Source organism: Streptomyces sp. NRRL S-1813 (assembly GCF_000719605.1).
In the GTDB taxonomy this organism is placed as follows: Bacteria; Actinomycetota; Actinomycetes; order Streptomycetales; family Streptomycetaceae; genus Streptomyces; species Streptomyces decoyicus.
In genome coordinates this window covers 56613-98007 of sequence record NZ_JOHB01000028.1, presented here as the reverse complement: position 1 = coordinate 98007, position 41395 = coordinate 56613, and the positions used below count along the sequence as shown (strand labels likewise).

At 73.3% G+C, this 41395-nt stretch carries 29 protein-coding genes (1 of these 29 running past the window's edge); 5 read left to right on the top strand and 24 right to left on the bottom strand.

The genetic code is table 11. The features are described 5' to 3' along the window. The 7 genes from IF67_RS0130060 to IF67_RS0130030 form a co-directional block, all read right to left on the bottom strand. Positions 1-3348, bottom strand: a 3348-nt coding sequence (locus IF67_RS0130060) for a type I polyketide synthase (protein ID WP_158713183.1), incomplete at its 3' end; no start/stop codon positions are given. Next, a complete protein-coding gene (locus IF67_RS0130055) occupies positions 3341-10684 on the bottom strand; it encodes a type I polyketide synthase (protein WP_030990982.1) in 7344 nt (2447 codons plus the stop codon). The genes IF67_RS0130060 and IF67_RS0130055, both read right to left, overlap by 8 nt. A 237-nt stretch (positions 10685-10921) precedes the next feature. Then, entirely contained in the window at positions 10922-11965 is a 1044-nt protein-coding gene (locus tag IF67_RS0130050; RefSeq protein ID WP_030990980.1) for a 2-hydroxyacid dehydrogenase, read from the bottom strand. Between the two features lie 46 nt (positions 11966-12011). Beyond that, entirely contained in the window at positions 12012-12638 is a 627-nt protein-coding gene (locus tag IF67_RS0130045; protein WP_030990978.1) for a histidine phosphatase family protein, read from the bottom strand. Next, on the bottom strand, positions 12635-14149 hold the full coding sequence (locus IF67_RS0130040) for an FGGY-family carbohydrate kinase (protein WP_199812800.1): 1515 nt from the start codon (positions 14147-14149) through the stop codon (positions 12635-12637). Before IF67_RS0130040 ends, IF67_RS0130045 begins: the two co-directional genes overlap by 4 nt. After that, positions 14142-15713 (bottom strand): FGGY-family carbohydrate kinase, encoded by a 1572-nt coding sequence (locus IF67_RS0130035; protein WP_030990975.1) that lies wholly within the window; start codon positions 15711-15713, stop codon positions 14142-14144. Before IF67_RS0130035 ends, IF67_RS0130040 begins: the two co-directional genes overlap by 8 nt. 13 nt (positions 15714-15726) lie before the next feature. Next, complete coding sequence (locus IF67_RS0130030) at positions 15727-17052, bottom strand: MFS transporter (RefSeq protein WP_037840027.1); 1326 nt, start codon at positions 17050-17052, stop codon at positions 15727-15729. Positions 17053-17326: 274 nt separating this feature from the next. Between IF67_RS0130030 and IF67_RS0130025 the strand changes: the two genes are divergently transcribed. Next, positions 17327-18109, top strand: coding sequence for a DeoR/GlpR family DNA-binding transcription regulator (locus IF67_RS0130025; protein WP_030990972.1), 783 nt, complete (start codon positions 17327-17329; stop codon positions 18107-18109). 9 nt (positions 18110-18118) lie between these two features. Here IF67_RS0130025 and IF67_RS0130020 read toward each other — a convergent pair whose 3' ends face one another. Next, positions 18119-18556 (bottom strand): SRPBCC family protein, encoded by a 438-nt coding sequence (locus tag IF67_RS0130020; RefSeq protein ID WP_030990970.1) that lies wholly within the window; start codon positions 18554-18556, stop codon positions 18119-18121. A gap of 71 nt (positions 18557-18627) precedes the next feature. Continuing rightward, on the bottom strand, positions 18628-19404 hold the full coding sequence (locus IF67_RS0130015; protein WP_030990968.1) for an SDR family oxidoreductase: 777 nt from the start codon (positions 19402-19404) through the stop codon (positions 18628-18630). Between the two features lie 211 nt (positions 19405-19615). Between IF67_RS0130015 and IF67_RS0130010 the strand changes: the two genes are divergently transcribed. Continuing rightward, on the top strand, positions 19616-20248 hold the full coding sequence (locus tag IF67_RS0130010; RefSeq protein ID WP_051818720.1) for a TetR/AcrR family transcriptional regulator: 633 nt from the start codon (positions 19616-19618) through the stop codon (positions 20246-20248). Positions 20249-20475: 227 nt separating this feature from the next. After that, positions 20476-23313, top strand: a complete 2838-nt coding sequence (locus IF67_RS0130005) for a M48 family metalloprotease (protein WP_051818718.1) — start codon at positions 20476-20478, stop codon at positions 23311-23313. Between the two features lie 147 nt (positions 23314-23460). Here IF67_RS0130005 and IF67_RS0130000 read toward each other — a convergent pair whose 3' ends face one another. The 11 genes from IF67_RS0130000 to IF67_RS0129950 form a co-directional block, all read right to left on the bottom strand. Further along, positions 23461-24180 (bottom strand): hypothetical protein, encoded by a 720-nt coding sequence (locus tag IF67_RS0130000; protein ID WP_030990963.1) that lies wholly within the window; start codon positions 24178-24180, stop codon positions 23461-23463. After that, on the bottom strand, positions 24177-25322 hold the full coding sequence (locus IF67_RS0129995) for an NAD(P)/FAD-dependent oxidoreductase (protein ID WP_030990962.1): 1146 nt from the start codon (positions 25320-25322) through the stop codon (positions 24177-24179). Before IF67_RS0129995 ends, IF67_RS0130000 begins: the two co-directional genes overlap by 4 nt. After that, positions 25319-27340 carry a LodA/GoxA family CTQ-dependent oxidase gene (locus tag IF67_RS0129990; RefSeq protein WP_030990961.1) on the bottom strand — a complete coding sequence of 674 codons (2022 nt, stop codon included), beginning with the start codon at positions 27338-27340 and terminating at the stop codon, positions 25319-25321. Before IF67_RS0129990 ends, IF67_RS0129995 begins: the two co-directional genes overlap by 4 nt. A gap of 288 nt (positions 27341-27628) precedes the next feature. After that, the gene (locus IF67_RS0129985) at positions 27629-28837 is read right to left on the bottom strand and encodes an acyl-CoA dehydrogenase family protein (RefSeq protein WP_030990960.1); all 1209 of its coding nucleotides are present in this window, start codon (positions 28835-28837) and stop codon (positions 27629-27631) included. Then, positions 28834-29799, bottom strand: a complete 966-nt coding sequence (locus IF67_RS0129980; RefSeq protein WP_030990959.1) for a 3-hydroxyacyl-CoA dehydrogenase NAD-binding domain-containing protein — start codon at positions 29797-29799, stop codon at positions 28834-28836. The genes IF67_RS0129985 and IF67_RS0129980 overlap by 4 nt, the downstream gene beginning before the upstream one ends. 27 nt (positions 29800-29826) lie before the next feature. Further along, the gene (locus IF67_RS0129975; protein WP_030990958.1) at positions 29827-30564 is read right to left on the bottom strand and encodes an acetoacetate decarboxylase; all 738 of its coding nucleotides are present in this window, start codon (positions 30562-30564) and stop codon (positions 29827-29829) included. A 12-nt stretch (positions 30565-30576) separates the two neighbouring features. Further along, a complete protein-coding gene (locus IF67_RS0129970; RefSeq protein ID WP_051818716.1) occupies positions 30577-31389 on the bottom strand; it encodes a crotonase/enoyl-CoA hydratase family protein in 813 nt (270 codons plus the stop codon). Positions 31390-31448: 59 nt separating this feature from the next. After that, entirely contained in the window at positions 31449-32618 is a 1170-nt protein-coding gene (locus tag IF67_RS0129965; protein ID WP_030990956.1) for a CaiB/BaiF CoA transferase family protein, read from the bottom strand. Positions 32619-32765: 147 nt separating this feature from the next. Continuing rightward, positions 32766-33671, bottom strand: coding sequence for a LysR family transcriptional regulator (locus IF67_RS0129960; RefSeq protein WP_234341424.1), 906 nt, complete (start codon positions 33669-33671; stop codon positions 32766-32768). 69 nt (positions 33672-33740) lie between these two features. Further along, positions 33741-34217: an acyl-CoA thioesterase gene (locus IF67_RS0129955; RefSeq protein WP_051818714.1), complete on the bottom strand. Its 477-nt coding sequence runs from the start codon at positions 34215-34217 to the stop codon at positions 33741-33743. Between the two features lie 108 nt (positions 34218-34325). Then, a complete protein-coding gene (locus tag IF67_RS0129950; protein ID WP_030990950.1) occupies positions 34326-35555 on the bottom strand; it encodes a S1 family peptidase in 1230 nt (409 codons plus the stop codon). A 103-nt stretch (positions 35556-35658) separates the two neighbouring features. Here IF67_RS0129950 and IF67_RS0129945 point away from each other — a divergent pair, with 103 nt between their 5' ends. After that, on the top strand, positions 35659-36201 hold the full coding sequence (locus tag IF67_RS0129945; protein WP_107050324.1) for a cell wall hydrolase: 543 nt from the start codon (positions 35659-35661) through the stop codon (positions 36199-36201). Positions 36202-36294: 93 nt separating this feature from the next. On the opposite strand, the gene IF67_RS0129940 is transcribed toward IF67_RS0129945, so the two are convergent. Further along, the gene (locus tag IF67_RS0129940; protein ID WP_030990944.1) at positions 36295-37671 is read right to left on the bottom strand and encodes a hypothetical protein; all 1377 of its coding nucleotides are present in this window, start codon (positions 37669-37671) and stop codon (positions 36295-36297) included. Between the two features lie 203 nt (positions 37672-37874). On the opposite strand from IF67_RS0129940, the gene IF67_RS0129935 reads away from it, so the two are divergent. Continuing rightward, a complete protein-coding gene (locus IF67_RS0129935) occupies positions 37875-38444 on the top strand; it encodes a hypothetical protein (RefSeq protein ID WP_234341420.1) in 570 nt (189 codons plus the stop codon). A gap of 83 nt (positions 38445-38527) precedes the next feature. On the opposite strand, the gene IF67_RS0129930 is transcribed toward IF67_RS0129935, so the two are convergent. The 3 genes in view from IF67_RS0129930 to IF67_RS0129920 are tightly spaced (each overlapping or abutting the next) and all read right to left on the bottom strand, a layout consistent with a single transcriptional unit that may run on beyond the window. Continuing rightward, entirely contained in the window at positions 38528-39688 is a 1161-nt protein-coding gene (locus IF67_RS0129930; RefSeq protein ID WP_030990940.1) for an acyl-CoA dehydrogenase family protein, read from the bottom strand. Then, entirely contained in the window at positions 39685-40869 is a 1185-nt protein-coding gene (locus tag IF67_RS0129925; RefSeq protein WP_030990939.1) for an acyl-CoA dehydrogenase family protein, read from the bottom strand. The genes IF67_RS0129930 and IF67_RS0129925 overlap by 4 nt, the downstream gene beginning before the upstream one ends. Continuing rightward, positions 40866-41395: the 3' portion of an NADPH:quinone oxidoreductase family protein gene (locus IF67_RS0129920; protein WP_030990936.1), read on the bottom strand. It continues 469 nt past the right edge of the window; 530 of the gene's 999 nt are visible here — the last part of the coding sequence; the start codon falls outside the window, past its right edge; the stop codon is at positions 40866-40868. The genes IF67_RS0129925 and IF67_RS0129920 overlap by 4 nt, the downstream gene beginning before the upstream one ends.

The window sequence follows — 41395 nt, the reverse complement described above, 5'->3', positions numbered from 1 at the left end:
GACGAGGGCGGGGGCGGGGGCGGAGGGCTGCCGGGCGGGTGCCGTGGCGACCGTGTGGGTTGCGGCCCGGGTTTCGGCGAGGAGGGCGTCGAGGGCCTGCCGGACGGGTTCCGCGACCGGCGGCCAGGGGTGCGGCAGCGCTCCCCCGCCCCCTCCCCCTTCGGGGGAGGGGGAGGAGGGTGGGTTCGGGGGTGGGGGTGGGCCCGCGGGCGCGAAAAGCCCGGTGTCCGGCGCCGTGCCGCCGAGGCGGACCAACGGCGAGCCGAGGTCGAGCCGGACCGACGCGCCGGCTCCTGACGGGGCACCGGCTCCTGACGGGGCAGCGGGTCCTGACGGGGCAGCGGGTCCTGACGGGGCGGCGGCGGCTGATGGGGCTGCGGCTCCTGCCTGGGCTGGGGCGTGGTCCGCGACGGCGGGGGCCACGGCGCTGTCGGCGACAACCGGGGCGGCACCGTGATCCCCGACAGCCGGGTCCACTGCGTGATCCGCGGCGGCCGCGGCGGCCGCCGCGGGCGTGGTGTCCGCGACAGCCAGGGGGGCCCCGGCCGGCGGCTCCAGCCGCTCCCAGCGCGGGCGCAGCCCCTCGGCCCACAGAGCAGCCGACAGCCGGCGCAGTTGCGCCCTTCCGTCGCGGCGGGAGTCGGCCGCCGCGACGGCGAGATGGTCCTCCCCGTGGAGGGTGTCGGCGACGAAGCCCGTCAGGCTGCCGGCGCCGATCTGGACGAAGGCGCGTACGCCCGTCTCGTACAGCCGTCTGGTCAGTTGCTGGAAGCGGACCGGTTCCAGGAGGTGCCGCAGCACCAACTGGCGTATCTCTACGGGCTCTTGGGGGAAGGCGGCGATGGTCGTGGCCGACCATACGGGGAGGCGTGGGTCCCGCAGCGGCAACGCGTCGAAGGCGGCCCCGACCTGGCCGAGGTAGGGCGCCCACATCGGCGTGTGGAAGCCGGAGCGGAAGGGCATCTCCTGGGCCCGTACACCCTGCCGGGCGAGTCTGCTCACGGCCTCGGCCAGCTGCTCGGGAGCTCCGCAGATCACCGACTGGTGCGGGCAGTTGTCGTGGCTGACCGCGACCCGCTCCAGGCCTTCCAGCACCGCGGCCGCCTGTGCGGCGCCGCAGCCCAGTGCCGCGTAGACCAGGTCGGGTACGGCGAGGGAGCCGGGCCGCAGCGAATCGAGGAAGGTGTCCACGGCCCGGTGCGGATACATCCCGGCGACCACCATGGCGGTCCATTCCCCGAGGCTGTGGCCGGTCAACAGGTCGGGGACGATGCCCAGTTCGGTCAGGGCGCGGGCGAGCAGCCGGCCGACGGCCAAGGAGTCGACGGCTCGTGCGACCAGGCCGCTGCCGCCGGAGACCGTGGGGCGGGGCAGGGACAACCGGTCGGCGATGTCGTCCACGCGCGGCGGCGGCTCCGCCTCCAGCCCCGGGAACACGAAGGCCAGCCGCGCTCCCGTCTCCCGGGCGTACGGCCCGAAGAAGGGGCTCGGGGTGAACCACACCTCGCCGCGCCCCCGCCACGGCAGTCCGCGCGCCAGGATCTTGGCGGCCAGGGCGCGGCGCTGCGGGGTGGGGTCGAGCAGGGCGAGGCGGCAGGGGCCGTCGTCGACGGGCAGGCCCCTATCCGCGCCCGTGCCCCCCTCCGCCACGTTCCGTAATTTTTCGGCGAGTGCGCCGGGAGAGTCCGCGGTGAGGAGTACGGTGCGCTCCGGTTCCACCGTGCGCGCCGTCGGCTTCAGTACGGCCGTCCGCTCCGGTACCGCCGTGCGCGGCGTCCGGTCCGGTACCGCCGTGCGCGGCGTCCGCTCCGGTTCCGCCGCCCGCAACGGTTCCGCCGTCCGCTCCCCTTCCGCCGTCCGCAGCGGGGAGTTCCGGGGCACGGGCGGCGCGTCGGCACGCTGCCGTCCCGGGGCTTCCTCCAGGATCACGTGGGCGTTGATTCCGCCGAAGCCGAAGGCATTGACACCGGCCCGCAGGGGTGCCCGTCCGGCGTCCCAGGGCTCGGCCTCGGTGACCGGGCGCATCCGGGTCCGTGCCAGGCCCTCGTGCGGCTCGTCCAGGTGCAGGGTCGGCGGCAGGGTCCGGTGGTGGACGGCGAGCGCGGCCTTGATCAGTCCGGCGATGCCGGCGGCCTGCATGGTGTGCCCGAGCATCGACTTCACCGAGCCCAGGCCGACCGGTGACCGACCCGCGCCGGGCGGCCCGAACACCCGGGCCAGGGTGTCCAGTTCGGCACCGTCGCCGACCGGGGTTCCGGTCCCGTGCGCCTCCAGCAGGCCGAGTGCCGTGGGGTGTTCCGGGTCGAGGCCGGCGCTGCCCCAGGCCTGCTCCAGCGCCCGGATCTGCCCCTCCGTCCGGGGGTTCATCAGACTCGACGCACGCCCGTCCCCCGCCACTCCCGCCCCGCGGAGGACCGCATAGACCCGGTCCCCGTCGCGTTCGGCGTCGGCCAGGCGTTTGAGGAGGACGACGCCGGTGCCTTCGGAGAGCAGGGTGCCGTCGGCCCGGCGGTCGAAGGGGCGGATGCTCTGGGAGGGGCTGAGGGCGCGCAGCTGGGTGAAGACGCTCCACAGGGTGGCGATATGGCAGTGGTGCACGGCTCCGGCCGCAACGAGGTCGCAGCGTCCGGCGGCCAGCAGATCGACGGCCTGCGCCACGGCCAGCAGCGAGGAGGCGCAGGCCGCATCGAGGGTGTAGGCGGGGCCGCGGAAGTCCAGCCGGTTGGCGGTCCGGGCGGCGGTGAAGCTGGGCACCAGGCCGATGGACGCCTCCGGCTGTTCGGGGCCCAGGCTCGCCTGGAACGCCTCCCTGATGGCGGTGATCTTCGACTCCCCCCATTCCGGGACGAGTTCGCGCAGCGTGACGGCGAGCTGGTGGGCCGTACGGACCCGCTGGTCGAGCCGGGCGGTGGCGACGCCCATGAAGCCGCCGCGGCCGAGGATGACGCCGATACGGGAGCGGTCGGCGGGCAGCCGCTCCTGGCCGCCCGCGTCGGCGATGGCGTCGGCGATCGCGCGCAGGGCGAGCAGTTGGTCGGGCTCGGCTCCCGGGACGGCGCTGGGCATGATGCCGAAGCGGGTGGGGTCGAAGGCGGCCGGCTCGTCCAGGAAGCCGCCCCGCCGGCAGTAGAAGCGGTCGCTGCGGGCGGGGCCTTCGGCGCCGTGCGGGTCGTAGTAGATCTCCGGGTCCCAGCGGCCCGGCGGCACGTCGGTGATGCAGTCCGTGCCGGCCAGCAGGTTGCGCCAGTACGCGGCGAGATCACCGGCGCCGGGGAAGACCGCCCCCATGCCGACGATCGCCGCGTCCGTGGGCCGTGGACCGGGCCGCCGGGCACCGGGCTCACTCATCGCCCGCCTCCGCGCCCGCCTCCGCCGCCAGGACGACCTGGGCCGAGGTGCCATGGGCCAGTTCGTCCAGGAAGGCGGCGACCGCGGCATCGGGGTCCAGGAGCGGGATGCCGCGGCGGGCGTAGGCGCGCTCCAGCTCCGGGGTGACCATGCCGCCGGCGTCGGCCGCCCACGGCCCCCAGTCCACGGCGAGGACACGGCAGGCCGTACGCGCCGACCAGGCTCTGGCGAGGGTGTCCAGGGCGTCGTTGGCGGCGGCGTAGTCGGCCTGGCCGCGGTTGCCGAAGACCCCGGCGACGCTGCCGAAGAGGGCGAGGAAGCCCGTGTCGTCACCGGCTGCCGACAGGAGATGACGGGCCCCGTCGACCTTGCCGGCGAAGACCCGGGCGAAGGAGGCCGGGTCCTTGTCCCGCAGCAGCTTGTCCTCCAGGGTGCCCGCGCCGTGCACGATCCCGTCGAGACGGCCGTGCCGGTCCCGGATGTCCTGCGCCACGGCACGGACGGCGGCCGCGTCGGTGACATCGGCCGCGTGGTAGCGCACGGAGGCGGCGAGCGGTTCCAGGGCGGCGAGCGTGCCGGTGATCTCACGGCGGGCCAGGACCCGGGTGGCCGCCGCCTCGATCTCGGCCGGTCTGCGCAGCCCTTGGGCGATGAGCGCGGCGCGCAGCGCGATGCGGTCGTGGGCGTGCGCGAGCGCCGGGTCCTCGGGGCCCCCCTCCAGGGGTGTGCGCCCGAGGAGTTCGATATGGCAGCCGTGGGCGCGGGCCAGGGCGTGGGCCGTGCGGGCGGTGATACCGCGCGCGCCGCCCGTCAGCAGCACCACGGAGCCGGCACCGAGCGGCGGCCGGCCGGCGGCGGTGAGGTCGCGGGGCAGTGGTGTGGGGACGGTGCGCAGGGTGGTGCGGGTGCCGTTGGTGCGGCCGACGACGACCGGTTCGCCGGGTGCGCAGAGTTCGGCGAGCAGGTGGGCGGCGATGCGTTCGGGGCGGTCCTTGGGGTCGATGTCCACGGCGCGTATGAGGACCTCGGGGTATTCGAGGGCGGCCGTACGGGCGAATCCGCGCAGCCCGGCGCCGGGCAGCGGGTCGGGAGCCTCCTCGGTGGCGTCGTGGCCGAAGGTGCCGCCCGCCGCGGTGGCCAGCAGCAGCCACCGCGCTCCGCCGGTGAGGGCGGCACGCAGCCCCGCGTACTGTCCGGGCAGTACCGCACCGCGGCCCGCCCGCAGGGCACTGAGGTCCACCAGCCCGCCCGCCCCGTCGGCCGCGGCCTCGGCCAGCCGCTCGGCGGGGACGGTACGCACCCGTGCGCCATGGCTCTCCAGGAGGGCCGCGAGCGCGAGCGCCACCCCCTGCCCGTCCTCCACGACCGTGAAGTCGCTGCCCGCCACCACCTCGGCGGGCGGCCGGCTCGCGGGCGGGCCGAGGGGGGTGACCTGGACCAGGTGGCGGGTGGGGGGCTGCGGTACGGGGGCGGGGCCCGCGGCGCCCGCGGCGGGCGGGTGGACGGTGGCGGGCGGCGCGGGAAAGGACGGCGCGGGCTGCACCAGGACGGCCGGTGCGGAGTCGGGGGTGGCGGGGGCCGGTTCGGGCGGGAAGGCGGCGGGATCCGGTGCGGACCCGCGTAAGGAGAGGGCTGGTGCGGACGCCGACAAGGCCAGGTCCGGTGCGGACCCGGACAAGGCCAGGCCCGGTGCGGGCTCGGCCGAGGAAGGGGCCTTTGGTGCGGGCTCGGCGTGGGCGGCGGCGATCCAGTCGACGATGCCGCTGATGGTCTTGACCCGGGCCAGCTGCTCCACCGCCGACTCCATGGCGCCGTCGGCGTCCTGCGGCAGTCCGATCCGGTCGGCCAGTGCGCCGATGATCTCCACGCGCTTGATGGAGTCCACCGAGAGATCGGCTTCCAGGTCCAGCCCGGCGTCGAGCATCTCGCGCGGATAGCCGGTGCGGGTGTGGATGATCTCCCGTACGGCGTCGAGGAGTTCGTCGGAGCTCAGCTGCTTCGCCTCGATGACGGGCGCCGGCGCGAGGGCGGCTTCGGCGACTTCGGCGGGGGCCCCGGCACCGCCCGCCAGGGGCGCCGTGTACAACGGGGCGGCCGGAGCGACGGGCGCCGTCCGGCCGGCCGCGGTAGCCTCCCCCAAGTACCTCAGCACGACGTCCCGTTGGGCGACGACCAGCTCTCGTGAGACCCGCAGGTACTCCAGCACCGCATCCTGCCGGGCCGCGTCACCGGGTGCAGTACCGGAGGCGGTGCCGGATGCGGTGCCGGATGCGGTGCCGCCTGTGGGCGCCGTCCCCTCATCGCCCCGCCGGGTGTCCACGCGTCGCGCCGGGCGCAGCCCGCCCGGCAGGAAGGCGCCGTCGGCGGTGCGCACCAGGTGCCCGTCCACCAGCCATCCCGGGCGGCGCGGAGCCGTGGCGGGCAGGAGCGCCGTACGCCCGCGGAACAGGGCCTCCGGATCGATCGGGACCCCGGCCGCGGCGAGCCGGGCCAGGACGTGCGGCAGCCGGGCCAGTCCGGGCTCGCCCGGCACGTCCAACGCCACGGCGGTGTGCGGCCGTCCGCCCAGGATGTGCCCGACCAGGCCGGTGAGCACCCGGCCGGGTCCGGCCTCCACGAAGGTGCGCACCCCGGCGGCGTACATGTCCTCGATCTGCTCCACGAAGCGCACCGGTGCGGCGACCTGGTCCGCCAGGGTGACGCGTACCGCACAGGCGTCGCGCTCGTAGGGGCGCGCGGTGGCGCCGGACCAGACCGGGAAGGCGGGCGCGGACACCTGTGCCGCGGACAGTTCGGCGGCGAGCTCGTCGCGGGCGGCGGCGAGTTGCGGGCTGTGGAAGGCGCAGGCGACCGGCAGGCGCCTCGCCTGCACCCCGGCGCTGAGCAGCGCCGCCACGGCCGCGTCCACGGCGTCCGTGGGCCCCGAGATCACGCTCTGTTCGGGCGCATTGTGATTGGCGACGACGACCCCGGCGCCCTGCGCCAGATCCCGAACCCGCTCCGGGGTGGCCACGACGGCGGCCATCGCCCCGGGGTCGTCCCCGGCCGCCCCGAGGATCGCCTCGCCGCGGCGGGCACTGAGCCGGAGCAGCGTCCCGGTGTCGTAGGCACCCGCGGCCCACAGTGCGGTCAGCTCGCCGTAGGAGTGCCCCGCCGTGCAGTCGGGGCGCACGCCGAGCGTGGTGAGCAGCCGGTGTGCGGCGGCGGAGGCGAGGCCGAGCGCCGGCTGGGCGACGCGGGTGTCGGTGAGGGCGGCCTGCTGGGCGGCCCGCCCCTCGGCGGTGAAGGCTGTGGGCGGGAACATGGCCGCGACCCACTCCGGATCGGCGTCGTCCAGCAGGCCGCGCAGCGCGGGGAAGGCGAGGAACAACTCGCCTAGCATTCCGGGCCGTTGACTCCCCTGGCCGGGGAAGAGGAAGGAGACCGGTCCGGGGTCGGCGTCCGGCCGGCGCGGATACACGCCCTCGACGGCGTCGAACCGGCGGGCGGCCGCCAGCTTGACGGCGAGATCGTCGAGGTCGTCGGCCACGACACAGAGCTGGACAGGACCCGGTGCCGCGGCGGTCTCGGCGGCCAGGTCGCGCAGCGGCCAGGGCCGTCCGGCGGCGTCGTTGTCCGCCAGCCGCGCGGCGAGGCGCTCCATGGCCCGTTCGGCGGCGGGGCGGTCGGCCCCTCGGAAACAGAAGAGCTCGGCGGGCCAGTGCGTCAGGGCGTGGGCGGGCTCGGGAGCGCCGTCGTAACCGGCGAGCACGGCGTGGTAGTTGGTGCCGCCGAAACCGAAGGCGCTCACCCCGGCGATGCGCCGCCCCACGGGGACCGGCCAGGGCCGTGCGTGCCCGGCGTCGAAGCGGAACGGGCCGGTGTCCGGTCCGGTGTCCGGTCCGGTGTCGGCAGCCGGCCGGGTCAGATGCAGGGTCGGCGGCCGTACGCCCGTGTGCACGGCGTGTGCGGCCTTGATGAGCCCGGCCAGGCCGGCCGCGCATTTGGTATGCCCGATCTGCGACTTGACCGAGCCCAGTGTGCAGCTGCCCGGTGCGGCTCCCGCGTCCTCGAACAGTGCGGTGAGGACGCCGAGTTCGGCGGTGTCACCGACGACCGTTCCGGTGCCGTGGGCTTCGAGCAGTCCGACCTGCGCGGGACTGATCCCGGCGCGTCGGTAGGCGCGTTCCAGGGCGCGCCGCTGGCCTTCGGGCCGCGGTGCGATCAGCCCGAGGGAGCGTCCGTCGCTGGAGGTGCCGACCGCCTTGATGACCGCGTAGACCCGGTCGCCGTCGCGCTCGGCGTCCGTGAGCCGCTTGAGGACCAGTGCGCCCACGCCCTCCCCGAGCGCGATGCCGTCGGCCGCCGCGTCGAAGGGGCGGCAGCGGCCGGTGGGCGACAGGGCGCGTACGGACGCGAACATCAGATAGTCGTTGATGCCGTTGTGCACATCGGCGCCGCCGCACAGCGCCATATCGCTGTCGTGGTCGCGCAGTTGGCGGCAGGCCAGGTCGAGCGCGGCGAGCGAGGAGGCGCAGGCGGCATCGACGGTGCAGTTGGCGCCGCCCAGGTCGAGCCGGCTCGCGATGCGCCCGGCGATGACGTTGGCGAGCACGCCGGGGAAGGAGTCCTCGGTCAGGCGGGGCAGTTCGGCGTCGAGGCCGGGCGGCAGCTCTCCCAGGTAGGCCGGGTGCAGCGTGCGCAGGCCGTAGGCGCCCGCCAGTTCGGCGCCCGCCTCGGCACCGAAGACGACGCTGGTGCGGGTGCGGTCGAAGTCGCGGTCGGCGTATCCGGCGTCCGCCAGCGCTTTGGCGGCCGCTTCCAGGGCGAGGAGCTGCACGGGCTCGATGCCGGTGAGGGAGGCCGGGGGGATGCCGTGGGCGAGCGCGTCGAACGGGATGGCGGGCAGGAAGCCGCCCCAGCGCGACGGGGTGCGTTCGCCCGCCCGCGCGGGGTCCGGGTCGTGGTACGTACCGGTGTCCCAGCGCTCGGCGGGGACCTCGGTGACGGAGTCGACGCCGGCGACGACATTGGACCAGAAGCGGGCGGTGTCGGCCGCGCCGGGATAGAAACACGCCATGCCGACGATGGCGATGTCCAGCGGCTCCGCGTCCCGCTGCGGTTGCCCGTCGGGGGTCCGGAACTGTTCCGCCCGCGCCGTGAGCTGTGCGGTGGCCCCCTCGGTGACGTCGGTGTGCAGCGCGGCGACGGTGGTGGGGGCGCTGCGGGCGGTGGCGGCCTGGCCCAGCATGTACAGGCCTTCCCGGCGCTGTTCCGGCTCCCCCACCGGCGCGGGCGGCCCGCCGTCCGTATGGCGCAGGCCCTTGCTCGCCAGGCGCAGCCGTCCGAGGTTGCGGCGCTCCAGTTCCTCCCACCGGGCGCGCGGGTCGGTGCCCTGCACGGCGAGGCGCTGTTCGGCCGCCGCGAACTCCTCGGCGTAGGCCGTCTCGGCGCAGCGTGTGGCATGGCCCGGTGCGGTCCGCAGCAGTACGGTCCGGTCGCAGGCCAGCGCGGTGCCCTGGAAGCCGGGGAGTACGGCGCCGGTGGCCACGGCCTCCTGGGTGAACAGGTATGCGGTGCCCATCAGGACGCCGATACGGGCGCCGAGCTCGGTGAGCGGGGCCGCGGCGGCTGCCGCCATGGCGGCGGAGCGGGCGTCGTGGATGCCGCCCGCGAAGAGCAGGTCCAGGTCCTCGGCCGTCCCGCCGTGCGTCCGGGCGTGGGCGGTCAGCCGCTCGATCTGCTCCTCCCACAGCGGGAAGCTGGCCCGGGGGCCGATGTGACCACCGCACTCCTGCCCTTCGAAGACGAATCTCCGGGCGCCTTCGGCGAGGTAGCGCTCCAGCAGCCCCGGTGCCGGGACATGGAGGTAGGTCCGTGTCCCGGCCGCTTCGAGGGGTGCGGCCTGGGCGGGCCGGCCACCGGCGATGAGGGCGTACTCGGGGGCGAACTCGGCGACCGCGGCGAGTTGTTCGCGCCGGAGTTCGGTCGGTGCGAAGCCGAGCAGTCCCACGCCCCACGGGCGCTCGCCCAGCCGCTCGGCGGTCTCGGCCAGCAGCCGGCGCACCTGCCCGCCATCCATGACGGCGAGCGCGAGGAAGGGCAGTCCGCCCTCGGCGGCCACGGCGGCGGCGAAGGCGGACTCGTCGCTGACCCGGGTCATCGGCCCCTGGGCCACGGGGAGATGGCGGGATCCGGGGCGCGGGGCGAGCGGCCGGGTGCGTGCCGCCGCGGCGAGGTGCTCCGCGAGACCGGTCCGTACCGCCTGCACGATGCCACCGGTGGTGCGGTGCCGCGCGGCGAGCCGGGCGGCGAACGCACCGTCCTGGCCGACGGGGAGCAGCTGGGTGTGCAGGTCGCGGGCGCCGAGGAGCGCGGCGACGCGGGCCGGGCCGGTGTTCTCCCCGGTGGCCCCGGCGCCGGTCTCCGCGGCGCCGGCGGCCGCGGGTGTGGTGAGGTCCGGGCGGGTGAGGACCCGGTGGCCCGCGACGAGCGTGGTCTCGCTGCCGTCCATGGCCCGGATCGCGGCGGCGACCGCCAGGGGCAGCCGGGCCTCGCCCTCGGTGGTCAGCGCGAGCTGGGAGTCGAGCAGCACTCCGGCCGCGCCACCCGCGACGGCCGCGGCGGCGGTGTGCGGGCCGATGCCCCCGGCGGCGAGCACGGGGATCGTCACAGCCGGGTCGGCCAGTACGCGCTGCAACAGGACGCAGGTGGTGAGTTCGCCCACCCGGCCGCCCGACTCATGGCCCCGGGCGACGAGCGCGGTGGCTCCGGCGGCACACGCCGCAGCGGCCTCCTCGGGGGTGGTGATCTCGGCCCATACGCGGCGCCGCCCGCCGCCGGCCCAGTCGTCCGGCCCGGGGACCGCGCTCTGCCCGGGGACCGCGCTCGGTCCGGTGGCGGCGTGCGTGACGGCGTGCGGCACGGCGGTGTACGACCGTGGGTCGGCGAGCAGCACGGTGTCGACCTCGTCGGGCAGGTCGGCGGGCGTGAGCGGACATCCCACCGGCACCCGCACTCCGTGGCGCAATCGTCCGGTCCTGGCGAGCGCGGCGCGCGCGGCGTCGGCGTCCCGGCCGAGGTCCAGCAGACCGAGCGCGCCCGCGCGTTCGGCCGCCACGACGATCCGCTCGCCCGGCTCCTCGAAGGGCGAGAGCGCGACGACGAGGTCACGGCCCGCGGTCCCAGGGCCGGCGGGCCCGTCGGGGGCGGGACCGGGCCGAGCGGCCCCGGCGGTCTGCCCGGCAGGGGCAGCCCCGGGACGAGACGGACCGCCGGGAGAGGAGGCAGGAGGGCGGGAACCGGGGTCGCCGGGCCCGGAAAGGGGGTTGCCGGGGAGAGGGGGCCAGGGGGCCACGGGCGCTCCTTCTGCTGGGGGCGGACACGCTTTACCACTGCCACCTGCGGTAACCAGCGGTAGGACATGCCCTGGCCCGCTGATACCGCGTTGCATGGTGGAGCCACCCCCGTGCACTGTCAACGCACGCGTACCAGGCGGTAGTTGATTTCGCCAAGGTCACGAAGGTGGTCTTCCACCTCCGCCACCTCCCCGGCACCTGGGCCGACGCCGCCCCGACGACCTACTCTTGACGCCTCAACTGGCCGGAAATACACCTGGGTTGGCACAGTTGACCAGTGGCTCCCCGCGCAGATAGCGGCCGGCCTCCGCGGCGACGATCCGTGCCGCCTTGTGCGCGACTTCCTGGCTGCCGCCCGCGATGTGCGGGGTGAGCACGACGCCGGGGGCGGTCAGCAGCCGGGAGCCCGCGGGCAGCGGCTCCTCGGAGAAGACATCGAAGCCGGCGCCGGACAGCTGCCCGGATTCCAGGGCGTCGCAGACCGCGTCGTAGTCGAGGAGCGCACCGCGGGCGCAGTTGACCAGGACCGCACCACGGGGCATCGCGGCGATCTGCTTGCGCCCGATCATGCCCGTGGTCTCCTCGGTGACCCGGGCGTGCAGGGAGACGATGCGGGAGCGGGTCAGCAGTTCGTCGAGGGAGACCTGTTCGGCGAGGCCGGCCAGCACCTCGGGGCGGACGTAGGGGTCGTGGACGAGGACCTGGGCGCCCATGACGGCGAGGACCTTGGCGACCCGGCTGCCGATGGCTCCGAAGCCGATCAGCCCGACGGTGGCGCCTTCGATCTCGATGCCGCAGTTGTCGTAGTCGTAGTAGTCGCCGCGCCAGACGCCCCGGCGCAGATCGGTGTGGGTGTCGCCGACGCCGCGGGCGGCGGCCAGCATCAGGGTGAGGGTGTGCTCCGCGGTGGCCGTGGCGTTGCGGCCGGGGGCGTAGCAGACCGCGACGCCGTGCCGGGTGGCGGCCTCGACGTTGGCGTTGACCGGACCGCCGCGGCTGGTGCAGAACAGCTTCAGATCGGGGCAGTGGGCGAGGATCCGCTCGGTGAGCGGGCCGTGCTCGGTGAGACAGATCTCGACGCCTTGGAGGGCCGCGATCATCTCGTCCTCGCTGCCGGAGGCCTCGATGACCTCGGCGACCGGCCCGAAGGGGGTGTGCGGCCAGTCGAATTGGATCTCGCGTACGTCCAGCGGGGCGTCCCCGGCGGCCGCCCGCACGGCCCGGGTGAACAGGACCGGGCGGATGAAGTGGTTGCCGGCGGCGAGGACGGTGGTGCTCATGAGGGGCTTCTCCTGAGAGGCGGGTGCGGTGCGGGCGGCCGTACGGTCAGTGGAGGGCGGGGGCCCGGTTCAGGGCCGGGGTGTTGAAGCTGAGCAGCGCGGTCCGCCCGTCCTCGATGCGGATCTCGGTGAGGGCGCCGTTGTGCACCTGGGGGAAGACCCGGCGGTAGTCGGCGAGCGGGATGCCCAGCAGATGGCAGAGCAGGACCCGGACGAGGGTGGAGTGCGCGACGACCAGGATCCGGCCGTGCGGCTGCTCGTGGGCGAGGTCGGCGAGGCAGTCGGCGGCGCGCGCGGCGGCGCGGCGCGGGTCTTCCCCGTCGGGCAGATGGTTGTCGACCGGGTCGGCGAGGAAGGCGGCCAGCCGCTCCGGGAAGCGGTGGCGCATCTCGTCCCTGGTCAGGCCCTCGCCCTGGCCGAAGTCGAGTTCGTAGAGCCGCTCGTCGGTGCGTGCGGTGAGGCCGCAGGCCTCGGCGGCGGGGGCGGCGGTGAGCCGGGCACGGGAGAGCGGGGAGCTGGCGACGGCGGTGAGGCCGGCGGTGGCGGCCCAGGTGGCGAGGGCGGCGGCCTGCTCGCGGCCGTGGTCGGTGAGGGGCACATCGGTGCGGCCGGCGTAGCGGTTCTCCGCATGCCAGACGGTCTCGCCATGGCGTACGAGGATGAAGTCGGTCACGGTGCTGCCCTCCTGCGGGCGTGGTCGGCCACGGCCTGGTCGAGCCAGCCACGGCGGGTGAGTTCGTCGACGAAACGGAGGTGGACGGGGAGGTAGCGGGCGGTGCGGGCCGGTGCGGGCCGGATCTCGCGCTCGATGCGGACCATGGCGGCGGCCGCTTCCCGGAGGCCGGCACCGGAGGAGGTGGCGGCGAGGACGGCCATGCCGAGGGCGGCCTCGGCCTGCTCCGGCAGCAGTACGGAACGTCCCAGGACATCGGCGCGCAGTTGGCACCAGTAGGCGTTGCGGGCGCCGCCGCCGGTGAGGGTGAGCGGCCCGTCGACGGGCGCGCCGAGTTGGTCGAGATAGTCGAAGCAGAGCCGTTCGAGGCAGGCGACGCCGAGGAGGTAGGCGTGGAATTCGGCGGCGCGGGTGGGGACCTGGCCGAGGACGAAGGGTGTGGCGTCGGGGGCGCGGAAGGGGAAGCGTTCGCCGCCGGTGGAGACCAGGGGGTAGGCGACCGCGTCCGGGTCCAGGGCCGCGGCCCGGGCGGTGAGCGCGTCCAGGTCCTCGCCGGGGAAGTGCCGGGGGAGGACGCCGGCGCCGCTGCTGGAGGCACCGCCCGGCAACCAGTTGTCACCCGGTCCGCGGTGGCAGTAGACGACGCCTGCCGGGTCGCGGACCAGGTGCGGGCTGCTGCCCTTGAGGACGAGGGTGGTGCCGAGCACCGAGTTCCAGGCGCCCGGTGCGAGTGCCCCGGCACCGATCTGTGCGGCGCAGCCGTCAGTCATCCCGGCGACGATGGCGGTCCCTTCGGGGATGCCGGTGGCCTCGGCGGCAGCGGCACAGACGGTGCCGAGCGGGCTGCCGGGACGCACCACATCGGGCAACAGTCCCTCGGGCACGCCGAGTTCGTCCATGACCTTCTGGGGCCAGCGTTCCTCGACGAGGTGGTAGCCGGTCTTGAGGGCGTGGCTGGCGTCGGCGGCGACCTGGCGGCCCGCCAGCCGCCAGGTCACCAGGTCGACCTGGTGCAGCAGCCGGACGCCGGACCGGCGCGCGGAGGCGTTCTTCAGCAGGGAGACGAGTTTCGGCAGCGCCCAGGAGGGCTGCATGCTGCGGTAGCCCAGTTCCTGCCAGACCGCCTCTCCGGCGGCGTTGACGGCCGCGGCCTCGGCGGTGGCGCGCCCGTCGTCGTACATCAGGCCGGGGGTGAGCGGGGTGCCGTGTGCGTCGGCGAGCAGGATCGTGCCGGAGGTGCCGTCGATGGCCAGTCCGCGGATCCGCCGGGTGTCGACGCCGCCGAGGGCCTCCCGGCACGCGGCGGCCAGCGCGCTCCACCACTCCTCGGGGTCCTGCTCGTGCCGGTTGCCGTCGCGTCGGCCGGTCAGCGGACGGGCGGCGGTGGCCAGGACCTGACCGGTGCCGTCGACGGCGACGCAGCGCGCGCTCTGGGTGCCGAGGTCGAGGCCCAGCCAGATGCCGTGGAGGCCGGGGGCGGGGGCGCCGCCGTCGGGGCGCGGGTCAGACACGGGGACCTCCAGGGGTGGTGCCGGCGGGGTGGCCGGTGGTTTCGGTCGGCCGGCCGGGGGCCTCGGGGCGGCGGGCGCTCCCCCGCCAGACCGCGCCGCCCCGCCAGCCCGCCTCCCGGGCACGGGCCCGCCACCCGAGGAAGTCCTCGTACAGCGCGGCATAGAACTCCGCGCGTTCCGGTTCGGGCTCCCAACTGCGCTGCATCCGGACGTACTTGGCCGCGGCGCTGTGCATGCTGGTCTCGGCGCCGGTGCGGACCAGGCCGGTGAGGAAGGCGCCCTTGGCGCCGAGTTCGGTGTCGCCGGAGCGGGCGGTGGGCACCCCCGTGGCATCGGCGATCAGCGCACACCAGGCATCGCTGTTGGCGCCGCCGCCGCACAGCCGCAGCTCGCTGACGTCCGTACGGGCGGCGGCCAGCGAGTCCCGCAGAACCAGCGAGAGTCCGTCGAAGACGGCGCGCGCCAGATCGGCGGGCGTGTGCTCCAGGGACAGGCCCCAGAAGGAGCCGCGGGCGCCCGGGTCGAGGAAGGGGGCCCGCTCACCGGCCGGGGAGAGGTACGGCAGGAACATCAGCCCGCGGGCGCCCGGCTCCGACTCGAAGGCCAGCTGCGCCAGCTCCGGCGGTCCGGGCAGATGGAGCAGCCGGGCGGCCCAGCCGAGGACCTCGGCGCCGTTGAGGGTGGGGAAGGCGCGCAGCACCCGCTCACGTCCCCGGTAGGCGATGTGGACGCCGGACGGTTCGCCCCCGGTGTCGATGTCGGTACGGACGATCTCGGTGCACAGTGTGGTCCCGAGGATGCTGCACGCCTGGCCGGGGTTGACGACGCCGACACCGCGGGCGGTGGCGGCGATGTCATAGGGGGACATCACGACCGGGAGCCCGGCCGGCAGCCCCAGTTCGCCCGCCGCCGCGCCGGTGATCTCGGCGATCCGCTGCGACTCCCCCAGGACGGTGGGCAGCAGCCGCTCGTACGCGCCGAGGCCGAACAGATCGAGGATGTACGGGTCGTACGTGCCGGTGGCGTGGTCGAGGAATGGGGCCGAGGCATCGGATTCATCGCTGGCGCGCACGCCGGTGAAGCGCAGGAAGAGCCAGCCGGCGGCGGTGAGCGAGGTGGCGGAGCGGGCCAGCCGGTCCGGGTCGTTCGCGGCGAGCCAGGCGAAGAGGGCATTGGGCATCCCTGCGCAGGTCAGCGAGCCGTTGCGGCGGAAGGCCGCCTCCAGGACGCCGTCGCGCTGCCAGCCGGTGAGCAGGTCCCCGGCCCGGCCGTCGGACCACAGGATGGCGGGTCCGGTGGGCCGTCCGCGGTCGTCGACGAGCCAGGCGCCGTCGCCCTGGGCGGTGAAGGACACCAGCCAGACCGGGTCGGACAGTCCGTCGAGGACGGTGCGGACGGTGTGGACGACGGCGTCCCAGACGGCGTCCATGTCCTGTTCCGCCCAGCCGGGGTGCGGGCGCAGGACCTCGGTGGCCCGGCGGGCGACGGCGATCTCGGTGCCGCGGTCGTCGAAGACGACGGACTTGATCACCGTGGTGCCGACGTCGATGGTCAGTACGGACATCAGTGGAGTCCTCTCACGCCGGTGCCGAGGCGGCGCCGGCAGCGGTGCCCTCGGGGGCGTCGCCGCGCTGTGCTGCGGCGTCCTGCGCGTCCGCCGTGCCCGGCTCGTCCGGCAGCTTCAGGAAGTGGGCGAGCACGCAGCTCACCGCGTACATCCCCGCGAAGATCCAGACCACCCCTTCGACGCCGAGCGGTCCGACGAAGGCCGCGACGACGGCGGGGCCGACGAAGGTGCTGGCTCCCGCTCCCAGGTTGAGGGCGGCCAGCGCCTGCCCCTGGTGCTTCGGCTCCAGAGTGGGCACCAGCGCCGACAGGGGTACATAACCTGCCAGCGTAGCGCCGTAGAAGGCGGCGACCAGGAGGGCGAGCGGGAAGTTCGGGCCCGCGGCGTCCGGGACGTAGAAGAGCAGCAGAGTGCTGAGCGTGCAGCCGGCGCCGCCGAACCAGGCGATGGTGCGGCGCCAGCCGAAGCGGTCGCCGAGCACGCCGAACAGCAGGTTGGCGAAGATATTGGTCGCGAACATCGCGCTGAGCAGATGCAGCCATTGGGTGAGGCTGAAGCCGACGGTCCTGGTGAAGTGGATCGGCATGATCACGAAGAAGCCGAACTGCGAGGCGGTGTTGATCACCCGGACGACCGAGCCGACCCCGACCCGGGGGTTGCGCCACAGGATCGTGATGCTGCCGACCAGCGTGGCCACCGGCCCCTCCCCCGTACCGCGGGGCCGCCGTGCGCCGTGGTCGTCACGGACCAGCAGCAGGGCGATCAGCCCGCCCGCGGCCACCAGTACCAGCGCGGCCCACAGCGTGGCGTAGGAACCGATCTGCGGGATGAGCCCGCCGGCGACCAGCGAGCCGAGCGTGGGCAGGCCGCCCGTGAAGGCGAACCAGAACCACCCCATCGCCGTACCGAGCCGGGCGCGCGGTGTCACCCCGGCGACCCAGACGAGGAACCCGTAGGCGAACAGCGGATACCCCAGGCCGCGCAGCCCGTAGGCGAGCATCATCAGCGGATAGCTGGTGAGGGGGATGGCGGCGAGGAGGAAGAACAGCTGGAAGGCGGCCCAGATGGCCAGGCCGGTCCACATGACACGGCGCGGGCCCCACAGGTCGGACAGCACCCCGGAGAGCCAGGCGGCGAGGCCGGCCGCGATCCCGTAGACGGTGAACAGCAGCGCGACCCGGGACTCCGAGATGCCCTGGTCGATGAGGTACGGCGAGAGATAGCCGGACTCGACTCCGTCTCCGATCATGAAGAGGAGGAGTCCGAGGTATCCCCAGGCGAGGGTCGGCGGGATACCCAGGCGTGTGATCAGCGAACGCGGAGGAGAGTTCGTCATCGAATCTCCCTTTCTGCGGCGGCGGGGCAGGAGGGGTGGACGCAGTGATGGAACCGCCGGGCGGAAACGGGCGTCAATGGCCGCCGGAATCTTCGCATCGGGGCCGCGACCTGCCATGTTGTGTCGTACCGGAACCGCATGTGGACGCCGCTGCCGCCGCGCGCGCCATGTGAAATCCATGCGAACATAACGCGGCGAATTCACGCGGCCGATCCCCGCGACGTGGCCGTCTCACCACGCCGGGCGGCCGCACGGGGACCGGAAGGAGCGAGCGATGGACCGGGTCGAGGCCCAGGAGGAGCGGCGGCGCCGCATGCGCGACACCGTCATCGCCCGCGGCTTCGTGCGCACCGCGGACCTCGCCGACGAGTTCGGCATCAGCCTGATGACCGCGCACCGCGATCTGGACGCCCTTCAGGCACAGGGCTGGCTGCGCAAGGTGCGCGGCGGCGCGACGGGGCTGCCGTCGGCGCAGTTCCACGGCAGTGTCGCGGAGCGGATGGCCACCATGGCGCAGACCAAGCAGCAGCTGGCACGGGCCGCCGCCACGCTGCTGGTCCCCGGGCAGACGGTGCTGCTCGACGACTCCACGACCTGTCTGCTGCTGGCGCACCAGGTCGCCGAACACACCCCGCTGACGGTGATCACCAACTCCCTGCCGGCCATCACCACCCTCGCCAAGGAGCCCGGCGTCTCGCTGATCACGCTGGGCGGTGTGTACTTCCCGGCGTACGACGCGTTCATGGGCCCGCACACCGCGGACGCGGTACGGGCCTTTCGCGCCGATGTGCTGTTCATGTCCACCACGGCCGTCACCAACGGCCGCTGCTACCACACCTCACCGGAGACCGTGCAGGTCAAGCGGGCCATGATGGAAAGCGCCGGCCGCCGCGTCCTGGTCGCCGACCACACCAAGTTCGCCAAGGGGGGCCTCTACGCACTGGCCCCGCTGACCGACTTCGACCTGCTGATCGTCGACGACGGGCTGGCGGCGGAGCAGGTACGGGAGGTCCGGGCGGCCGGCACCGAGGTGTTGGTGGTGCCGGCCCGGGGCTAGGGAATGTCCTCAGTCCGGGAGGGCGAAGCGTTCTTTGAGGGCGTCCAGGCCGGTGGTGTAGATGATGTCGCCGAAGTGCTTCTCGATCTCGGGGACAAGTGCGTCGGCGGCCTCGTACGTCGCGGCCCAGCGGATCTCGGCACCCGTCTCGTGCGGGTGCACGGACAGCGTGGAGACGTAGTCGGACACGGGGACGGCGGATTCATGGAGGGTGTAACGGAGCATCCGGCGCGCGTCGTCCTTCTCCAGGAGCTTTTCCCGGATGACCACTTGGCCGTCGACGGAGAACGCCTGTACCGCACCGGGCGTCTCGGGATCGGCGCCGTCCTCGATCACCGACGGCGGGAGCAGGGGATGCCAGTCGGCGAGGCCGCCGAACGTGCCGATGATCTGCCAGACGGCATCGGGGGCGGCGGTGACGACGGTGGTACGGGTGAGCGTGTGCACGGACGGACCTGCGATGACTGGGGACGGCGACGACTGCGGGGTGCCCCTGATCGGCCGCTTCCTCCCACGGCTCACCATGTGCCGTCGCCTCGCAGTACGGCGTCGGCGCCGCCGTCGATGAAGACGACCTGGCCGGTGACCAGTTCGTTCTCGGGAGAGGTGAGCCAGGTCAGGAGGGGAGCGATCTGTGCCGGCCGGGCATGGCCGTGAAGCGGCATGGGGACGGTCGCGTCGACGATCTTGCGCACGTCGGGACTGGCCAGCATGGGTTCCGTCATGGGGGTGACGACGGTTCCGGGGGCGATGGCGTTGAGGGGGATACCGGCGCCTGCCCAGTCGGCGGTCACGGCGGTACGGCGTATCCACCGTGCGAGGGCGGCCTTGGCCGAGCCGTAGATCGCATAGCCCTCTCCCCGGTCGACCGCTGCCTGGGCGGCGGCCAGCGCCGCTTCCTCGTCACCGGCGAGCGCCGCGTCGGCGATGGCCGTGTCGTGCGGATGGACGGAGGCGACCGAGGCGATGACGACGGCGCGCGGGTCCGTGCCGGCGGCCAGCAGGGGGCGCAGCCCCGCCAAGGTGGCGACCGCGCCGAAGTAGTTGACGCTGACGGCGCGCGGCGCGAACCCGGCGAGGCCGGCGCCCGCGATCACGGCATCGAGCCGTCCACCGCTCAACTCGTCCGCGCGCTGGACCAGATGGGCCCGGCCATCGGGGGTGGCGAGGTCCGCGACGATATCGGCGTCCTTGAGGTCGGCGCCGATGACCGTGTGCCCCTGCTCCTTCAGGCGGGTGGCGGTGGCCTTGCCGATGCCGGAGGCAGCTCCGGTGATGAGGTAGGTGCGGGACATGGTCGGCTCCTTCGCTGACGCTGGACGTTCACCGGTCACTGATCACCGCGCGTCGGCAGGGATGGCACGACAGCACGGGCACGGCCGATGGATCGACCGCTGAACGAACGGCTCCTGATCAGTCGTTGATCAACATACGGTTTTTTGGCGCAACGTGCCATCAATTCTCTGTGAGAATGAGAGCCAAGGCGACGCACGGCAAGGAGCACACATGGCGGCAGCGCGGGGCCGACCGTCCCTGACGGAACACCGGCGCCTCCAGACTCGGCTGGAGATCGCGGAGGCCGCGGCGGCCCTGTTCGCCGACCGCGGTTACGACACGACGACGGTCGAGGACATCGCCTCGGCCGCGGGCATCTCGCTGCGCACCTTCTACCGCTACTGCCCGGCGAAAGAGGACGCCCTCACTCCCCTCTTCGCCTCCAGCGTCGGCCAGCTCGTGGCCGTCCTCGCGGAACATCCGGCCGACGAACCGCTCAGCGCCGCCATCGAGGCGTCCTTCGGGACGGCGACGGCCGAGCGGCGCCTGGAGGACGCCGCGCGGGCCCGTCGGCTGGTCCGGGTCCTGGGGAGCGTCCCCGTCCTGAAGATGCGCTGGCTCGCGGCCGGGCGGGAGATGCAGGAACGGCTCGCGCCCGCGCTCGCGGCCCGCGTGGGCGCCCCTCCCGACAGCCTCGAAGTGCGTCTGCTGACCACCGCGGTGCTGGACGCGTTCACCGTCACCATGGAGCACTGGGCCTGGCAGGACGATCCCGAGGAACTCGTCGACCTGATGCGCCGCGCGCTGGCGTTCCTGCGGCTCGACGAGCTCCAGGCGAAGCCCGGGCCGTCCGTCGACACGTAGATCTCCGCACATGAGTGCATCCGCCCCAACTACATTGATTCCGTGGGACGTTGTAGTCGTGAACACGACGCGGAGGCGATGCCGGTGAGTGTGGACGTACGGGATGTGGTGTCCGACGTGACGAGAGGTGCGTCCTGAGCGCCGGCAGCGCACCACCCTCCCGGGATGGTGCCCCGCCCACCCCGGGCGGGACCGAGCCCCGCAGGATCGACCCGCGGGTCCTGCCGATGGGCACCACCCTGCGCTTCGCCGTCCTGGTGCTCGTGATGGTGGTGGCGACCATCGGGATGGTCAACTCGATGTTCGCGCTGGCTCCTTGGGACGACAAGGAGATCCTGTGCAAGTTCGCGGCGGGCTTCGACCCGAACCTCCGGATGGCGGACTCGATGCGGCTCGACATCCGAGGGCTGCGCGAACTCAAGGACTGTGCCCCCGCCGGCGCCATGGTCAAGAACCTGCCCGGCATCGTCGGCGCCGGGCTGGTACTGCTGTCGGCCGCCGCGCTCTACGCCTGGCTGCCGCGTTGGAAGTCCCGGCGCGGCCGGGTGATCACCCTCGACGAGGCGGCCCCCGACGGGGAGTTGCGGGCCGAGCTGATGCGCCTCGTGGCCACGGCACGGCTGCGTACCGTACCGGCCTTCGTGGTGGACCCCGACTCCTTCGACGCCGGTGCCGTGGTGTTCGGCCGGGCCGGGCGGCACACGGTCTGTCTGCACGCCGGGCTGGTGGCCGCGTGGCGCGGCAATGCCGACGCCCGGGCCGGATTCCACGCCGTCGTGCTGCACGAGCTGGCCCATCTCCGCAACCGGGACGTCGACCTCGCCTATGCCGTCACGGCGCTGTGGCGGGTCTTTCTGGCACTGGTCGTCGTGCCGTTCACGGTGCTGTACGGGGGCAGCTTCGTCGCGGCGCAGTTCTTCGGCGCCTTCTACGGGGGCGACGCGGTGTTCTGGCCCGCCGGGCGGGCCGGTGTGCTGCGGGCCCTGGCGAGCGCGCTGTTCATGGTGCTCCTCGTGGTGCTGGCCCGGGCCGACACCCTGCGTCACCGTGAGTTGTACGCCGACGCGGACGCCGTCGCCCTGGGAGCGCAGCGCCAGATCTGGGACGGTGCCCGGGACCGCGGCCCCCTCGTCGCCGTCCCGACGTTCCTTCACACGGCACGGAGCCGGGTGGCCGCGCTGTGGAGCACCCACCCCTCCTGGGCCGTCCGCAGACGGTCCCTGGCCGATCCGGCAGCGCTGTTCTCCCTGGGCACGGAGCAGATGTTCCTGGTCGGCTGGGCCGCCCTCGTCTCCGCCCACACCCTGTCCGGCCTGTGGGGCACCACGGCCGCGACCTGGGCCACCGCCCTGCCCACCGCGGTACTCGTCACCCTCGCGGTCTGGCGGTCGCTCGCCTACGCCGGGCATCACGGTCTGCGCCGCCCGGACGGTCTGCGTCCGGGGCTCGCACTGGGGCTCGGTCTGGCCTGCGGTGAGCTGATGACCGGCATCACCAGCGGCGCCGGATGGCTGCCCGAGCACCCCGAGATCCTGCTGGCGCTCCTGGCCGGTGCCGTGCTGTTCACGCTGTGGACCGTGGCCTGTGCGCGGCTGCGGCTGCGGACGCTGGGCGGCGCCTCGTTGCGCAGGGCGATCTGGCCGTCCCTGCTCGCCTGCTGCCTGCTGGCCGCGGCCGGTGTGAACTGGTGGCTGCGGTTCGGCTTTCTGTACCTGGCGGGAGACATCCTCACCGGGGCCGGCCTGCAACAGCAGATGATCCGGTCGTTTCCCGGACCGTGGAGCGAACACACCACGGAGCTCGACTGGTTCACCGCCACCATGCCGCAGGCCGCGATGCTGGGCACGAGCGTGCTGTTCGCCGGCGCGACGATGGTGCTGTGGGCCTTTCCCCTGGCCCTGTGGCTGCGGCGGACCCGGGTCCACGGCCCGGCCGCCGGGCTGCGGTCGGCCGTGACGGCCGGACTCCTCGGCGGCGTCGTCTGTCTGGCGGGGCTGGTCGGCGTCATGGCCCATATGCACACCTGGCAGCCGCCGCTCGGAGCGTCCAACGGCACCTTCTCGATGCTGTACCTGTGGTGGGCGGCCACCGCGATCTGGGCGGGGGTGGCGCTGACCGGTGCGGTGGTTGCGGTCACCTCCCGGTACCGGTGGCTGCCGCGTGCGCTCGTGGCCGCGGGGGTGGCCCAGTCCGTGGCGCTGGTGGGGAAGTTCGCGCTCGGTGCCGTGGACGGTTGTCTGGGGCCGCTGCGGACCCTGGCCCACACCTGCCACTGGGTGCCCGGCCCGAGCTGGCTGATCACCCAGCCTCTGGCCGGCCTGGTGCTGCCTTCCGTCCTCGGCGCCGCACTGGTGGCCGTGGCCGCCAGAGGCGCGGCGGCCGCACTGCGCCTGCGGGCCCCGGCGCGACAGCCCCGGCCCGCCCCGAACGCCCCGTCGGCCGCCGCGCGCCCCTCCCGCACGCGCTCCTTGGTCACGCTGGGCGGCCTGGCGCTGCTGATCGCCGTCGCGGCAGTCGGTCCGGTGGCGATCGCCGGTCAGCGGCGCGCGGCGGCGCAGACGTCGTCCGCCGTGACACCACCGCCGCCGCCCAAGGCATCCGAACGGATCCGGACCCTGCAACTGCTGGCGTGGTACACGCTGAGCGGGAAGCGCGATATCCGACAACTGAGCGCGCATTACGGCGACTTCCGCAAGCAACTCGACGGCATGGTGCAAGCGGCGAAGTCCCGCCCGCATGAACTGGTCCGCTTCGACTCGCACCGGCTCCGCAGGACCTGCGCCGCGCTCACCACGGACGCGACCACCGCGCGCCGCCTTCCGATCCCGGACCGCGACCTCCAGGACGCCTGGTCGTCCTGGCTCAGTGCGACCCTCGACGCAAGCCGCAACTGTGTGAGGCTGGTGGACAGCAACCGCAACAGCCCGCAGGAGAACGACACCATGCTCAAGGGACTCGTCCAGGGCTACACCCGGTCGGCCACGGCCGTCGGCCCGGTCGTCCGACAGGTCGAGGCCGCCACCCGCCTCTGGCCCCAGTGGGCGCACACCGACAAGGGCCGCTAGGGGGACCTTTCGGATCGTTGCCCGAGCGAGGTACCGGGCAACGCCCCTCTCCTTCGGGCCCTGCCGCCCCGGTGCCGGACGGCCCGGGTCGCGACGCCGTGTCACGGCCCGGGCCGGGGATGCGGAACGAAGGTGTGCCGCGGCAGGTCAGTTGTTGAGGCTGGTGTGGTTCCACCAGCCCTGGCGGCCCACGGTGAAGTCGACCGTCGGGCCGTTCCCGTCGATCCTGCCCTGGTACTGCTGCCCCTTCTTCAGCGGGCTCTCGACCAGCCTGTCGTGGGCGTCCTGGACCGAGTCGATGACGAGGGCCGGGACCTTCTTGACCGTCGCCGCGTCGATGGGCTTCGCGGTGGTGACGGTGACGGCCTCGTCCCAGTTCGGGCGCTCGGCGAGCTGGTGGGCCACGTGGATCTCGTCCCCTTCGCCGAACATCAGGTACGTGAGGTACTCGGGGTAGGGCAGCTGTCCGAGCTTGCGGAAGGAGAGGACGTCCTCCCTCTTGCACTCCACCGGGGTCTCGGTCGTCGTCATCTGCTGGAAGTCGCGGCTGCCGTCCGGCTTCACGACGACCCGCTCCAGATGGACGCTGAACTCCTTGCCCTGCTGTAGCTCGGGGAGTTCGAAGTGGTGCGGACAGCGCAGGGAGTAGAAGACCCGCTCGTTCTCGTGCTGCGCCAGGTCCTTCAGGTACATCTCCCGCAGCGCGCCGTTGTCCTTGAGGGTGAAGGTGAACACCGCCTGGTAGTTGTGGCCGGACTGGGGGTTGTACAGCGCCAGGTGGTAGAAGAACAGCTTCTTCTTGCCCAGCAGCAGGAACCGGTGGATGTGCTGGCCCTCGGCGTGCTCGGGTCCGGTGGTGGGGGTCATGAGGGGGTCTCGCCTTTCGTCAGAGGGGGGTGGGGGCGGATGGTCCGCTGTCGCCGGGCCCAGAAGGGGCGGTCGGCCCAGCGGGTTTCCTGGGCGTGCACGGCGCGGTGGCCGTGCTGGTAGGCGGTGCGGGCGGTGGCGACCTGCGCCGCGTAGACGGCCTGCGCCGCCCGGTCGCCGTGCAGCCGGGCGTCGACCGCCCGGCCTGCGCTCAGCCCGGTGTAGAGGGCGGTGAGGATGCCCTGGGAGCTGAGCGGGTCGAAGGCGGCCGCCGCGTCTCCGGCGGCCGTCCAGCCGTCGCCGTGCACCCGGTCCAGATGTGCGCTGTGCGCGGGGGCGCGGCGGGGTGGCCGCAGGGTGGTGAGGCCGTGCGGGCGGGCCCGGTGGGAGACGTGCCGGGTGGCCAGCAGCCGGTCGTGGAACCGCTCGGCTCCGTGTGCGGCCACGGGCAGGTCGGGATCGGTGAAGTAGGCGACCAGGCGGTGCCGGGAGGGCAGCAGGGCGGTGTACCACCAGCCGTCCTCGTCGGACTCGACCAGCGAACGGCCGTCGGTGACGGTCTGCGGGGCCGGGTCGAGGGTGAGGTGGAAGGCGGTGAGCCGGTCTCCGGTGCGCCGCCGGGCACCGGAGCGGACGGCGATCGCGGCGCCCCGTCCGGTGGCGTCCACCACCCAGCGGCAGCGGACCGTACGTTCCCCGCCACCGGAGCGGTCGCGCAGGGCGAGCCGCCAGGTGCCGTCCGGCTGCCGCGCCGGGCACCGTACGCCGGTGTCCTCGGCCACCTCGGCGCCCGCCGCGCGGGCGGCGGCGCGCAGCCGCCGGTCGAAGAGCGGACGGTCGAGGTGCCAGCCGTGGCCGTACGGGTCGTTGATGAAGTCCACGGCGTGAAGTTCGGCCGAACCCCAGGCGGACAGATTGCCGTGGCAGGGCAGATGGCCGCTGCCCAGGACCGGCTCTTCGACGCCCAGGTCGGCCAGGAGCAGCCGCCCCATGGACACCAGTGCCTCGCCGGCCTTGGGCGGGCCGGTGCCCGCGTCGGCCAGCAGGACGCTGCGCCCGGCCCGTACGAGGGTGAGGGCGGCGGCGCAGCCGGCCGGTCCCCCGCCCGCGACCACGACGTCATAGCCCGGTACGGGGCTCACTGGGCGCCGTGGAAGGGGTCGAGCTTCTCCAGGTACCCGGCGGCGATCGCGGTCTCGGGCTGCCCCGTCGCCTCCTTGACCTCATCGACCGCCTGCTGCACGAGCATGGCCTCGACGGTCTCGGCCGGGACGTCCCCGGTCCAGGTACCGGCCGCGCCGGCCAGTTGCGGCACCCCCGCCTCGGGGACCTGGATGTTGATGAGGTTGGCGTGGTCGGGGGCCGGCGGATAGCCGGGCTCGGACTCCACCTGGATGATTGGGGGGAACTTCGCGTCGCCCACGGTGTATTCGCGCGGCTCGACGATGCCGAACTTGAACCAGTCGTCGATCATCTGCCGGCGCTGGGCGTTGGACTGGGTGCCCTTCAGGCCGCGCAGCCATACCGCCCTCCTCTCGAAGGCCTCCTCCCTGACGCCGTCGTCGGGGCCGGCCGGCGGGGTGTTGACGGTCGTGAAGTCCGTGTTCTTCAGCACGTGGTTGGGCACCTGGGCGGGCCAGAACGTCGGCAGATAGGGGCTGTAGCGGGGGCCGAGCCCGGATTGCACCTGGTAGCCGGAGCGGCAGCTCGCCGCGTCGCACTGCCAGGGGGCGGCCATCCAGCGCGTGAGGTCACCCGGGCCCTGCGCGTACAGCGGACCGTTCTTGCCCATGGCGTCCTGGACGGTGAGCAGATCGCCGTAGTCGGGTTCCGGGTTCTCCGGTGTGCGGTGCAGGATGCGGAACGGCTCGGAGTACATGGTCTTGTGCCGCATCGGCCAGGTGACCTCACAGCCCGGGTGGAACGCGTCGGCGGCGCAGTTCTCCAGCGCGCCGCGGTCCAGCAGCCGCGGCTGTTCGGCCGGGGGCGCCTCGTCCACGTTCGGGAAGCCCTTACGGGGCGGGCCGGAGGTGAAGCGGCCGTCGGCCCACAGGGCAAGCACCCGGTCCTGCTCGGCGGAGATCACGAGGTGCTGCCGCTCCGAGTCGGGTTTGCGGCTGGACATGGCGTCGCCGTAGAGCCACGGCCAGGGCACCGGGGACGTGCCGTCCCGGTCGTAGTCGCGCATCTGGACGTAGATCTGGCGGCGGAGCTCCTGGCTGGCCGCACCCGGGTCGGCGAGCCGCTTGCGCATGGCCGGGTCGCGGAAGTCGTGCGGGCCGCTCCAGCCGAACTGGGTGGCGAAGCCGTGGTTGACCCACTGGAGCTGGCAGAACCGGCTCAGCAGCGGCTCGACGTGGTCCGGGTAGGAGATCTGCTGCACGGTGGGCAGCGTGTGCTCGGCGAGGAACACGTCGTAGAGCACGTCGTACAGCGTGCGGACGCTCTTCACACCGGGCGCGTAGTGCGGCGGGGCCACCACGGCCCAGGCGGGACTCGCGCTCTTCGTGACACCCCCGATGGTGACCTCCGCCGTGACCGGCCCGTCGGCGACGTCGTCGTACCAGGTGTCGTTGTTGGCGACGCCGGAGATCGGCTTCTCGGGGGTGGCGTAGGAGGCCGACTTCCCGACACCCCCGACGACCAGCAGGCGGCCGTCGGTCTGGGTGGAGATCGAGCCGAGGGGGACCTGCCGGTTCATGATCTTCCCGGAGAGGGCGGCGGCCTCGTGCAGGGAGGCGCGGATCGCCTTGTTGCCGGCATCGATGACGAGTTTCTTCCGCTCGGCGCCCGTGACGTCGAAGTTCCGACGCTGAAGCTGGGCCGACGGCAGGCTGAGGGCCTCTTTGATGTCGAGCGGGAGGTGGAACTGGTACCAGGCGGACTTCTTGTTGGCCAGGTGCACCGACCACTTGATCTCGGTGACGTCCCCCTCGCCCAGTTTGAGTTCCCTGACGACCTCCCCCGCCCGGTTGTAGCCGTAGATGCGGAAGCGGGCGGCCTGCCGGATGACCTTCCCCGAGCTGTCCTTGTACGAGCCGGGCGGCAGTGCCGGCTGGTCGGGCGACTCGGGGCCTATGAAGGGCTGTTTGTCACTGTTGCCGACCCGGGCTATGCCTATGGCGGGGTGGATCTTCACCTGTGCGATCTGCGTGTCCATCGAGGAGCCTTTCACTGGGCCGGCGTGGATGCCCCCCGAGGACTCCATCGTTGGATCGCCGTCGTGCGTGCTGTGACATCGAGGCGTCACAATGGGTGCACGGATTCACCCTTACGGGACGAGCGACACGCCGAGCCGCGCCGGTCCCGCTCACGGACCGTGACAGTGGCCGCGGACCGGCAGCACCGGGTACGCCCAGCGGAGAGCCGCGCCCGGTGGTGCCGGGGCACCGGACGCGGCACGGGGACCGCCGCCCGCCCCGCGTTCCGCGGGGAGGGGCCGGGAGGGTCAGACGAAGGCGCTCTCGCCGGTGATGGCCTTGCCCACGATGAGGGTGTTCATCTCGCGGGTGCCCTCGAAGGAGTAGATGGCCTCGGCGTCGGCGAAGAAGCGGGCGACGTCGTAGTCGAGGACGATGCCGTTGCCGCCGAATATCTCCCGGCTCCAGGCCACGACCTCGCGCATCCGGGCCGTGACGAACGCCTTGGCCAGGGAGGAGTGCTCGTCGCGGAAGATGCCGGCGTCCTGGAGGCGGGCCAGCTGGACGAGCATCCCCCAGGAGGCGGTGATGTTTCCGAGGCTCTTGACCAGGAGGTCCTGCACCAGTTGGAAACGGGCGATCGGGCGGCCGAACTGCCGGCGCTCCGTGGCGTAGGCGAGCGCGAGTTCATAGGCGCCGATCATGACGCCGAGGGCCTGCCAGGCGACGCCGCTGCGGGTGGCGCGCAGGATCTCCGCGACATCGCGGAAGGAGTCGACCCGCTGGAGCCGGTCGGCCTCCGGGACCCGGACCTCGGTCAGGGTGAGGTCGGCGTTCTCGACGATGCGGAAGGCGGTCTTGTTCTCGATCTTGGCAGCCGAGAAGCCTGGGGTGCCCCGCTCCACCACGAAGCCCTTGACCTTGTCGTCGGCCTCGTCGCGGGCCCAGACGATGACCAGATCGGCGAAGGTGCCGTTGCCGATCCACCGCTTGGCGCCGTTGAGGATCCAGTGGTCGCCGGCCCGCCGCGCGGTGGTGCGCATACCGCCCGCCACATCGGAGCCGCCGAGCGGCTCGGTCATGGCGAAGGCGCCGATCTTGTCGAGGGCGGCCATCGCGGGCAGCCAGCGGTCGCGCTGCTCCTGGTCGCCGCCCCGGTAGATGCTGTACATGGCCAGTCCGTTGTGGACGCCGAAGAAGGTCGCGGACGAGGCGTCGGTGCGGGTGTACTCCATCGACAGCATGCCGACCAGGAGATTGCTCCCGGCGGGCAGCGGGTCGCCGTACCCCTCGTACGGGACACCGGCGAGGCCCAGCCCGCGGAACCTGTCGATCAGTTCGCGGGGGAACTCCCCCTTCGCCCAGGCGTCGTTGACCAGCGGCTTCACCTCGGTGCGCATGAAGTCGCGGGCCTGGAGGAGGAGTTTGCGCTCATCCTCGGGCAGCAGGTTCTCGTAGCCGTAGAAATCGGCGGTGAGGCCGTCGGACAGCGGGGCCTCGGGGTGGGTGGCGGTCATGACCGGGTCTCCTGGTTCTGCTTGCTGGTGGTGCCGGCGTCCTTCAGGGCGGCGAGGACGGCGAGCTGCTTGCGGTCGCGCTCCCGGCCGAGGTCGCGGTAGGAGCGGGAGCCGTACGCGTCCTCCACGGCCCTGATGAGCCGTTCGGTCTGTTCGGGGTTCTGCTCCGGGCGGCCGAGGGAGTCCCACATCCGCTGCATCGAGGGGCCGATGTGCTCGGCCATGTGCCGGTAGCCGCCGGGGCCGCCGCCCAGGTGGGCGCCGAGAAAGGGGCCCACCGCCGACCAGCGCAGTCCGAGCGAATTCACCATGATCGCGTCGAGTTCGGACGGGCTGACCACGCCCTGTTCCACCAGGTGGATCGCCTCACGGCTGAGCGCGTTCTGGAGGCGGTTGCCGACAAAGCCGGGGATCTCCTTGCGCTCCACCACCGGCACCCGGCCGACCGAGCGGTAGAACTCCACCGCCCGGGTGACGGCGTCCTCGGAGGTACGCCTGCCGGGCACCACCTCGACCAGCGGTACGAGGTGCGGCGGGTTGAACGGATGGCCGATCAGGATGCGCCCGGCGTCGTCGAGCCGGTCGGTGAATGCGGTGGACGGGATGGCGGAGGAGGAGCTCAGCAGGAGTGCGTGGGAGGGGGCTTCACGGACCAGGGTGGCGAACAGCTCGCGCTTGAAGTCGGTGTTCTCCGGTCCGTTCTCCTGGACCACATCCGCCTCGCGTACGGCCTCGGTGACGCCCTCGGCCAGGTGGACCCGGCCGGCGAGGCCGGTGCTGTCGAGGCCCTGCCGGGCCAGTTGCGGGGCGGCTTCGGCCAGTGCCTCGTCGACGGCTTCGGCGAGGTCGGGGCGCGGGTCGGTGACCCGTACCCGCAGTCCGTGCCCGGCGAACAGGGCGGTCCACGAGAGCCCGATGGTCCCGGCGCCGATCACCGCCACGGTGGGGTGGGTGTTGCTCATGGCAGCTGCTTCTTTCCGTGCGCGGGGTCAGCGCGCGAGGTAGTCGTGCACCGGCTCGACCGGCGCCAGGGTGAGGTCGGCGAGGAGGTGGCTCGCCGAGACGATCTCGCGGACCGGCAGATCGGCCAGCGGGGCCAGCACATGCGCGCTCAGTTGCAGCCGGGCGGGGCCGGTCCAGGCGCCCTTGACGACCAGGTCGCTGATCTGGGTGCGGACCAGCTGGGCCACCTGCGGGGCTCCGTCGTAGCCCGGCACCAGCTTGAGCATGAAGGTGGGAACGGTGATCTGCGCGGCCGCCTCTTCGGGGTCCAGCTCTTGGTGCTTGTAGCCCATGGTGGCGGTCGCCACCCGGACGGTGCCGTAGTCGAGGACGCCGACGAGCGCGCCGTGGTCCACGTACAGGGCGGGCGCACCGATGGTCTTGGGGTAGGCGCTCGCCTCGCGCCCGGATGCCGTGGCCGCGAAGTTGTCGAGGTACATGGCGTGCAGGTACTCCCCGCGCTCGCCTTCGTGGCGGACCGGGATCGCCTGACCGGATTCGGTGTACGGCCCGTACCCGGTGACATCGCCCATCCGCATGACCTCGAAGCGGACCAGCGGCTCGTCGATCTCCAGTGGCTCGGGGACCACCGCGCGCAGGGCGTCGTAGTCGGTGCGGTAGACGATGTTGAGGTACTCGCGGTGGGTGAAGCGCGGGATGACGGGTGGATACGCCGGGTTGATCAGGGGGGTGGCATGGTGCCGGGTGATGTCGTGCTGCTTCATGGGGTGCTCCTCCTACTTGCCCTGCCAGACGGGGGCACGGCGCTCGGCGAAGGCCGTCATGCCTTCCCGTACGTCGGCCGAGGCCGCGAGTGCGGCCATCTCCTGGCGCTGGGCGGCGAAGGCGGCCGGCTCGGGTGTGCCGTCGGCGGCGTGGGCGATCTTCTTCACGGCGGCGAGGGCGAGCGGGGCGTTCGCCGCGAGCTGTGCGGCCAGCTCCAGTGCCGTGCCGACCGTTTCACCGGCCGGGACGACCCGGTTGGCGATCCCGAGCAGACCGGCCCGCTCGCCGGAGACCGGCTCTCCGGTCAGCAGCAGCTCCATGGCCAGGTGGTAGGGAATCCGCTTGGGCAGCCGGATCGCCCCGCCGCCGGCCGCGACGAGGCCGCGCTTGACCTCCGGCAGGCCGAACCGGGCATCGTCGGCGGCGACGATGAGGTCGCAGGCCAGGGCGAGTTCGAAGCCGCCGCCCATGGCCCAGCCCTCGACGGCGGCGATCAGCGGCTTGGGCGTCACGGTCTCGGTCAGCCCGCCGAAGCCGCGGCCCGGGATGTCGGGCGATTCACCGGCCAGCGCGGCCTTGAGGTCCATGCCGGCGCTGAAGGAGCCCCCCGCGCCGGTGAGGACACCGGCGCGCAGTGCGGGGTCGGCCGCCAACTCGTCGAGCGCGCGGGCGAGTCCGGCCGCCACGGCCGCGTTGACCGCGTTACGGGCGCGGGGCCGGTCGAGGGTGATGAGGAGGGAGGTGCCGATCCTCTCGGTGCGTACGTCGGGGGTGGGGTCCGCGGGACGGGTGCGGTCGGGGGTGGCGTCCGGTGTGCTGGGCATGGCCCGGGTCCTTCGGTGGTCGGGGTGTGGTGCGGGGCGGGCGACGGCGTGGCGGGCCGTCACCGCCGGGTGGCGGCGAGCTCGTCGAGGACTTCGTCGGTGTGCTGGCCGGGCAGCGGGGCGAGCCGCCGGACCGAGCCCGGGGTGGCGGAGTAGCGCACGGGGATGCCGACCGAACGGATCGGGCCCTCGCTCGGGTGCTCGACCACGTCTAGGAGGTGGCCGTCGCGGACGTAGGGGTCCTCGGCCGCCCGGTCCAGCTCCAGCACCGGCGCCATGGGAATACTGTGCTTGGCGCAGACCTCTTCCCACTCCTGGGTGGTCAGACTCGGCGCGCACCGGGCCACCAGCTCCATGAGCGGGTCGACATCGGCGTCGTCGATGGCCGGGCCGGTCACCCGCGGGTCCTCGGCGAGGTCGGGGCGGCCGGCGGCGGCGAAGAAGTCCCGGAAGTTCTGCGGGTTGTACGGCACGACGCAGGCGAGCCCGTCGGCCGTGGGCACGGCCCGGTGGCCGCGCTTCATCGACAGGGGGAACCCGGTGGAGCCCTCGGCCGGCTCGTAGACATGGCCGGACAGGTGCTCGACGAGGTTGAAGGCGAGGAGGGTGTCCGTCATGGGGACCTCGATGTGCTGGCCGCTGCCCGTGCGGTCGCGGTGCACCAGCGCGGCGAGCACCGCGTAGACGATGGTCAGCGCGGCGACCTTGTCACCGATGATCGTCGGCAGGTAGACGGGACGGCCCAGCGCGCGGTGGGCCACGTCCACCAGACCGGAGGACGCCTGCACCGTTTCGTCGTAGGCGGCGTGGCCCGCGCGGTCGGAGTCGCTGCGGAAGCCCTGGGCGTGGGCGTAGACCAGGCCGGGGTGGCGCTCGGCGAGGTCGGCGTAGGTCAGGCCGAGCCGGGCCAGGGCACCGGGGCGCATGTTGGTGATCAGGACGTCGGCGGTGCCGATGAGCGCCAGTGCGCGCTCGTGGTCGGCCTCGTCCTTGAGGTTCAGCGAGACGCTGCGCTTGTTGCGGTTGACGTTCAGGTTGAGCGGTGTCATCCCGGGCGTGGTCCGGTACCGGCCCGACCGTACGGTGTCCGACGGCGACTCGATCTTGATGACGTCGGCGCCGAGGTCTCCGAGGATCTGGGCGGCGTAGGGGCCCATCACCACCGTGGACAGGTCGATCACCCGTACACCGTCCAGCGGGCCGTCGGCGCTTTCGGTCGTGGCGTCCATTGTCGCTCCTGCGGAAGTAGCTGTACTGCGAATCTTTCTGTCTTCGACGTTAGGCGAGATACCGCGGAATGAGAACGATCAAGAAACGAAGAAGGGCATGACCACAGTGGTCATGCCCTTGGCCGCGGATGCGGGAGTGCGCGCGAGTCAGGCGAGGAGTTCCTCGGCGAAGATGCGCCGCGCCGCGGTGACGAGCTCTTCGAGATCGCCGCCTGGCCCCGCCCGGTCCTCACGGAAGAGCAGGCCGGTGGCAAGTTCGGCCTGGAAGTCGTCCACCGGCAGCACGGTGACATTGTCCAGCCGATAAAGATGCATCGGACTGTCCGGAGAAAGCATCGTCATCGAGAAGGCAATTCCGCCGGACACCAGTTCCGAGGTACCCGCGTAGTCGGAACTATTGATGCGAATTCTCTTCTTCAGGCCCGCGGAATTCAGCCGCGCATCGATTTCATCGAAATATGCGGGCATGGCCTCGGGGGCGGTGGCCACATAGGGCAACTGCTTCAGTTCGTCCAGGGTGACCGACTCCCGGCCTTCGAACCGGTCGGCGGGGACGGCCGCCCCGAGCCGTTCCCGCATGACCTCGATGACGCCGAGCGCGGGGTCAGCGACCGGCAGCCGGGCCAGCGCGAGCGCCAGCCGGCCGTCGCGGACCGCCCCGGCGAGGCCGGTGGAGCGGCCGGGCCAGCGCTTGAGCTCGTACGTCTCCCGGCAGGCGTCCTCCAGCTCCCGGACCCGGGCGCGGAGATCGGGATGCACGCCGGAGGGCATCCCGATGAGCAGGGTGGCGCGCTGCGGACGGACGGCCTCACGCAGCCGCCAGGGAATGGAGTTGACGCGTTCGAGAACATCGCGCGCCATCGGCAGCAACGCGGCACCGGCCGGAGTCAGCTCGACATGGTGGGTGGTGCGGTCGAAGAGCGGCTGGTTCAGCTCCCGTTCGAGGTCCTTGATGCGCTGGCTCAGAGGAGAGGCCGCCATATGCAACTTGCGTGCCGCCTGGGAGAAATTGAGCTCTTCGGCAACCGCCACGAAGTAGCGCAGGTGCAGCATGTCCACACGCCCACACTACCCGGGCCCGCCGGGGCCTTTCGCACACCGGAGGGCCCAAAAACGCGCTCGTCAGCCGTCGGCGAGACCGAGCAGCGAGGGGTCGTCGGCCAGGTCGCGGAAGGCCGCCCGCGGGTCCTTGAGCAGCTTGCGCTCGGTGAGGTCGAGCAGCCCGCAGACCGCGCTCACCTCGGCCGCCACCGTCCCGTCCGTCTTGCGGATGGTCTGCTCGATGCGGAAGGTTCTGCCCTCGCCCCAGACGAACGCGCAGCTGACCTCGACCTCGTCACCGGCCCGCAGCTCCCGCCGGTAGCGGATGGTGGTCTCGACGGTCACCGGGCCGACGCGCCGGTCCACCATGGCGCTCTGGCGGATGCCGCTCGCCTGGAGCAGCGACCAGCGGGCGTGCTCCGCGTACTGGAGATAGACGCTCTGGTTGAGATGGCCCTGGGTGTCCGTCTCGTAGCCGCGCACCGTGATCCCGACGGCGAACGGCTCCGCCGCGTCCGTACCCGCTGCCGTGTCCGCCGCCTGCGCCGCTTCCGCCACGATCTCTCCCGCTCCCCGTAGGCGCCGGTCCGCCGCTCGGACGCACCCGGCCTCATGACCACCGGCCTCCATCGTAGGCGGCGGGGTCCGGCGGGCGGCGGGCGCCCGTCAGGGGCTGCCCGTCTTCAGCCTCAGGTTCCACTTGGCCAGGGCCTCACCGACCGGCTGGAAGATGGTGAGCGTGGGACCGCCGAAGTTGCCGCAGGTGGCGGCGCCGCCACCGGAGTGCACGCCGAGGGCCATCGGGGCGTTGGGCTGGGTGACATACGAGCCGCCCGAATCTCCGGGCGCCGAACAGGCATTGGTGAGCGAGAGCCCCTCGATGACCGTGTTGCCGTAGTCCACCGTCTGGTCGACCCGGGTGATCTCCCCGCAGTGCCAGCCGCTGCTCTGCCCGGAGTGGCAGATCGACATCCCCACCAGGCCCTCCTGGGAGCCGGTGACGGTGACCGGCAGACCGCCCTGGCCCGCCACGTACGAGCTGACGGTCCAGCCCGGCTGGTCGACCCCGACCAGCCCGAAGTCGCCCTCCCGGCCGTTGATGCTGTGCCCGCCGCCCTGGTTCGAGGTCCCCATCCTGCTGCCGTCCTTGCCGTACGCCGCCTGATCGGCGGTGAGGGTGCAGTGACCGGCCGTCAGAAACCCTTGGAAGCCCCCCGGCCCGTCCACCGTGAAGCCGATCGAGCAGATGCCCTCGGAGCCCGGCGTCCAGCGCTCGCCGCCCACCACCGAGCCGCCCTGCTGACGCGGCGTCTGGTTGCTGCGCTCGACGGTGACCGGGATCTTCGCGCGCGTCCCGAGATCGCGGACGGCCTTCTCGAAGGCATCGGTCCGGGCGGTGTGCCTGGTGCGGTCGATACGGACCACGGCGCCGTTGGCGCGCTCGTCCACGCCCCACCCCGTCACGCCCGGTACGCCCTTGCCGGCCCGGCCGGTGATCTGCCGCACCAGTGCGGTGAGCGCGGCGCGGCTGTGCGGCACCGTCTTGGGCACCGCCCCCGCGGACCGCACCCGCTGTGCGTCGGCCGCGCCGGTGACCGCGACGACGAGCTTGCCGGTCGTCTTGTCGAACCACATCCCGGCGGGCGGTGCGCCGAGCGCCCGGCGTACGGCGGCCGCGGCGCGATGGGCATCGGTCTCCTGCGCGAGCCGGGTGCGCACCTGTTGCGCCGTCAGCCCGAGGTCCCGGCGCATCGCGTCGAGCATGCCGCGGGGCGAGGGCTGGGGCGAGGGGTCGGGCCCCGGCACGGCGTGCGCCGGGCCGAGCGGGCCGGCGGCCGCCAGGACGGCGGCGACGGTCGCGCCCCAGAGAGCTGCCTTGCGAAAGCGGCGTTCCATCGGGGATCTCCTCGCGGTGTCGAGTGCACGTCGGATCCGATGCGTCGAGACTGCTCGACACCGGGGCGTGCGGCACGGGGGAGATCCCCTGCATCATGGCGTGGTGAAGTGTGAGCCCGGCCGTCAAGTCCCCACCGTCTACGGGGCGGTAGCCTTCCGGCGGCTGCCCGAGGCGCTGCGCAAGGTGACCTACTCGGGCGCCCGCCATCCGGGAGCCCGGACACCTGAATGCCCGTCACACACCCTGCACGGGACGGCCGATGCACCCGGCGGCGGTGCCTCCGACACCTTCGCCGACCTGGCCGACGGCGCGAACTGCCAGCGCTACGCCTATGCCGTGCTCCGCCACTTCGGCCTGCTGATACCGCCGTTGCGCTCGGCGGAACTCTGGGCGGACGAGCGGTCGACCCGACGGGCCGACTCTCCGCGACCGCTGGACCTGGTGCTGTTCGACGGCGGGCCGGTCGACGGCCGGCCGCCGGGGTACGGCGCGCATGTGGGCGTGCACCTGGGGCCGGACCAGGTGCTGCATCTGTGCCGGGAGGCCGGCCGGCCCGCCGTATGGCGCTATGCGGACTTCGCGGCGCGCCCGCGCTACTGGCGGTTCCTCGGCGCCAAGCGGGCGGTGGGCGCCGAGGCCGGCTGAGCGCCCGGCGGCCGCGGGCCCGAAGCGCTCACCGTGCCGGGGCCCGGAGCGCCCGGCGCCCCGGGCCGCTGACCGTGCAAGAGCGCCCGGCGCTCAGAAACCGCCGCCGAAGCCCCCGTCGCCTCCGCCGCCGAAGCCGCCGCCGTCACCGAACCCGCCACCGCCGCCGTCGCCGAAGCCGCCGCCGAAGTCGTCGGAGTTGAAGTCGGCTCCGGAGGAGTCGCCGCCCTCGGCGCCCGTGGGCCCGCCGAAGCCGGCGCCATAGGCGTCGGTCGACCACATCATGTTGCCGAGCAGCGTGCCCACCAGGAGGCCGGGCAGCAGTCCGCCGCCGAAGTAGCCGCCGGCCCAGGGGCCGTAGGCCGGGCCCGCTTCCCAGTAGGGGCGGTCGCCGCTCGCGGTGCGGACCGTACGGGCCAGCGGCTCCCGGCCGTCGTCCAGCCGGCTCTTGTCCGCGGCGCAGACCGGTACGGTGCGCTCCGCTCCGCCCGCGGGTGCCCAGGCGGCATCGACGACGGACGGGCCGTGCCGCGGATCGAAGAAGCAGGGCAGCCGGCGCTCGGGCAGCGGCCTGCCCTCACGTCGCGCGGCAAGGGTGGCCAGCGAGAACCGGCCGTCCTCCAGGGCCTTGGTCACGGCCTGCACATCGCCGGGGTGCTCGGCCGCCGCCATCGACGACTTGGCGCCCTCGTACGCGTCCAGCGCATGGCTGTAGTCCGCGCGCATGTCGTCGTCGGCGCCCGGCTCGCCGGGGTGGAAGTCGAGCCGGTCCAGCTCCTCGCCGAACGCGGTGATGTCCTCGTCGACGACGACCCTCAGGTCCTCCAGTGCGGCCCGCTCCTCCTCGGCCCGCCTTCTGCGGTTGCGGCGGGCGATGGCGTACGCGCCGCCACCGCCGACGACCACCAGCGCACCGAGGCCGATCGCCGTTCCGGTGTCGAAGCCCGAGCCGCCGGAGCCGCCGCCCCAGGACGAGGGGGCCTGGCCCTTCGCCGACTGGGTCGCGGTGTCGACGAAGCTGTTCAGGCGGGCGTCGACGCTCGGGTACTGGGAGCGCTTGACCGAGCCGACGAGGTTCTGCACCGCGCTGTGCGACATCACCCGCGGGTCGGCGCCGGCGTTGAAGCCGTTGCCGAGCTCGACGGCGTAGACGCCGCTGATGCCGACCTTGGTGCGCAGGTCCCGCAGCAGCGTGCTGGGCTGGTACTCGGCGGCCCGGGGCAGCACGGCGACGAAGACCGGCTTGTTCGCGTCCTTGATTTTCTTGGCCAGCGCGTCCGCCTGGGCGGAGGAGAGCTGGTCCGAGGCGCGGGGATCGACGTAGACCGGGCCCTTCTTGAGGGCGGTCGCGGCCTCGTCGAGCCCGCCGGCGGCACGGGCTCCCGGTGCCGTCGCGGCGATCACCGCCAGCAGTGCGGCCACCAGCAGGAGCACCGGTCCGATCAGCGCACGACGCGTTGCGGTCTTCATGTATTCGACGCTACCTGAACCGCACTTTCAGGACATCACCGATGCAGGGGTCGATCCCGTCCGCAGTGGGGGATTCTCCCCCGCCCGCGGAGGGCTGTCGCGCTGGAGATGTCCATCCAGGTGGTCGCTCCGCGCGTCGTTTTTGATGCTCAGAGTGCCGGGGATGTTCCGGCTCGCCACTCCCCCGAGGAAACGAGGAGACGATGTGCAGGGCCACCTCGATGGCCACCAATCTCGCCGTCGCCGTCGCCGCCACCGCCGTCGGATGCATGTTGGTGATCTCGCTGGCGCCGTCGCGCCCCGACACCGGCAAGAACTGGTCCTCGGACGGCAGTCCAAAGGCCGCCACGTCCGGCCACGCGGGCTCGGCCGCGCGGGCCGCCACCTCCGCCCTCGGTGCGGACCCCGCCCTCGACGCGACCACCGCCGGCGCCGGCCCCGGGGAACCCGCTGAGTTCGCCTCGCCCCCGACGGGACGGATCGAGGTGACCGCGCCGCAGCCCGGTGTCGACTACAAGGCGAACGGCAGCTTCACGGTGGCCTGGAAGAACAGCACCGGCGAGGAGGTGGACGTCTGGCTGCGGACGGCGACGGGGCCGGGCCGGTCGCAGCGGGTGGCCCTGGTGGTGCCCCGGGCGGACGCCGGACCGAACGGTGAGGCGATCGTGACGCTGCCCAAGGTGCCGCCGGGCCCCCGCTACTTCCTGAAGGTGTCCACCGCCGGTGACGGCGCGGTCGGCGATGTCAGCCGGACCTTCGCCATCACCGAGTGACCGGATGCCACCGGCCACGAAGGAGGTGGCCGAGGGGTGCCCTTCGGAGCAGCGCGGCCCCGGGCTGCTCCGAAAGCCCCGTCCTAAGGGGCGCCGAGGGCGACCAGCCCGGCCAGGGCCTCCCGGTGCCGCCCCGGCGACCCCAGGGCGACCTCATCGCTCTTGGCCCGCTTGAGGAACAGATGGGCCGGGTGCTCCCAGGTCATACCGATGCCGCCGTGCAGCTGGATGCACTCCTCGGCGGCCCGCACCGCCACCGGCGCGCAGTACGCCTGGGCGACGGCCACCGCCACGGGGGCGTCGGGGCTGCCGGTGGCCAGGGCGTCAGCGGCGTGACGGGCGGCGGCGCGGGCCGAGGCCACCTCCAGCCAGAGCGCGGCCATCCGGTGCTTGAGCGCCTGGAACGAGCCGACGGGGCGGCCGAACTGGGTGCGCTCCGCCGTGTGGCGCACGGTTTCCGTCAGGCACCATTCGGCGACGCCCAGCTGTTCCGAGGCGAGCAGTCCGGCGCCGGTGAGCAGGGCTTGTTCGACGGCGGTACGGGCGCGGTCCCCGGTGGCCAGGAGGCGGCCGTGGGCACCGTCGAAGAGGACGTGGCCCAGGGGGCGGGTGAGGTCGAGCGGGGTGACGGAGTCGGTGCGGACGCCGTCCGCCGAGGCCTCGACCGCGTAGAGCGCCGGGCCGTCGGGGCCCTGGGCCCAGGCGAGGAGGAGTTCGGCGCCCGCGGCGTCGGCGACCGAGGTCACCCGGCCGGTCAGCCGGCCGTCCGCCCCGGCGCGTACGGCCGGTTCCGGCAGCCCGCCCGGGGCGGTGGGCAGCGGGACCGCGAGTACACCGACGGTGCGGCCGCCGGCGAGCGCGGCGAGCGGCGCGGCGATCTCCTCCTGGGCGTGGTCGCAGCCGAGCAGGGCGGTCACCGCGATGACCGCGCTGGTCAGGTAGGGGACGGGCGCGACGGAACGGCCCACCTCCTCCAGCACCACGGCGGCCTCGCGGGCGCTCGCGCCCGCTCCGCCGAGCTTTTCGGGCACCAGCAGCCCCGCCGCGCCGATCTCCGTGGCGAGCGCGCGCCACAGGCCGGTGTCGTAGGCGACGTCCGATTCCAGTCCGGCGAGCACGGTGGCCGGATCACCGCGGTCGGCGAGCAGCGACCGTACGGCGGCGCGCAGCGCGTCCTCGTCCTCGGAGTACAGCAGATCGGGGTCGGCTGCCGGGGTGCCGGTCAGGGGTGTCCCGTCGTTCATCGGGGGAGGTCCTTCCACGCGACGTCCTTGTCGGTGCGCGGCTCGGGCGGCAGCCCCAGCACACGTTCGGCGACGATGTTGAGCAGCACTTCCGAGGTGCCTCCCTCGATGGAGTTCCCCTTGGCCCGCAGATAGCGGTAGCCGGACTCGCGGCCGGTGAAGTCGACGCCGTCGGGGCGGCGCATCGTCCAGTCGTCGTAGGTCAGACCGTCCTCGGCGAGGAACTCCACCTCCCAGCCGCTGATCTCCTGGGCGAGCCGGGCGAAGGCCAGCTTCATGCCGCTGCCCTCGGGTCCTGGCTGGCCCTTGGTGAGCTGCTGGCGCAGCCGCTCACCCGTCAGCCGGGCGACCTCGGCCTCCACCCACAGCTTCAGCAGCCGCTGGTGCAGATCGTGGGTGCGCAGTTCGGGCCGTGCGCGCCAGTCGGCGGCGGCCACGCCGATCATGCCGCCCTCGCGCGGGGTGCGGGCGCCGCCGATGGCGACCCGCTCGTTCATCAGCGTGGTCCGGGCGACCTTCCAGCCCTCGCCGACCTCACCGAGGCGCTGGGTGTCGGGGATGCGGACGCCGGTGAGGAAGACCTCGTTGAACTCGGCCTCGCCGGTGATCTGCCGCAGCGGACGCACCTCGACGCCGGGGTCGGTCATGTCGCAGACGAAGTAGCTGATGCCGCGGTGTTTGGGCAGGCCCGGGTCGGTGCGGGCGATGAGGATCGCCCAGCGGGCCAGATGCGCGCTGGACGTCCAGACCTTCTGGCCGTCCACGATCCAGTCTCCCCCGTCGTCGCGTACCGCGCGGGTCGCCAGCGCCGCCAGGTCCGAACCGGCTCCGGGCTCGCTGAACAGCTGGCACCACACCTCCTCGCCGGTCCACAACGGGCGCAGCAGACGCTGCTTCTGCTCGTCGGTGCCGTAGCGCAGGATGGTGGGCGCGGCCATGCCGAGGCCGATGCCGATGCGGCCGGGGTCGTTGCCGGGGGCGCCGGCGGCCTCCAACTCGGCGTCCACGACCGCTTGCAGGGAGCGTGGCGCGTCCAGTCCGCCGAGGCCCTCGGGGAAGTGGACCCAGGCGAGCCCCACGTCGAAACGGGCGCGCAGGAACTCCAGCCGCTCGGTGGTGGCCGGAGGATGTGCGGCGAGCAGGTCGGCGGTGCGCCGGCGCAGGTCGGCGGCGTCGGTCACCGGGTCTCCTCCGCTCCGGGGAGGACGACCAGACGGCCGGTGGACGTACCGTCGGCGACCCGCTGGACGGCTTCGGCGGCGTCCTTCAGCGCGAACCGGCCGCCGATGAGCGGCTTGACGGCGCCCTGCGCGGCGAGCTTGGCGAGTTCCTCGTGGCAGGCGTCGACCGCGGCCGGGTCCTTGGTGTTGTAGAGGCCCCAGTGCAGGCCCAGGATCGCGTAGTTCTTCACCAGCGCGTGGTTGAGGGCCGGGGTGGGGATGGCGCCTCCGGCGAAGCCGACGACGATGATCCGGCCCTCGAAGGCGATGCACTTGACGGACTTGGCGTACGCCTCGCCGCCCACCGGGTCGTAGACCACATCCGCGCCGCGGCCGCCGGTGGCTTCCTTCACGGCGGCGATGATGTCGTCACAGCGCCGGTCGAGGACCACGTCGCAGCCCAGTGCGCGGGCGGTCAGGGCCTTGTCCTCGCCGCCCACGACACCGATGACCTGCGCGCCGGCGGCCTTGCCGAGCTGTACGGTGG

Coding starts and splice junctions, on each gene's coding strand:
- IF67_RS0130050 (WP_030990980.1), bottom strand. CDS start 11,965: ATGAGCACCACCGTCCTCGCCGCCGGCAACCACTTCATCCGCCCGGTC.
- IF67_RS0130035 (WP_030990975.1), bottom strand. CDS start 15,713: ATGTCCGTACTGACCATCGACGTCGGCACCACGGTGATCAAGTCCGTC.
- IF67_RS0130030 (WP_037840027.1), bottom strand. CDS start 17,052: ATGACGAACTCTCCTCCGCGTTCGCTGATCACACGCCTGGGTATCCCG.
- IF67_RS0130025 (WP_030990972.1), top strand. CDS start 17,327: ATGGACCGGGTCGAGGCCCAGGAGGAGCGGCGGCGCCGCATGCGCGAC.
- IF67_RS0130015 (WP_030990968.1), bottom strand. CDS start 19,404: ATGTCCCGCACCTACCTCATCACCGGAGCTGCCTCCGGCATCGGCAAG.
- IF67_RS0130010 (WP_051818720.1), top strand. CDS start 19,616: ATGGCGGCAGCGCGGGGCCGACCGTCCCTGACGGAACACCGGCGCCTC.
- IF67_RS0130005 (WP_051818718.1), top strand. CDS start 20,476: ATGGGCACCACCCTGCGCTTCGCCGTCCTGGTGCTCGTGATGGTGGTG.
- IF67_RS0130000 (WP_030990963.1), bottom strand. CDS start 24,180: ATGACCCCCACCACCGGACCCGAGCACGCCGAGGGCCAGCACATCCAC.
- IF67_RS0129990 (WP_030990961.1), bottom strand. CDS start 27,340: ATGGACACGCAGATCGCACAGGTGAAGATCCACCCCGCCATAGGCATA.
- IF67_RS0129985 (WP_030990960.1), bottom strand. CDS start 28,837: ATGACCGCCACCCACCCCGAGGCCCCGCTGTCCGACGGCCTCACCGCC.
- IF67_RS0129980 (WP_030990959.1), bottom strand. CDS start 29,799: ATGAGCAACACCCACCCCACCGTGGCGGTGATCGGCGCCGGGACCATC.
- IF67_RS0129975 (WP_030990958.1), bottom strand. CDS start 30,564: ATGAAGCAGCACGACATCACCCGGCACCATGCCACCCCCCTGATCAAC.
- IF67_RS0129970 (WP_051818716.1), bottom strand. CDS start 31,389: ATGCCCAGCACACCGGACGCCACCCCCGACCGCACCCGTCCCGCGGAC.
- IF67_RS0129965 (WP_030990956.1), bottom strand. CDS start 32,618: ATGGACGCCACGACCGAAAGCGCCGACGGCCCGCTGGACGGTGTACGG.
- IF67_RS0129960 (WP_234341424.1), bottom strand. CDS start 33,671: ATGCTGCACCTGCGCTACTTCGTGGCGGTTGCCGAAGAGCTCAATTTC.
- IF67_RS0129950 (WP_030990950.1), bottom strand. CDS start 35,555: ATGGAACGCCGCTTTCGCAAGGCAGCTCTCTGGGGCGCGACCGTCGCC.
- IF67_RS0129940 (WP_030990944.1), bottom strand. CDS start 37,671: ATGAAGACCGCAACGCGTCGTGCGCTGATCGGACCGGTGCTCCTGCTG.
- IF67_RS0129935 (WP_234341420.1), top strand. CDS start 37,875: ATGTGCAGGGCCACCTCGATGGCCACCAATCTCGCCGTCGCCGTCGCC.
- IF67_RS0129930 (WP_030990940.1), bottom strand. CDS start 39,688: ATGAACGACGGGACACCCCTGACCGGCACCCCGGCAGCCGACCCCGAT.